This window comes from Pseudomonas sp. BN102, from assembly GCF_029871245.1.
Lineage (GTDB): Bacteria > Pseudomonadota > Gammaproteobacteria > Pseudomonadales > Pseudomonadaceae > Metapseudomonas.
Genome location: NZ_SSON01000017.1, coordinates 114,601 through 172,271, shown reverse-complemented (window position 1 = coordinate 172,271; position 57,671 = coordinate 114,601). Strand labels below are relative to the sequence as shown.

Below are 57,671 nucleotides of genomic sequence, written 5' to 3'. Positions count from 1 at the left end.
ACCAATGGCGTGAATCGTGCCGGCCTGCTGGAAGACATCAAGGCCCTGCCCGCTCGCTCCATCGTGGTCCTGCACGCCTGCTGCCACAACCCCACAGGCGTCGACCTGACCCTGGAAGACTGGAAAGCCGTCCTGGAAGTCCTGCGCGAGCGTGAGCACGTCCCCTTCCTCGACATCGCCTACCAGGGCTTTGGCGCAGGCATCGACCAGGATGCGGAAGCCGTGCGCCTGTTCGCCCAGTCCGGCCTGCCCTTCTTCGTGTCCAGCTCCTTCTCCAAGTCCTTCTCCCTCTACGGCGAGCGCGTTGGCGCCCTGTCCGTAGTGACCAGCTCGAAGGAAGAAGCCGGCCGCGTACTGTCCCAGGTCAAGCGCGTGATCCGCACCAACTACTCCAACCCGCCGACCCACGGCGCTACCGTAGTCGCTTCGGTGCTGAATAGCCCCGAGCTGCGTGCCCTGTGGGAAGAAGAACTCGGTGAAATGCGCACTCGCATCCACAGCATGCGTCTGGCCATGGTCGAGCAACTGGCGAGCCTCGGCGCCAAGCGTGACTTCAGCTTCGTAGCGCGCCAGCGCGGCATGTTCTCCTACTCCGGCCTCACCGCCGAGCAGGTCGAACGACTGAAGAACGAGTACGGCATCTACGCCGTCAGCACCGGCCGCATCTGCGTTGCCGCGCTGAACAACAGCAACCTGGAAAGCATCACCCGCGCCATCACCCAGGTGCTCTGAGGCCGATAAGGAGAAGCTCAAGCGAGATGCTTGACTTCTCCTTTCTAATCAGTAAGATACGCGCATCCGATCCGCGATAGCTCAGTCGGTAGAGCAAATGACTGTTAATCATTGGGTCCCTGGTTCGAGTCCAGGTCGCGGAGCCAAACAAAAGCCCCCAGCAGATGCTGGGGGCTTTTTCTTTATGCGCTGGACTCTCACCAGGGACTTAGCCCCAGGTAATTCAGACCTAGCGGCCCCTTCCCGCAGGGGCCGCACCGAAGGGAAAAGGTTGCCCGAGCGGAGTTCCTGCACGGCATCCAGATCACCAACGATACAACGGGCAACAAAAAGCCGGCCCTAGCTGGCCGGCTTTCTGACTCCCCGAAATATCACTCCACGCTCAATTTCTCTCGGTTCTTCTCAAGCGTCTTGGCGCCAATTCCCTTGACCTCCAGAAGATCATCCACCGAGGAGAAAGGTCCATTCTCTTCGCGATACTGCATTATCGCCTTGGCTTTCGTCTCACCGATACCGACGAGCTCACTCTGGAACGCTGCCGCATCGGCCGAGTTGATATTGAGCTTTCCCGTCTGCCGCGCCGCACTTGTGGCAGCGGCAGCAGCCTCCGTTTTGGCGGCAACTGCAGTCTGTGTGAAACCGAAGAAAAGCGAACAGAGCACCAGAAACAGCGAGGCGATTCGAATACGCAACATCGCGAAGACTCCTTGTCATCAGTAAGGGGAAGGGCGGTACATCCAAATCCGCCCTGCACAAACTAGTGCCTGGAGTTGGAAGGCTCAATTCGCCGTTGCTGATGGATCCAGTCAACAATTTCTTCTTCCGGGGTGTAACCGTTGACGGTTTCACGTAGGAGTTGACGCACGCGGACGTAGTCGTCTTTCTCGACTGCGGAAAAGAGCTCAGAAAGTACGCGCTTGAAGACGTCCCAGGGCAAATGCTCTTCGTTGGCCCGCATGATCATCGGATGCTCGGTCGGGCTGACATTGTCGCCAATGAGCAGCTCTTCATAGAGCTTCTCACCCGGCCGCAGTCCAGAGAATTCGATAGCGATATCACCATTGGGGTTCTTCTCCGACCGAACAGTCAGACCGGACAGATGGACCATCTTCTCGGCGAGCTCCGCGATCCGGACCGGCTGCCCCATGTCCAGCACGAATACATCCCCACCCTGCCCCATTGATCCGGCCTGGATCACCAACTGGGCTGCCTCGGGAATGGTCATGAAATAGCGCGTGATATTCGGATGGGTGACCGTCACCGGACCGCCACGTTTGATCTGCTCGCGGAACAACGGGATCACCGAGCCGGAGGACCCCAGGACATTGCCGAAGCGGACCATGGTGAAACGGGTCTTGTTGACCCGGTGAACGGAAGCGTCTTCCCCAACCAGGACGGGTGCCGACTCCCGGCTCAGAGCCTGCAGGACCATTTCCGAGAGGCGTTTGGTTCCTCCCATTACATTGGTCGGTCGAACGGCCTTGTCCGTCGAGATCAGCACGAAATTATCGACACCCGCCTTGATCGCCGCCTGTGCGGTGTAGAGCGTCCCCATCACATTGTTGAGAACGCCTTCGGCAATATTGTGCTCGACGATAGGAACGTGCTTGTACGCTGCCGCGTGATAAACGGTGTCCACGCACCAGGTCCGCATCACGTCGTGCAGACGCGTCAGATTGCGCACCGACCCGAGAATGGGAACGAGGTGGATGTTATGCGACTCTCGAGAGATCCGACGCTCGAGCTCAATCTGTATGTTGTACAGGTTGAACTCGCTGTGCTCGAAGAGGATCAGGGTCCGCGGACCGCAAATCAGGATCTGGCGACACAGCTCCGAACCGATGGATCCACCGGCGCCGGTCACCATGACCACCTGATCACGGATGCAGCGCTCGAAAAGTTCCTTGCGGGGAGGCACCGCGTCACGACCCAGCAGGTCGGCGATATCGACCTCCTGGATGTCATCCACCTTCACCCTGCCGCTGGCCAGGTCCATGAAACCGGGGATGCTGCGAACATGCAGCGGATAACGCTCAAGGTTCGCCAGTATGCTGCGCCGGCGCTCACGGGAGGCTGACGGTATCGCCAGGAGGACTTCCTGAGCGCCAGTCTGCTCGATCATCTGCTGGATATGCTTCGGCTTGAACACCTCTAGGCCCGCGATGGTCCGGGTCGCGATGCTGCTGTCGTCGTCGATGAACGCCACCGGACGCATGACTCGCCCCATCCGCAGTGCCGCAACCAGTTGGTTACCCGCAGCGCCCGCGCCATAGACGGCAACACGGGGCAGTCCGTCCTGGACGTTGACGAACGGCATCTGCCGCGCGGCGGAAAACCAGTCACCCAGGAAGTACTGGCGCATGACCAGGCGGAGCCCACCCACCATGACCAGGCTCAGCCACCAGTAGTTGAAGACCAGCGAACGCGGAATCACCTCGGGCGCGCCACGGTACCAGTAGATCGCCAGCGCCAGAAGTAATGCCGAGAGCGTCACAGCCTTGGCGATGGTGATCAGAGCGTCGTTGCCGAAGTAGCGCATTACCGCCCTGTACATGCCGAAGCGGATGAACAGAGGAATCGAAACCACCGGGGCGAGGGCGAACAACCACGCGTGCCCACCCAGCGGATGCACGAGTTCATCGGTGCCCAGACGCACGACAAAAGCGAACCACAGTGCCCCCCAGACGAGCAGCACATCTACCGTAACCTGCAACAGGCGCTTGTATCGACGAGGAAGCCGCAACAGCCATTCGCGCAACATAATTGAGGGTTCCTTTTCCCGTCTTGACCCAATCAGGCCGCAAATTCAATCAGAATCGGCACTCGATCCGTTTCAATCCTAGCAAGCAATCCACCAGTAAGAAGCGTCCGCGGGCATCGGAACTGCCCTGGCGGACGCTGCTCACCAGGCTTACGCCTTGGTCTCTTGCTTGCCGGCGTTAAAGTGGATCGCCAGCCCGACAAGTGGCAAGTACGAAACGGCAAGCGCCAGAGCGCCGTCGATCGTTCCCATCGCCACGCCACAGGCCCAGGGTAGCAACCAGAACAGATTGATCGCACCTACGACCAAGGTCACCGGCAAATGCCGCCCGCAGGACCTGGAAGCATACTGGTAGGCGTGGCTGCGGTGCGCCTCGTAGACCTTGTCCCCACGGAGCAGGCGGCGCATCAGGGTCCAGGTGGCATCGACGATAAAGACCCCCAGCAGGATCAACCAGGCCCAGAGCAGTTTCGGGTCGAACCAGGCGGCCTGCAGCGACAGCGCGCCCAGGGTGATGCCGAGGAAACCGCTGCCGGCATCGCCCATGAAGATCCGGGCAGGCGGGAAGTTCCAGAACAGGAAGCCGCAGACGGCGGCCGCCAGGAACAGCGGAACGACCATGGCATGCGGCTGGCCAAGCAGGTAGTAGAGCAAGGCACCGCCCAGGCAGACGCAGATCGCCTCGACGCTGGCGATCCCATCGATCCCGTCCATGAAGTTGTAGAGATTCAGCAGCCAGACCAGGTAGAGGCCGCCCAGCACGTAGCCGAGCACGCCAAGGTCCAGGCTGAGTCCGAACACGCTGAGCACGGGTAGGCCATCGACCAGCCAGAGCACCCATCCTGCGCCGATGAAATGGGCGAGCAGCCGCCAACGTGCCGCGATATGCCCATGGTCATCGAGGAATCCGACCAGGGCGACCCAGGCACCGGCGCCGAACAACGCCAAGGCTGCCGCCGAGTCCAAGACCCCGGCAAGGCATAGCGTCGGCACCGCGATGAGGAAACTGAGCACTATCGCCACGCCCCCGCCCCTGGGGGTGGGCACCGAATGGGAACTGCGCGCGTTCGGGATGTCCATCAATTGCCTGGCCAGTGCGTAGCGGCGCAATCCGCCAGTAAGAACAAGAGAGCCGAGAACCAGAGCCGGCAGAAACCACCAGATAATCATTTCGATTCGATATCCATGAAATGCTTGGCGACCTTTCGCAGCGCCTCATCAACGCCAACGGGTGGGGTCCACCCCAGCAGCGAGCGGGTCTTGCCGATATCCACCTGCAGGGATCCGCACAACCTGTTGGAGAAGGCCCGCTTACCGAGCAGTGCCGCCGCAGACTCCAGCAGCCACATCGGCACCGGCAGCAGTCGCGCCGGCTTACCCAGGGCCCGGGCCATGCGCCGCAGTAGTTCGCTGGTCGACAGGTCCTCGCCATCACTTACGAGAAACGTCTGGTTGGCCGCTGCGGGATGAGCGACACAGGTCTCGATGAGGTCGACCAGATTGTCCAGTGCCACCAGGCTGCGCCGGTTGTCGATCGAACCGAGCGGCAGCGGGACGCCTTTGTTCAGCCAACGCATCATGTTCAGGAAGTTGGCCTTGACCCCCGGACCATATACCAGCGGTGGCCGAATGATGACCACCTCCATGCCCGTCTCGACCGCCAGTGCCTTAAGCTGCTGCTCGGCCTCCTGCTTCGAGATGCCATAGGGATCGGCCGGAGCGGGCTCATCGTCCGCCTGGTAGGGCCTGCCGGGAGCCGTGCCCTCGCCATTCACCTTGATCGAGCTGACAAAGACGAAACGCCGGGCTCCTGCCCGCGCGGCTTCACGCGCCAGTTGAAGCGTACCCTCGACGTTGACTTTGCGAAACTCGCTCAACGGGTCCGCGGCGGCTTCGTTCATCACATGGACACGCGCCGCCGAATGGATCACGACATCGACTCCCTCGACGGCCTCACGCCAGTCGGTGCTGCCGTCGATGCCAGCTATCCGCACCGTCGAGACCGCAGCCGCCGACGAGATCGGACGACGGGCGGCCACGACCACCTGGCGCCCAGCCTGGGCAACCAGCTTCTCCAATACCGCCCGACCGACGAAGCCCGTCGCTCCAGTCAACAAAACTCGCATCACCATCCCTCTACTGCGGAGCCTTTGACCAGACTGTGCGGTTGATGTAGTCGGTGTAGCTCAAGACGACCCTCACGACCTGCTTGGACACCGGGCCCGCCTGGTAGTCCCTGACCACCGGAATGACCCGGGCATTGCGGTCATGTTGGCTCGTCACCACTCGCACGGCATCCAGGACCCGCCCGGACTTGAGGCCACTCATGATCAGGGTGCCTTCATCCATGCCTTCCGGGCGCTCATGGGCATTGCGGATGGTGATGGCCGGCAGATTCAGCAGCGACGCTTCCTCGGTGATGGTGCCGCTGTCGGAGAGCACGCAGAACGCCGACATCTGCAGCTTGATGTAGTCCAGCAGGCCGAACGGCTTCACGAATCGAATGAGCGGATGGTCGAGCGATTCGCCAAGGGCCTCCAGGCGCTTGCGGGTACGCGGGTGCGTGGACACGATGATCGGGTACTGGTAGGTGTCGGCCAGTTCCCGCAGGGTCTCGAGCAGGTCACGCAGGTTTTCCGGCGTGTCGACGTTCTCTTCGCGGTGGGTGCTGACAATGAAGAACCGGCCTTCCTCGAGCCCCTCTCTCGACAACACGTCCGACGCCTGGATGCGGGGCAGGTAGTAGTCGAGCACTTCCTCCATGTGCGAGCCGGTCTTGATGATCGTCTCGGGGCGGATCCCCTCGGCGATCAGGTAGCGCCGGGCATGCTCGGTCAGGACCATGTTGATATCGCTCAGGTGGTCGAGGACCTTGCGGTTGAGCTCCTCGGGCACCCGCTGGTCGAAACAGCGGTTACCCGCCTCCATATGGAATACCGGGATCTTGCGGCGCTTGGCGGCGATGACCGCCAGGCAGGTGTTGGTATCGCCGTAGAGCAACAGCGCATCGGGTTTTTCCAGGTCCAGGACTTCGTCGGCCTTGGAGATCACCTCGGCGATCGTCTTCGCCGCGGTTTCGCCCGCCGCCCCGAGGAAGTGGTCCGGCTTGCGGATCTCCAGGTCATCGAAGAAGACCTGGTTGAGCTCGTAGTCGTAGTTCTGGCCGGAATGCACCAGGACATGCTGCACCTGCTTGTCCAATTCCGCGATCACACGGCTCATCTTGATCAGTTCGGGCCGGGTACCGACCAGGGTCATCACCTTAAGCATCGAGTTCCTCCTGGATGTAGTCCAGCTTCAGCAGCACCTCCTTGATACCGGGCACATCGAGGCGCTCGGTGTTGTGCGAGGTGTAGTCATCCAGTTCGGATATATGGGTTTCCCCCTCGACGAAGTACTTCTTGTAGTTGAGGTCGCGGTTGTCGGCCGGAATCCGGTAGTAACGCCCCATGTCCTCGGCCTTTGCCATCTCCTCACGGGAAATGAGCGATTCGTAAAGCTTCTCGCCATGCCGGGTGCCGATCACCTTCACCGGGTTTTCGCGGGCAAAAAGCTCCTTGAGGGCCTGGGCCAGGTCGGCCACGGTCGAGGCGGGCGCCTTCTGCACGAAGATATCGCCCTGCAGGGCATGCTCGAAAGCGTGCAGCACCAGGTCCACCGAATCTTCCAGTGACATCAGGAAACGTGTCATGTTCGGATCGGTCACGGTGAGGGGCTCACCCGACTTAAGCTGGTCGATGAACAGAGGGATTACCGAGCCGCGCGACGCCATTACGTTGCCATAGCGCGTGGCGCAGATGACCGGGCCACTCTCGGGAATGATCCGCGATTTGGCGACCATCAGCTTCTCCGCCATCGCCTTGGAGATGCCCATGGCATTGATCGGGTAGACCGCCTTGTCGGTGCTGAGGACCACGACGCGCTTCACGCCATTGGCGACTGCCGCGTTCAGCACGTTTTCGGTGCCGATCACGTTGGTCTTGACCGCCTCCATCGGATAGAACTCGCAAGAGGGAACCTGCTTCAGGGCCGCGGCGTGGAAAATGTAATCCACACCGACCATCGCATTCGCCAGGCTATCGTAGTCGCGAACATCACCGATGAAGAACTTGACCTTGTCGTTCGCCAGGGCGATGCGCATGTCTTCCTGTTTCTTCTCGTCACGGCTGAACACCCGGATTTCCTTCACGTTGGTATCCAGGAAACGCTTCAACACTGTATTGCCGAAAGAACCGGTACCACCGGTAATCATCAGGATCTTGTCGTCAAACATAATCAACCACCAGAATTCAATATGAAATGATTCAACGCTGATCGCGCATCAGCTTGATAAGTTCGGGCCAGGCCTGCGGCGTATAGCCCGTGTCCCTGCGGAATCGCGAAGAATCCAGAGAGCGATCGATCTCCACCTGATCGTCACCCACTATTTCGATCTCCTTGCCATACACTTGGGCAACCAGGTTGAGCAGGGTGTACTTGTCGATCGGATCCACCGACACGTGGTAGAGCCCGCTCAATTGCGGTGCGGGAATCACATGGTCACGAATCACCTGCGCCAGCTCTACCGTGGGCAGTCCCGAGAAGATGGCCTTGCGATAACCCTTGACCCGCCCTTCCTGGGACAGGAACCAGTCGACCAGGGCGAAATTGCTTCCCAGTTCATGGCCGATGATCGAAGTCCGCAGGGTGATGGCGTGCGGCAGGTCATGCAATTCGCCAATGTACTTCGACTTGCCGTAGAGGTCCTCGGCATCGGACAGGTCGGACTCGACATACATGCCCTTGCGGCCGGAGAACACACAATCGGTGCTCACGTGGATCAGGCGGGCCCCAAGCAGTTGGCAGAGCTTGGCCAGCCGGTGCGGCAGCATGGCGTTGATCGGCAACGCCGACAGCGGGTCTTTGGCATCGGCCAGTTGCTTGATCAGGCCGACGCAGTTGACCACCACGTCGGGCTGCACGCGCGCCAGCGCATTGACCAGCCCGTCCTGATCGAGGACGTCCACCCCGGTCAGCAGTCGCTGCCGCTGGTCATCGGTGAAATGGCGCAGCGCGCCGGCGCTGCGCAAGGTCCCCCAGACCTCAAGCCCTTGAGCCTCGCGCAGCACCTTGAATACGTCATGCCCAAGCATGCCGGTGACACCCAAAACCAGCACTTTCATCTCTCAAACGCCCCTTGCTTCGGTTGCTCGCGACCCGAGGATCTCCACCAGTCGCTTCACCTGCCGATCCATGTCGAAATGTTCATTGAAGTAAGCCCGCCCTGACCGGCCTGCAGCCTCTCGCTCCGCCGGCGTCATCGCCTTGAGCGCCAGGATGCTGTCCGCCAGGGCCCGCGCATTTTCCGGCTCGCATATCCTGCCCGCACCAGCCTCTTCGACCACACGGGCGCCCTCGCCGCGCAACGAGGCGATCACCGGCCGACCGGCGGCGAGATAGGCCTGCACCTTGCTCGGAATGGTATACGCGAAAATCTCTTCGTCCCTGAGCGAAACCAGGAGCGCTGAGGCCCGCTCGAATATATGCGGCATCGTCGACATAGGGAAACGCCCGGCCAGCGTCAGGTTGTCCAGCTTGAGCGCTTGCTTCCGCTCGCGGACCCAGTCCAGCTTGCTGCCACTCCCGACCAGAACCAGCCTGAGCCCCTCCTCGGCCCTAAGCAGCTCGGCCGCGCCGACCAGAGTTTCGATGGCCTGGGCCGTTCCGATGTTGCCGGCGAAGACTACGCTGAAGCTCTGCTCCAACTCCCGGCAAAGCTCGTCCGGCACCGTCTCGGCAGTATCCACCGCAGGCTCTGCGGCAATGGAATTGGGGTAGTACACGAGCTTTTCGCGACGGGCATATCGAGCAACCGGGTCCGCGAAAGCACGCGACTGGATCAGCAGGGTGTCGCAGCATGCGTAAATGCCGCGCACCATCCAGCCGACCGCCTTGAGCACCTTGGGATTGCGCACGAAACCCGTGGCGGCGAGGCTTTCCGGCCAGAGGTCCTGGACCCAGACAGCCAGGTGCGCACGCTTGAGCCACTTCAGCAGAATCGCAGGTATGACCTGGGTAATCGGCGAGGGGGCAAAGACCAGGATCGCGTCGAACTTCCGCCCACGCAGCAGCCACGGCAAGCAAAGCAGGCCGGTCGCGACGAAGGACAGGTAGTTCAGGGCCAGATTCAAGGCACCGCCCTGCCCCCTGGGCCAGAGCGGAACACGCAGCAGTTCGACCGATTCTGCAAATCGCTCTCGTTGAATCCCCTTGGCCGTGTAGCCGGGGAAGACATCCCCATTGGGATAGTTGGGTTTTCCGGTAGCGACTACCACTTCATGGCCTTGTTCCACCAACTTGCGGACAAGGTCATTGATGATGAAGCTTTCCGGCCAGAAATACTGGGATACGAGCAGGAATTTCACGTCGGCCGGTTACATTATGTTGTTGACTTCGCTGATCAGGCTTTCGGCCTGAACGCTACGCCGGAACTGGTTGAGATAATCCATGTTCGGCTCGACCTTGCGCACGCCGGAGGCCAGCGCGTCGAGTACCCGCTTCTTGAGTTTGGCGACGTCGAAACCGTAGTGGTCACCGACCGCAGACTTGTCCAGCATTTCCGCCACCAGCATGTCGTCCGTGACACCGATAGCCATCACTTCAGTGCCGGAAATCAGATATTCGAATATCTTGCCGCTGACGACCCCGGTGGTAGAACCCACGTTACTGACAACCGGCTTCGAACCGAGGAAGAGCAGAAAGTCCGCATTCTTCTGCACACGCAGGATTTCCTGGCGGGGTACCTTTCCACAGAGATCGATGTAGTCCTGGACGACGGGATCGAAGGCCAACGGGAAGTTCTCGAGCGCCGAATAATCGCCGTAGAACTTCACGGACACGTCGCCGGAGCTGATCTTGCCCTCCTGGGCGAGTTCCTTGAGTGCCTGGAACAGCGGTGTGGGATCCTGCAGGCCTGGGAGAATGCTGCCGGCATAGACGATGTTGACCTCGCCCGCATTGCCCTCGACTTCGATGCTGCGAAAGACTTCGACTTCCCGGTCATCGAAGCCATTGGGGACCACCAAGTACTTCCTGTTGCCGTGCAGTTCCTTCAATTCTGAGATCAATGGCTCATTGATCGAAACGATCAGGTCCGCATTGCTCAGCACCAGCCTCTCGTGCCAGCGCTCGAAGACGCGGACCGGCGCGCAACCCGGAAAGATCGGATTTCCCGACCACAGGTCCCGGTAGTCCGCTACCCAGGGGATATCGCGATTGAAGAACTTGATCGCAGCCGCAGCGGAGTGGGCCGTATAGGAAGGCACAGTGGAAATCATGAAATCGAACTTGTTTTCCCTGGCCAGGGTCTTGCAGACGAACTGGGAGACCCTGGGCCACCACAACAGGCGCGGATCGAGGTAGTTGGACAGGAACTTCCTTTTCAGCCAGTACTGGAAATTGATCAGCTTCCTGACACGTCCCTTGGCGCCTTTGGAATATCCCTGTACGCCTCCGGACTGCCGCCCTCCGATGAAGAAAGGTGCCACCTGATGCACAGTCACATTGGCGTTGTCCTTCAGGTCTTTCGGCAACTCGCCCGAGTAGGGCATGGTCACCACATGGACCTTGTGGCCACGCTGCGACCAGTACTTGACGAAGGCATTGATCCTGAGCACTCCGACCGAGGTTTCCGGCCCGAAGTAACTGGATATCACAAGAATATTCATCAGAAGCTATGTTCCAGTCGAAATCAGATCAGCGAAAGGCATTGACGATAGCATCGATCACCAGGTCGGCGGCCTGGCCATTCCCGTACGGCGAGGCGCCCGGAACCCCCGGCGCGGGCAACACGCTGACCTTGTCCAGGAAGTCCGCAGCTTCGGGAGACAGCAAGGTATTCCACCCCAGCTCGACGAGTTCGACCCATTCGGTTTCATCACGCAGGGTCAGGCAGGGCACGCCATGGAAATAGGCTTCCTTCTGCACGCCGCCGGAGTCGGTGGCGACCAGGGACGCATGCTTCTCGAGCATCACCATGTCGATGTAGCCGAGGGGCTCCACGATCCAGACATTGCCAGGGACCTGCAAGCCGAAAGAAGCGATTCGCTGCTTGGTCCGCGGGTGCAGGGGCAGTACCACAGGGCGCGCCATTCTGGCGAACCCATCCAGGATCGAGCCCAACCGTTTGGCGTCGTCGGTGTTTTCCTGACGGTGCACGGTCGCCAGGACGAAGCTCTTTGAGGCCAGGTCGAGCCGCTCGAGAATCCTGCTCGTGCGCTCTGCCTTCTCGCCAAAGAACAGTGCCGCGTCGTACATGACGTCACCCACGTTCCGCACCCGGGGACCCGTAATCCCTTCCTTGGCGAGGTTCTCCACCGCGACATTGTTGGGCGTCAGCAGCAGCGAACTGATGTGATCGGTGAGTTGCCGATTGATTTCTTCGGGCATCCGCTTGTTGAAGGACCTCAGCCCCGCCTCCACGTGCACCACCGGAACATGAATCTTGGCCGCCGCCAGGGCCCCTGCCAGGGTGGAGTCAGTGTCGCCGTAGACCAAGGTGACATCAGGGCGCTCCTTGAGCATCACGGTCTCGATGGCTTCAAGCATCCGTCCAGTGTTCTGGCCGTGGGTGCCGCCACCTACGCCGAGGTTGTAGGCCGGCTCAGGGATATCCAGCTCCTGGAAGAACACATCGGACATGTTCGCGTCGAAGTGCTGGCCGGTATGCACCATGACTTCCGAGCAGGTCGCGGACTTGCGGATTACCCGGCTGACCGTGGCGGCCTTGATGAACTGGGGGCGGGCTCCAACAATGGTCAAGATTTTCACATACACCTCGGCAAAAACATAAAAGCGTTGACTGGAAGCACCAAGTTACAGCGGTCCCCATAAAATCGACCGCGGATAATCAGCCCCGATTCAGCACGAATTCCCCCCTCCCCGCCCCTCATCGGCTTTCTGGCAGGAGTGCCGGTGCGTGCATACCACCGGATATATCTCTTCTTCGCGTCTTGTAGTGCCTGACCTGAGCGATCGCACAGAACAGGAAAATCAGAATGAAACCGTTACTGGCCAGGTTTCCGACCAGGCCGGAAACGTAGAGACCAAAGGCAAACAGGGGCCATATGGCGTGCAGCGCCTCGTCGGTACTATTGGCGATCATCCTGAATATGACGCCGATGATCGCGGAAAACAGGACCACACCCATCATTCCGAAATTGACATAGGCATCCACGAAATAAACCGAGTTGGCCGAACCGGTACCCGTTTCCGTCTGCCCCCACTGGTATTCGAACACCAGGTGCTCGAACTCGACCCTTTCAAGCCCGAAGATTGCCGACAGCAGCGAACTGGTCGCGCCCATCAGGAGGTTGGAATGTAATCCTTCGGAGAAATAGGCCAGCGCGTCGGCGGCGGTGAATATTGGTACGGCAATAGCTCGCCAGGCAAGGTAATTCAATGTACCGACGGCTCGATACTGACCGGAGAAGAAGTCCCCGCTGCTCTCTTCGATACCGCTGCCAAAACCGGAAACGACCCCCAGGAAAATCACGATCGAAACGCACAGAGACGCGACAAAGACGAATGTTGAAAGCGAACCTGAGCGAACGCAGAAGGCGACATAAAGCAAGGGAATCATCGCCTTCAGGAAGAACACCTTCTCGATGAAGACGAGGCAGTACGCCAGAAAGGCGAAGAAGGCCAGCCAGCGCCACTTGAATTTTTCCAGGAAGAAATAGGCCAGGCAGTAGGGAATGAGGGCGCCGGTAAAAAGGCCATTGATATAGGGGAAAATCGCCTGCCAACCCTCACGGGCCTTGAGGAACTTCTCCCGCAGCACCACCAGGGTTTCCGGGTCCGCGCCGGCGAACCAGGCGAGCAGAGGAATCCCTTCGGCCGTCCCCAGCACCATCGCAGCAAAGCAGGCAAACAGGCCGAAGACGGCGAGAAATAGCAGTCCAACCCCCAGGATTATCTTGGGTCCGATGATCCGTTCGCGAATCAGCGAAACCTTTGAAAAGACGAAAACGGTGACCGAAGAAACCAGGGCCAGGAATGCGAGGTCGACAAAATAACCGTTGTCAGTACTGAAGTACGCGAACAACGCCCCGCCTCCATAACCCAATAGCAAGGCGAGCGAAAATATCGTCGCGGCGTATTGCGCCCTGAAGTACTTGAATACCTGAACCGACATATCGACCTCTATTCCACGAAGCTCAACGAGCCCACCAGCATTTCTTCAATTCACCATTTGGTACCACCTGCAATAGTTGACCCAGCGCCACACCTGCCAACTGAACGGGCGCCGCCCTGCCATGATCTCATCAAAACTCTCCAGTAGCCGGGCATGCTGCAGGAAAGGAATGTCTTCACTGCTGCGCAGCCACTCCCGGATCATCGGCGACACATTCATCAGCCACTCTTTCTCCGGCGTCGCGAAACCGATCTTGTCCTTACGATCTAGGACATGGTCGGGCACTATCCCGCGCATTGCGGCACGGAACACGCTCTTGGTCTCCCCTGCCGGCGAGATCAGGTAGTGCTCGGGGAGCCCCAGCAGGAGCTCGGCCATGGGCAGCGTCAGGAAGGGCACGCGGCTCTCGACGGAGAAGCGCATCGAGTTGCGGTCGGCATGACGCAGGAGTTCGGGCAGTCCACGGTGGCGCAGCGAGCTCAGCAAGCGCTCGATCACGCGGCGGCCACGGCCGTCCTGGCGAATGCCGTGCCGAGTCTCCCGCAGATTGACGCCGGACTCCCTGAGCATGTCGGCCTTGAGCCAGGCCGGCGAGTTGCTGTTACCCATGGTGCCTTTGGCCATGTCGTACAGACCATCAGGCATGACCAGTTGCATCAGGTGCATCCAGGCATGACGCTGACGGCGCCCCGGCCACTGGCTCCAGCGCCGCGCGAAACCCATGGCCTCGCCGAACTGGCCGCTCTCCAGCAGGCTGAGCAGACGCAGTCCAGGGTATCCCGAATAGCCGGCAAGCAGCTCGTCGGCGCCCTGGCCATCCAGGGTCACGGTGATGCCGGACTCCTTGGCTTTCTGGAACACCCGGTACTGGGCATAGATACTGGTACTCCCGAACGGCTCGCCCTGTACCCGGATCATGTCATCCAGGTCACGAACCAGCTCATCACCGGTGGCCACGAACTTGTGGGGAGTCGCCCCGACGTGCGCATTGATCTGGTCGACCCAGTGCTCTTCGGACAACGGACTCCCGTCGGCGATGAAGCTGAACGTGTGAATCGGGCTTTCCGGGTCCACATGACGCATGGCGCATACGACCGCAGAGGAGTCGATCCCGCCGGACAGCGCCGCCCCCAGGGGCACGTCGCTTCGCAGGTGGAGCCGGACATTGTCCAGAAACTGTTCGCGCACAGCCTCGGTTGCCTGGGCAAAGGTCAGCGAAGACGTCTGGACCGGGCTTGGCCGCCACCAGGGCGCCGGTTCCGCGAGCATGCCCGATTTGAGATCCAGCACCATCATGTGGGCCGGGGGAAGGTGGTAGGTACCCTCGACGAAAGTACGTGCCTGGCTGTCGTAGTCGGCATTGACCAGATAATCGTAACTGCGTTGCCAGTCGATCTTCGGCTTGTTCGGCAGCAGCGCAAGCAGCGCGGGCAGCTCGGACGCGAAGGCGAAGCGTCCCGGTGACCAGGTGTAGAAGAACGGCTTGATGCCAAATGCATCTCTCACGCAGGTAAGGGTTTCGGCATGCCGGTCATGGATCACGAAAGCGAACATGCCTTGCAGGCGAGGCAAGCAACGCTCGCCCCACGCGATCCAGGCCTGGAGCAGGACTTCCGTATCGGAGTCGGAATGGAACTGGACGCCTGTCGTGCGCAACTCCTCGCGCAATTCCCGGTAGTTGTAGATCTCCCCGTTAAACACGATTGCATAGCGGCCATCCCTGGAATACATGGGCTGATGGCCAGCAGACGACAGGTCGATGATCGAAAGCCGAGTATGACCGAGAGCCACAATGCCGTTCGACGCATTGTTCAGCTCGAAACCCTTATCATCCGGGCCACGATGATGCATGCGCCGAAGAGCGGCATCTAGCCTTCCCTCCACGCCCTGCTCTGCACCCTTCCAGTAGCCACCGACAATCCCGCACATAGTTGTTCTGTACTCAGTAGAAATCAGGACCTGGCGCTGTATTTCCTTGCATGCGCCAGAATTATCAATATCGAAGCTGCATATCCCACGACACCGACCATCGAGAAGCCGATGATGGCCGCAAGCGGGCTGCCGAGGTGGTAGCCATATAGAAGCACAGCCGTTTTTGCAAACAGCATGAAGAGATGGATAAACAGATTGATCTTTTGCCCATTGGTGGCCATGAGCACCATGGAGATGGGCGAATACAGGAACTGCACCGACAGCCCGAGCATCATCCAACTGGCATAGACACCCGACTCTTGCCAGGCTTCGCCGAATATCCAGGCGAACAGATCCCCGGCCCAGAAAAAGACGACGATCACCGGGACCAAGATGATCGCAGACAGGCCGGACACGATCTTCAGCGCCAGCCTGTCCAGCGTGCCATTCTTGAGTGCCTCGCGACTGCTGCCGAACAGGACCTGCCCCACCGCCTGGCCGAGCAACCCCATCGGCATCGACAGCACGCGCTCGGCCAGCATGTACAGACCTGCAATGAAAGGGCTGAACAGTGCCGCGAGGAGCACGTTCGGCAATTGCACGCTCAAGGCGTCTACGGTCGCAGCCGGCGCATCGTATTTCGGGAAGTGCCGATGCTCACGCAGGAGCGCTCGCGCCCGTGCCCCGCTTAACGACGCCAGGGAAAACCCTTCGCGCAGGCCCGAGCCCTTTGCCAAACGCGCGGCACCAGCCGTCTGCCCTATCACCTGACCGAGGATCAGGCCCAGGGCCCCGAGGCCAATTAGGCCAGTCACGACCTGAGTCGCCACGTTGGCAATGCTCTGCACGATCTTCGTACGCGCGATCACCGGATAGTCGCTGTTGCGCACCGCCCAGTAGCTCAGGGCCTTGTACGAGCCGGCGAAGACAATGGCGACCGGCAACAGCCAAAGGTAATCGGCCAGGCCCGGGTTCTTGGTCAGGCGAGCGATATCCTCCCGGAACACGGCGACCACGACGAGGGACACGGCAGCCATGACCAGGTTGATCGCCAGCGACAGATGCAACAGCAGCCGCGCATTCCAGGCGTGCCTGGGCAATGGAATGGCGATCTCGTACCTCAGGCTGGAAACCACCAGGACGACCGACATCACGGCGATGAACACCGCCAGCAGGCCAAACTGCTCCGGCGTGTAGAGGCGCGTGAGCAACGGGGTGGCCAGAACGAGAATGATCTGGCCTGCCGCCGTCGCTGACGCTAGCGTGAGTACCCCAGTCAGGAAGCGGTTGTTGAGCAGCCGGTCTTTCCAGCCCAGAACCTTTACTCCTTCCAACCGGAAAGCCCGCCCGCGACGATCTTCTGATCTTCCTCGCTGATGTAGGGGTGCATCGGCAGGCTGATGACCTGCTCGGCCACCGCATCACCCACCGGCAGCTTCACCTGGGCATCGGCCACGGCAGGCTGCTTGTTCAACGGGATGGGGTAATGCACCGCGGTCGGTACGCCGAGCCCTTTGAGGTGCTCCTGCACGGCCGCACGATTCGCCACCCGCACGGTGTACTGCGCATAGACGCTGAGGTTGTGCGCCTCGACGTACGGCGTGCTGGTTACCCCCGCCGCCGCCAGCAGCTCGTCGTAGTGGCGGGCCGCGACCTGGCGCAGGGTGATCTCCTCCTCGAAGATCGCCAGCTTGGGCAGCAGGATCGCCGCCTGCAGGGTATCCAGCCGACTGTTGACCCCGACGCGGATGTGGTGATAGCGGCGATCCTGGCCATGCCGTGCGATCTGCCGCAGCACCAGGGCGAGTTCGTCGTCGTTGGTGAAGATCGCCCCGCCGTCGCCATAGCAGCCCAGCGGCTTGCTCGGGAAGAAACTGGTGCAGGCGATGGTGCTGAGCCCGCAGGAACGCCGCCCCTTGTAGGAGGCGCCGAAGCTCTGCGCCGCATCCTCGATCACCGGGATGCCGTGCCGGGCCGCGATGGCATTGATCGCATCGAAATCGGCGCACTGGCCGTAGAGCGAGACCGGAATGATCGCCTTGGTACGCGGCGTGATGGCCGCTTCGAGCTGGGCCGGGTCGAGGTTGTAGGTCCGCGGGTCGACATCCACGTAGACCGGCTTGGCACCCAGCAGCGCGACCGTCTCGGCGGTCGCGATGTAGGTGAACCCCGGGGTGATGACTTCATCCCCCGGACCGATACCCAGGGCCATCTGGGCGATCTGCAGGGCATCGGTGCCATTGGCGCAGGAGATGCAGTGCTTGACGCCGACAAAGGCCGCCAACTTTTCTTCCAGCTCCGTCACTTCCGGGCCGAGGATGAACTGGCCATGGGCCATGACCCGCTGCACACCGGCATCGATCTGCTCCTTGATGCGGGCCTGCTGCGCTTTGAGATCAATGAATTCGATCATGAATTAAGCATCCAACTTGCTGATTTGCTTGCCATTGAGCCGGTAGCGGACGCCGCTGTGCAGGCAGCGGGCCTCGCCCTCCCCCTCCAGCGGCAGGTCCAGTTGCTCGCCGAATTCGCTCATCCAGCCGATCTGGCGCGCCGGCACCCCGACCATCAGGGCGTAGCCCGGGACATCCTTGTTGACCACCGCGCCGGCACCGACGAAGGCGAATTCGCCAATGGTGACGCCGCAGACGATGGTGCAGTTGGCGCCGAGCGTCGCGCCGCGCTTGACCAGGGTGTTGCGATACTCGCTCTTGCGCTCGATCAGCGAGCGCGGATTGTAGACGTTGGTGAAGACCATGCTCGGCCCACAGAACACGCCATCCTCGAGGGTGACGTTGTCGTAGACCGACACGTTGTTCTGGATCTTGACCTGGTCGCCGATCACGACCTGATTGCCGACGAAGACGTTCTGACCGAGCGAGCAGCCGCGCCCGATCCGCGCCCCGGCGCAGACGTGCGCGAAGTGCCAGACCCGCGAGCCCTCGCCGATCACCGCGCCATCGTCGACGATGGCGCTGGGATGTACCTGATAGCTCATGGCCGGCCTCAGAGGGTGAGGGTCTTGAGGAACGGATGCCCCTCGTCGTTCTGCGGCGTGCTCCGGGCGGCGGAACGGATGGTGTTCACCGTCTCGACGCAATGGCGCGCGTCCTCGATGCCGAAGCCGCGCCCGGCGAGGATTTCCTGGTAGCTGACCGTGTGCAGGTCGGTGAAGCCTTCGGAGAATTCCATCTCCTCGCCGTCCACCGTGATCGAACGGTAGGTAGGTTTCTTGCCCCTGACCGCCTCAGGCAGGTCCTGGGCGTCGATGGAAAGGAACCAGCGCACCCGCGCGCGCTCGTATTCCAGGTAACCGGCCGCCTTCTGCTCGTCGGCGAAGTGGACGACATTGCGCTGCAGCTTGCCGAAGATGAAGTGCAGCATGTCGTAGAAGTGCACACCGATGTTGGTGGCCACGCCGAAGGACTTGCGCGGGTCGCCCTTCCAGCTCTCCATGTACCAGCGGCCGCGGGAGGTGATGTAGGTCAGCTCGACGTCGTACTTGTGGGTATTCGCCGCGCTGCCCACCTTGTCCTTCAGCGCGAGGATGGCCTGGTGATGGCGAAGCTGCAGGATGTTGTAGACCCGCTGCCCGGTCTCACGCTCGACCAGGGCCAGTTCGTCGAGGACGTCCGGCGTCGGCACCAGCGGCTTTTCGCAGATGACATCGCAGCCCAGGCGCAGCCCGGCGGCGATGTGCGGGTGGTGCAGGTAGTTGGGCGAGCAGACGGCCACATACTGCAGCGCGGTCTGCGGATGGCGCTTCAGCTGCCAGGCATGTTCGTAGAAGCGCTCGAACTCGGTGAAGAATTCGCTCTGCGGGGAAATGCTGTCGATGATCCCGACCGAATCATTGATGTCGTAGGCAGACACCAGCTGGTTGCCGGTGTCCTTGATGGCACGCATATGGCGCGGGGCAATGTAGCCGGCCGCGCCGATCAGGGCAAAACGTTTCAAGGCGGAATACTCCACAGAAGAATCAGGCTTTGACGATGTGCGCCTGCGGGGCACGGTACTTCCCGCGGCTATCGACCAGGAGCCGGGCATGCTGGCGGATCAGTTCATAGTCAAAGCGGTCATGGTCGGTGGCCAGGACCACCGCATCGAAACTGGCGAGATTCTCCGCGGTCAGGGGTTCGCTGGACAGCTCGAAATGATGCTCGCGCATCTTCGGGAACACCGGCACATGCGGGTCGCTGTAGGCCACGACGCCGCCCTTGGCCTCGATCAGCTCCATGATCTCGACCGACGGCGATTCGCGCATGTCGTCGACGTTCTTCTTGTAGGCGATGCCGAGCACCAGCACACGGCTGCCCTTCAGCGCCCGGCCGCGGTCGTTCAGGCCGTCCATCAGCTTGCCGACGACATATTCCGGCATCGCCTGGTTGACCTCGCCGGACAGCTCGATGAAGCGGGTATGCAGGCCGTACTCGCGCGCCTTCCAGGTCAGGTAGAAGGGGTCGATCGGAATGCAGTGCCCGCCCAGTCCGGGGCCGGGGTAGTAGGGGGTGAAGCCGAACGGCTTGGTGGCGGCGGCATCCACCACCTCGAAGATGTCGATGCCCATCCGGTCGGCGACGATCTTCATCTCGTTGACCAGGCCGATGTTGACCGCGCGGTGGATGTTCTCCAGCAGCTTGGTCATTTCGGCGGCCTTGGTGGAGCTCACCGACACGACCCGGTCGATCGCCTGCTCGTACAGCGCCACGCCCACCGCCAGACAGGCTGGAGTGTGGCCGCCAATCACTTTCGGAATGGTGCGGGTTTCGAAATTCGGGTTGCCCGGGTCTTCACGCTCCGGCGAGTAGACCAGGAAGAGGTCCTCGCCCACGCGCAGGCCACCTTCCTGAACGCGCGGCAGCAGTTCTTCTTCGGTGGTGCCGGGATAGGTGGTGCTCTCCAGGGACACGACCTGGCCTTTGCGCAGGTACGGCTTGATGGCGTCCGTCGTATTGATGACGAAGCTCATGTCCGGCTCACGGTACTTGTTCAGCGGCGTCGGCACACAGAGGATCAGGGCATCACATTCGGCTGCCCGGGCAAAGTCGGCAGTCGCCTCGAAGCCGGTTTGCCGGGCCTGCGCAATCTTCTCTGCAGGAATATGCTCGATATAGCTTTGGCCCGCATTCAATTTGACGACTTTGCTTTCGTCGATATCGATGCCAAGCACGCGGAAACCGATGGCGTTATAACGCAGCATCAGCGGAAGACCCACATAGCCAAGACCAACAATGCCTACAAGTGCTTCCTTATTTTTAAATCTAGCGACACTTTCCTGCTTGATGCCCGACATCAGATAAAACTCCAGAAAATTCGAATTCAAGACCAAAGCAGAAGTAGCCGACCGAAACTGGCATAGGCGTCAACACCTACGGCACCGCCCCAATCCAGGCCCCTGCAAACCAACATGAATAGCCACCTGGCCGAAGCAGCCGCCTCCGCGCCGGGCTTCGGGGCATACGTCAGACAAAAGAAGCGCGCCGCCTCAACACGACCCGAGCCACAGCGAATATTCCACCCAGCATGCCGCCCAGGACCACCCCAAGGGCAATGATCAGGGTCTTCTTGGGCTTTATCGGCTCATCTGGCACCACAACGTCGCCGTCTTGGCGGAACACCCTGACCTTCGGGGACACAGCCGCGATGCTGGCATACAGCTCGTACTTCTCTTCAAGGCCACGAAGCGGGGAAATGAAAGGATCGTCAGACACCCTGGACTGCAGAGCGTTCAATTCTGCGCGCAACGCTTTCGAACCACGCATGTAGGTCAGGCTGCCGTCCATGATGGCGTTCAGTTGGTCGCTCGTCTGACCACTGAGCACCGGCGGCTTTACCAGCCCGACCGCCTCGGCCACCTTGAGCGATTCCTTCAATTGGATGATGCGGTCGTCACGACGGGCCTTGGCGGTCGCCCGCAGCGTTGCGATCTGCTGCTGCAGATTACTGGCGGCCACATCGACTTCACGTCGAGCGTCCTGGATCGCCTGCTCGAGCGACTCACCCGCCACCTGGTTGACGTAGGTGGTTATCCAGCCGCTGATCTGCTCCGGGTCCTCGCCCTGGACCACCAGGGAATAACGATCAGGGCGAAGCCTATCGGGCGCCACCACATTGAATTCCTTGAGAAAACGACTGTAGAGCTTTCCCCTTGAAACGCCATCTCGATCCTGCTCACGCAGGGAGGGCAGATAGACCGACTTGAAGAATCGACGAAGCGAATCATCGGACTCAAGATTGCGCGTAAAAACCGAATAAACATCACCAACCAAAAATGGAGCAAGACCGATCTGGCTTCGCCCAGAACTAAGGGGAGCGATATCACTCAGTGAGGGCGGCAAAAAAGATATTCTCGCCTCATAAACAGGCGAACTTAAATATGCATAGCCCGCAGCAATAAAACCACCAACGAATGCTGCCACCGAAATAAAGATTTTATATTTCCAGACAGATCGAACAAGTTCAATGAGATCAATTTCATTATATTGCTGATCACGGGCGGGATTAACGCTATCGTTCACTGCAGATCCATCTCTGTTCCGAATTGTTTATTTAGATAGCCTCCCCGCAACACGGGCTGCGTGCATGAAGCCAGAACGCGAAAACCAGACCATTCTGCCAAAGGATCAGGAGATTACAAGCATAACCCGCCGAGACCCCGGACCGACATGTTGATGTGGCACAACAGATCACCACAAAACACCACCTCGCACGATGAGCCAGCCCATGTGCGATGCCGCCAGCCGCGCATACCCCTCGGTACGTTATTCGTTGACGCGATCCCTGAGCTCCTTCCCCGGCTTGAAGTGAGGCACGTACTTGCCATCCAGGCGCACAGATTCGCCCGTCTTCGGGTTTCTGCCGACGCGCGGAGCCCGAAAATGGAGGGAGAAACTGCCGAAACCACGAATCTCGATACGATCCCCCGTCGCCAGCGCCTGCGACATTTGCTCAAGCATGGTCTTGATGGCGAGCTCTACATCCTTGGACGACAGCTGGCCCTGATGGGTAACAATTCGTTCGATCAACTCCGACTTGGTCATGGTTTTCCCTTCTAATTCAAGCGGCTAGATCAGCTCTATGAGTTTTTAGCACGCCAGGGAGGCTTTGAACAGCACAAATCCCTGAAGGGAAATCGCAGCCAACAAAAAGGGCGGCCTAGGCCGCCCTTCTTGCTGATGGAGCAGGGTGATTAGCCCTGGTTCTCCATCTGAGCACGGATCAGGTCACCAATGGTGGTCGGGCCGGTGGACTCGACTTCCTGCTTGCGCAGTTCCTTCATGGCGTCCTTCTCGTCATCAACGTCCTTGGACTTGATGGAGAGGCTGATTACGCGGCTCTTGCGATCGATGCTGATGATCTTGGCTTCGACTTCTTCGCCTTCCTTCAGCACGTTGCGCGCGTCTTCAACGCGGTCACGGCTGATTTCGGAAGCCTTCAGAACGCCTTCGATCTCGCCACCGAGGCTGATTACAGCGCCTTTGGCGTCAACTTCTTTAACGGTGCCGCGAACGATGCTGCCTTTCTCGTGCAGGGAGGCGTAGCTGGAGAACGGATCGTCTTCCAGTTGCTTGATACCCAGGGAGATGCGCTCACGCTCCGGATCAACGGAGAGGATGACAGTTTCCAGCTCGTCGCCCTTCTTGAAGCGGCGTACGGCTTCTTCGCCCACTTCGTTCCAGGAGATGTCGGACAGGTGAACCAGACCGTCGATGCCGCCTTCCAGGCCGATGAAGATACCGAAATCGGTGATCGACTTGATGGTGCCGGAGATCTTGTCGCCCTTGTTGAAGCGGCTGGAGAAGTCTTCCCACGGGTTGGACTTGCACTGCTTGATGCCCAGGGAGATACGACGACGCTCTTCGTCGATGTCCAGAACCTGAACTTCCACTTCGTCGCCAACCTGAACGACTTTCGACGGGTGGATGTTCTTGTTGGTCCAGTCCATTTCGGAAACGTGCACCAAGCCTTCCACGCCCTCTTCCAGCTCGGCGAAGCAGCCGTAGTCGGTGAGGTTGGTAACGCGGGCAGTAACGCGGGTGCCTTCCGGGTAGCGCGCCTTGATGGCGACCCACGGATCTTCGCCCAGTTGCTTCAGACCCAGGGATACGCGGTTGCGCTCGCGGTCGAACTTCAGGACCTTGACGTCGATCTCGTCGCCAACATTGACGATCTCGGACGGATGCTTGATGCGCTTCCAGGCCATGTCGGTAATGTGCAGCAGGCCGTCTACGCCGCCCAGGTCAACGAACGCACCGTAGTCGGTGAGGTTCTTGACGATACCTTTGACTTGCTGGCCTTCCTGCAGGGATTCCAGCAGAGCTTCGCGCTCGGCGCTGTTCTCGGCTTCCAGGACACTGCGACGGGAAACGACAACGTTGTTGCGCTTCTGGTCCAGCTTGATGACCTTGAACTCGAGTTCCTTGCCTTCCAGGTGGGTGGTGTCGCGCACAGGGCGCACGTCCACCAGGGAGCCCGGCAGGAACGCGCGGATGCCGCTGACGTCGACGGTGAAACCGCCCTTGACCTTGCCATTGATAACGCCTTTGACCACTTCTTCGGCGTTGAAGGCGGCTTCCAGAACCAGCCAGGACTCGGCGCGCTTGGCTTTTTCGCGGGACAGCTTGGTTTCACCGAAGCCATCTTCCACCGCGTCAAGCGCAACGTGGACCTCGTCACCCACCTTGATGGTCAGCTCGCCCTGTTCGTTGTAGAACTGCTCGACCGGGATGACGCCCTCGGATTTCAGGCCAGCATGGACGGTGACCCAGTCACCATCGATGTCGACCACGATGCCGGTGATGATCGCACCCGGCTGCATGTCGAGGGATTTCAGGCTTTCTTCAAAAAGTTCTGCAAAGCTTTCGCTCATGTTCATACCTGTAGTCAAAGGCCAGGAAAGGCCCTATTCCGCACTCCAGCCAATGCGGTCAAGTCATCAATAGAAGCGACGAGGATCGAAGCTGGTATCCTGCGTCGCCCCAGTGGCGCCACTCCCAGCCAAGGCCGACAGTGACGCAAATCTCAGGGTTGACACCGACTTTTTCAGCCTCCGGACGGAGGAATCGAGCCGATATAAGGACGGGAATGTTAGCAACGGGGCTGACGCCCGTCAATTCCGCGCCCCAAGCATTTCTTGAGGGTGCGGTACTCTACAGCAGACTGGCTCCGCTCTGGAGATGAAGCGCCAGGCGGCGCAGCATGGCGTCGCAGCCGGCGAGCTGCTCGAGGCTGATGAATTCGTCCGGCTTGTGCCCCTGATCCATGCTGCCCGGGCCACAGACCACGGTAGGAATACCCGCCTGGTCGAACAACCCGCCTTCGGTGCCGAAGGCCACGGTACCGAACTCCGTCGAACCACTGAGCAACGCCAGTAACTGCGCCGCCTCGCTATCCGCTGAAGTAGCCAGCCCAGGATAGGCGCTCAAAGGTTGCAGGCGAATGCCGGTGCCAGCCTGTACAGCGCGCATTTGCGGCAACAGCTCGGTTTCGGCGAACGACTGCAGTTCGTCGGCCACTTGTCGGGCGTCGAAGTCTGGCAGTGCCCGCACCTCGAAATCGAACTCGCATTCCGCGGGAACTATGTTCAGCGCCCGCCCACCTTTGATGGTGCCGGTCTGCACCGTGGAGAAAGGCGGATCGAAGCGCTCGTCGTGGCGCTCCGGCATTGCCAGTTCAGCCCCTATCTCCCCCAGCTTGCCGATCAGCCGCGCCGCGTATTCGATGGCGTTGACGCCGTAGGGTGCATAAGCCGAATGACAGGCGGCTCCTTGCACCTGGCAACGCATGGCCAGTTTTCCCTTGTGCCCGAGCACCGGTTTCAGCTCGGTGGGCTCGCCGATCAGACACAGCCGCGGCCTGTGCCGTCTTTTTTCCAGCTCGGCCAGCATGGGGCGTACGCCCAGGCACCCCACCTCCTCGTCATAGGAGAAAGCCAGATGCACCGGTATCGTCAGCGGCCGTTCGAGGAACGTGGGTACAGCGGCCAACACGGAAGCGATGAAGCCCTTCATATCGGCCGTACCGCGTCCGTACAGGCGCCCTTCCCTCTCCGTCAGGCGGAATGGCTCGATCGACCAGGCCTGGCCTTCCACCGGCACCACGTCCGTATGCCCGGAAAGCACGATGCCACCCCGGTCGCGAGGACCGATGGTGGCGAACAGGTTGGCCTTTGTGCGTTCCTGGTTGTAGAAAAGCTCGCTCTCCACCCCCCGCTCCGCCAAGTAGTCCCTGATGAAAGCGATGAGCTCGAGGTTGGAATCCCGACTGACGGTCGCGAATCCGATCAGCTGTTCCAACAGGAGGCGACTGGTCGACTCACTCATCGCCCGGCACCCCGTAGCTGGGCGCAGCGGTGGGGTCCAGCGCCCGGGTCAGGTAATCCTGCATCTGCGGCCGATAGGCCTGCCAGAGGCCGTCCAGTTGCCCGATGGGGTCCTCGTCCGCCCAGTCCACCCGCAGATCGACGATCGGCCAGGTGAGATCACCCACCACCTTCAGCGCCGCCGAATGCACCGGTCCGGCTTCGCCCCCGGCCGCCATGGCGGAGTGCATAGCCGCCAGCAGGCGGTCGGCGAGCAGCCCCGTCGCAGTCTCGAAGGCCTGCACCATGGCCTCTATTACCTGGGTCCCAGCCAGCAGGTTGCCGGCTGCGGCGCATTGCTCGCCGGCCACCGCATTGTGTACACCCAGTGCCTCGCTACCACTGAACAAAGCGACCCGGCCCTGGCTGTCGATCACCGTCACTTGCCGGTACTGGCTCCAGCCATTGCTGCTCAATGCCCGGTCCAGGGCTGCTGCAGGCTCCAGCTGTTGACCGTCGAGCAGGTCAAGGATCTGCGGCCCCAGGGCCGGCAGAGTGACGTTCTGGGTCGCCACGGCTCCGACCCCGGCCCGCACCCAAGGGCAACGGGCGCCGACGGCGATGCTGGACGAGCTGATGGCAATACCGAGCTGCCCGGTTTCAGGGCAACGACCGATGATGGAGAACGTCATAGCCTTGCTCCTTATGCCTGCGCCGGCTGCCAGTCGTCCGGGATCACCGCGATCACATCGATCTCCATCAACCACTGGGGCTGGCCCAGGGCCGAGACCACCAGACCAGTCGAAATGGGGAATACGCCCTTCAGCCACTTGCCCACTTCCTGGTAGACCGGCTCGCGATAGCGCGGGTCGATCAGATAGGTGGTGGTCTTGACGATGTGAGACAGGTCGCTGCCCGCCTCTTCCAGCAGTTGCTTGACGTTCCTCATCGCTTGCTCGGTCTGGGCACGCGGGTCTCCCAGCCCCACGAGGCGGCCTTCGAAATCGGTCCCCACCTGGCCACGCACATAGACGGTGTTGCCGGCGCGCACGGCCTGGCAGAGGTCGTTATCCAGCGTCTGGTTCGGATACGTATCTTTGGTATTGAACATGCGGATACGGGTATGAGTAGGCATCAACTTACTTCCATTATTCTGACTTGATGAATGTGCGAATCGGGGCATGTGCCTTCTGGACTGTTCTTTCGATCAGTCTTCTGCCTGGCGCTGCGAGGCATCGCGATAGGCGAGGTACTTGCGCTGCGTGGCGATATGGTCGGCAATGTGCTTGGCGTCGTGCCAAACGCCCCAGATGAACGTGGAACCACGACGCGACAGCCACGGCAGGCCCAGGAAATAGACGCCAGGCTCGGTCGAAACGCCGCGCTGATGCTGCGGTTTGCCCTTTGCGTCGAAGGCGTTGACATTCAGCCAGCTGTAATCGACCGCGTAGCCGGTCGCCCAGATGATCGCGGTAACGCCGGCCGCCACCAGGTCGAGCTCCAGAACGGGATTGGTCACGCAATCCGGATCCTGGTAGGTGGCACGGGCTTCAGGTTCCTCGGGAAGGTCGAGGCCATTGCGGGCAATATAGGCGTCAGCGGCGTCCAGCAGCGACAGGTAGTTCTCATCGCCCCGAGCGATGTTCTCGGCAAGATCCGATTGGAAGGCCACCACGCCATCATTGAACGACTTCGTCAGGCCGACGAGCGTTACTCCCTGGTGGGCAAGGCCCCGGAAGTCGACGGTATGGCCGCCACGGGCCCCGCTTACGGCGATGGTGACGTGTTCCTTGCCCGGCTGGGCGGCTTCCGCATCCCACAGGCCGAGCACACCCAGCCACCAGCAGAAGTCGCGGTTGCGATAGGCGCGTGGCGGGCGATCATGCGGTCCGACCGAGAGATAGACCTGCTTGCCGGCACGCTGCAGCTCGTCCGCGATCTGCACCCCGGACGAACCCGCTCCCACCACCAGCACCCCGCCTTCGGGCAATTGCTGCGGATTGCGATATTGCGCTGAGTGGATCTGGGTAAGGCGTTCGTCCTTGGGTGCGATCGGCGGAACGACAGGACGCTGGAAAGGTCCGGTTGCAGCCACCACGTGGCGGGCCCGGATCACGCCTTCGGAGGTTTCGATGGTGAACCCCGGCCGGTCGACGTTGCGGATCACCGACTTCACCTCCACACCGGTACGGATCGGGGCGTCGAACTTCTTGGCATAGGCTTCGAAGTAGGCCGCGACCTGATCCTTCGAGGCGAAGGCGTCGGGGGCCAGGCCGTCGAACTCCAGCCCCGGGAAGCGATCGTGCCAGGCCGGGCCATTGGCAACCAGCGAGTCCCAGCGCCCGGTGCGCCAGGCTTCAGCGATCCGATTGCGCTCCAGGACCAGATGAGGCACCCCGAGCTTGCTCAGGTGTTCACTCATGGCCACACCGGCCTGGCCGGCGCCGACCACAAGCGTATCTATTTCCGTCACGTCACCTGCCCTGCCTGTGCAGTTCTGAAAGGCGGGTTGATTCAGGTCGGTCATGGCTTGCCTCCTCTGATCCTGATCATTGTTGTTTTGCTGTTGCGGCTATCGTGGGTGTTGGCCGCATTCTGTTCAGAGGCAGGGATTCGCGAAATTATGATTTTTGTAGTCGCTGGCTAGGAAAAAGCTGCCCGCACGGAAAGCACGGGGCCCGCGTGGCAGAAGGCTTTGGATATAGGTTTTTTAGCTTCAGGCACGACAAATTAAATGGTTTCGCGAACCCCGCGGCGCTCGCAAAATCGGCCTCGCCAGTAACAGTAGTCGTGGCCTGGAGCCACGCCCATCCCGCTAGGTACCCGAGCGCTCCAGCATGGACCCGGCCGGACCGGGCGCCTCGACAACACTGAAGGCCTGCAGCACCACCACCCCGGCCACCAGCAGCAGGGCTCCCAGCGCCTTGCCCATATTCAGCGGCCGCTCCGGCAGCCCCATCAGGCCGAAGTGATCGAGGGCCAGCGACGCCAGCATCTGCCCCGCCACCGCCGCGGCGACGAAGCCGCTCACGCCCAGACGCGGCGCCAGGATCAGCGCCAGGGAAATGAAGCAGACGCCGTAGATTCCACCCGTCCACACCCAGGCCGGCGCCTTGGCGGCGAAGCCGAATGCCGGCATCGGTATCCGCAGCGCCAACAACAGCGGCAGCAATACGGCAATACTCACCAGCAGGGATACCAGGGTTGCCCAGAGCGGATGCCCCAGACCTCTGCCGAGCAGCGCATTGGCACCGGCCTGCAGGGGCACCACGGCGCCCGCAACGACTGCCAGCACCAGATAAAGAATGGATTGCATCGATGACATGACGGGTCCTCCGGAAACTTTTCCCTGGACTCTATGTAATAGATGGAACAAATTTAAATTCTTATTTCGTCTTGTGATCATGCAGAAAATGAATGATTTGCGCCGCATCGACCTCAATCTGCTGGTCGTGCTCGACGCCCTGCTGGCCGAGCAACACGTGACCCGTGCGGCGGAGCGGCTGCACCTGAGCCAGCCGGCGGTCAGCCACGCCCTGGGCCGTCTGCGCGACCTGCTGGGCGACCCGCTGCTGGTGCGCAGCGGCGGCGGCCTGGTACCGACTCCGCGCGCCCTGGAGCTGCAACGTCCATTGATTGAAACCCTGGCGCGGGTGCAGGCGCTGCTGGCTCCCAGCGGCTTCGACCCTGCTGCCTCCCGGCGCAAATTCCGCCTGGCCATGTCCGACTATGGCGCTGCCTGCCTGCTGCCGGCACTGTCCCGCGCCTTGCGGCGCGAGGCTCTAGGAATCGACCTGGAGATCAGCCAGGGCAGCCGCGAAGCCATGCTGGAACAATTGCAGAACGGCGAAATCGACCTGGCCGCCGGCGTATTCCCGGAACTGCCGGCCCCCCTGCGCAGCACCAGTCTCTTCGAGGAAGACTTCGCGTGCCTGCTGGAGCGCGCCAGTCTGCCCGCAGACGGCAGCCTCGACCTCGCCACCTACCTGGCCCGCCCCCATGTGCTGGTGGAGATGAGCGGCGGCGGTGCCGCCGAGATCGAGCGCGCCCTGACCCGGATCCGCGAGCGCCGCCGTATCGCCGTTCGCCTGCCCCACTGGAACGTGGCGCCGGAGCTGATCGCCGGCACCGACCTTATCCTCACCGTCGCCACTCGCGGCCTGCGCAAAGTAGAGGACCGCAGCCTGGTGATAGTGCCGCCTCCCTTCGTGCTGCCAGGCTTCGCCTTCGATCTGGCCTGGCACCAGCGCGGCACGGGCGACCCAGGGCTGGACTGGCTGCGCAGCCAGGTGCAGGCTGCGGCCACCTGAATCCCACTGATCGAAATCCATTTGCCGCGTACCGGTCGGGCCTGATATCTGTATAAATCCACAGTAATAGCCCGGCCGTCCTTATCCTCGCCATGCCCGCCGCCCTCGAAGATCCCTTCTACTACCTGCACAACTTCCATACCCTGCTCGACTGGATCGGCGAGCGTTACAGCGATCTGCTGACCGCCGAGGAGCAAGCCTTCATCGAAGGCTTCCGCGCCCTGCCCCGCGCCTCCCAGGCGTTGCTGGTGCGTATGGTGATGCGCAAGGGCACGCTGTTTCGCGCCAGCAAGCTGAACTACGCCGAGATCGGCGATACCGTCGACGCGGCAGCGCCACTGGTGGCCGTGGGCTGGGTCGATGCGGCGCCCGAGTTGGACGTGGTGCAGCTCTTCGGCCTGCTCACCCTGGGCGAAGTCGATGCCTGCTTCGGCAAGTCGCCGCGACGCAAGTCCGAACGCCTGGAGGCCCTGCTCGCCGAGCATGTCGAGCCACGCCCCTTCGCCGCCTGGTACCCGGCCAGCCGGGACTGCGTCTACGCCCTCGGCCTGATGGACATCTGCGACCGGCTGCGGCTGATGTTCTTCGGCAACCTCTATCAGGACTGGTCCGAGTTCGTCCTCGCCGACCTCGGGATCTATCAGTACGAGAAGGTGGAGATCGACGCCTCGGCGCGTGGCTTCCGCGAGCGCACCGACCTGGACTACTACCTGCGCCTGCACCACTGGCGCGAACGCTTCGACGCCGGCGAAGCGTTGGACGAACTGCTGCCGGCACTGCCCCTGGAGCCCCATCCCAACCCCTGGCTGGACGCACGGCGACGCAAGCTGCTGTTCCAGGTCGGCCAGCACTGTGAACGTGGCGATCTGCTGGAGGCGGCGCTTGGCTTGTACGGCCTCTGCGAGTACCCCGGTGCCCGGGTACGGCGCATCCGTGTGCTGGAGCGGCTGGGCGCCTGCGACGACGCCTTCGGCCTGGCGCAGCAAGCCTGCGCGGCTCCCGAGAGCGAAGAGGAGGAGCAGCACCTGGCGCGCATCCTGCCGCGCCTGCGGCGCAAGCTGGGCCTGCCCAAGGAGTCGCCGGCCGGCAGCGCGCCGGTACGGCGCATCGACCTGGTCCTGCCGCAACCGCAAGAGCCGCTGTCGGTGGAGCACGCCGTGCTGCTGCATTTCCATGAAGCAGGTGCGCCGGTGCACTACGTGGAGAACACCCTGCTCAACTCGCTGTTCGGCCTGCTCTGCTGGGACGCCATCTTCGCCGCCCTGCCCGGCGCCTTCTTCCACCCCTTCCACAACGGCCCGGCGGACCTGCTCAGCCCGGACTTCCATGCGCGCCGCGCGACCCTGTTCGACGCCTGCCTGGCGCAACTGGACAGCGGCGATTACCAGGTCAGCATCCGCCGCACCTACGCCGCCAAGCACGGCCTGCTGTCGCCCTTCGTCTACTGGGGCAACCTGGACGAGGAGCTGCTGGAGCAGGCCCTCGCCTGCCTGCCGGCCGCCCAGCTCAAGGCATGCTTCCAGCGCATCCTGGCCGATATCAAGGCCAATCGCGCCGGGTTGCCCGACCTGATCCAGTTCTGGCCAGAAGAACGCCGCTACCGCCTGATCGAAGTGAAGGGCCCCGGCGACCGCCTGCAGGACAACCAGTTGCGCTGGCTGGAATTCTGCGCCCGCCACGAGATCCCCGTGGACGTCTGCTACGTGCAGTGGGCACAGCCCTGACCATGGCCTACAGCGTGGCCGTGCGTGCGCTCTGCGAATTCACTGCAAAATGCGGCGACCTCGACCTGCGCTTCACGCCCGCCCCCACCGCCCAGGAAGGCATGGCCGGTCATGCCCTGGTGGCCAGCCGCCGAGGCGAGGGCTACCAGACCGAACTGGCCCTCAGCGGCGAGTTCGGTCCGTTGCGGGTACGCGGTCGCGCCGATGGCTACGACCCGGCGCAAGGCCGCCTGGAGGAAGTGAAGACCTATCGAGGTGACCTTCAGCGCATGCCGGCCAACCATCGGCATTTGCACTGGGCACAGCTCAAGGTGTACGGCTGGCTGCTCTGCCAGCAGCAATCACTGCCGGAGATCGAACTGGCGCTGGTCTATTTCGATATCGGCAGCCAGAAGGAAACCCTTTTCACCGAGCGCCACAGGGCCTGCGACCTGCGTGCCTTCTTCGAGGAACAGTGCCAGCGCTTCATCGCCTGGGCCGAGCAGGAGCTGGCCCATGCCGGCGCACGCAATGCCGCGCTGGAAACCCTGGCATTTCCCCACGCCGGGTTCCGCCACGGCCAGCGCCAGCTCGCCGAAGCCGTGTACAAGGCCGTAAGCACCGGATGCTGCCTGATGGCCCAGGCGCCCACCGGCATCGGCAAGACCCTCGGCACCCTCTTCCCGCTGCTCAAGGCCTTCCAGCGCCAGTCCCTGGACAAGGTGTTCTTCCTCGCCGCCAAGACGCCTGGCCGCCAGCTGGCTCTCGACGCTCTGCACCAGATCCGCGCAGAACCCCTGCGCGTACTGGAGCTGGTGGCCCGCGACAAGGCCTGCGAATACCCGGAAAGCGCCTGCCATGGCGAATCCTGCCCCCTGGCCCAGGGCTTCTACGACCGTCTACCAGCGGCGCGAGAGGCGGCTGCGCAGCGGCGCTGGCTGGATCGCGAGGCCCTGCGCGAGGTCGCCCTCGCCCATCAGGTCTGCCCCTATTACCTGGCCCAGGAAATGGCGCGCTGGAGCGACCTGGTAGTGGGTGACTACAACTACTACTTCGACACAAGCGCCCTGCTCTTTGGCCTGGCCAGCGCCAACCAGTGGCGCGTGTCGGTGCTGGTGGACGAAGCGCACAACCTGGTGGACCGGGCGCGCAAGATGTATTCGGCCGAGCTCGACCAACTGAGCCTCAAGACCCTGCGCAAGACGGCGCCGGCCGTACTGAAAAAGCCCCTGGAGCGGGTCGGCCGCAGCTGGAGCGAACTGAACAAGGAGCAGGCGGAGGACTACTGCGCCTACGCCGAACCACCGCAGAAACTGCTGAATGCCCTGCAAGGCGCGGTCAACGCTGTCACTGACTACCTCACCGACAACCCCACGGCGCGGGACAACGCCCTGCAGGACTTCTATTTCGAAGCCATGCAATTTGGCCGCATGGCCGAGCAGTTCGACAGCCATTCACTGTTCGACCTCAGCAAACGCCCAGGCCGGGGCGGCAGTAGCCTGTCGCGCCTGTGTCTGCGCAACCTGGTGCCGGCGCCCTTCCTCGAGCCGCGCTTCGCCGCCAGCCGCTCCACCGTGCTCTTCTCCGCCACCCTCAACCCACGCCACTACTACAGCGACCTGCTGGGGCTGGCGCGCAATACGCCCTGGCTGGAAGTGGACTCACCCTTCAATGCAGGGCAACTGCAGGTGCGCGTTGCCGCCGAGGTCTCCACCCGCTACCAGCACCGCGCCAGCTCCCTCGCGCCCATAGCCGAGTTGATGGCCCGGCAGTTCAGCGAGCGCCCCGGCAACTACCTGGCCTTCTTCGGCAGCTACGACTACCTGCAGCAGGTCGCCGGTCTGTTCGCCGGCGAGCAGCCGCAAGTGCCCATCTGGCTGCAGGCGCGACAAATGAACGAAGCCGAGCGCCAGGCCTTCATCCAGCGCTTCGAGGCCGGCGGCCAGGGCATAGGCTTCGCCGTGCTTGGCGGGGCCTTCGGCGAGGGCATCGACCTGCCGGGCGAACGCCTGATCGGCGCCTTCATCGCCACCCTCGGCCTACCGCAACTGAACCCGGTGAACGAACAGCTCAGGCAGCGCATGGCCAGCCTGTTCGGCGCCGGGTACGACTACGCCTACCTCTACCCGGGCCTGCAGAAGGTGGTACAGGCCGCCGGGCGGGTGATCCGCACAACTGAAGACCGGGGCGTGGTGTACTTGATCGACGACCGCTTCGCCCGGCCGGAAGTGCAGCGGTTATTGCCCGCCTGGTGGTCCATGGAGAAACCACGAGCCTCTCCGTAGGATGCGCTGCGCGCACCAGGATCCCCGGACCGGCTCAGCGGTGCGCACGACGCCCCCTACCTTCGGCGCAGCGCTCGTTGGGCGATCTTCTCTAGCGCCGGCAGGCGCTCATATCCACGTTGCCCACGAAGGGATTGCCATAGCCCATCACGCAAGCCACGCGCTGGTTGCGGTTGCGCTCCCAGGCCTCCACCGGGTACTGGCGGTTCCAGGCGTTGTAGAGCTTGCGGTCTTGACTGGAGATGCGCAGGTCGTAGCGGTCGCTCATGTAGAAATAGGTGCGCGCGATCATCCCGCGGATCTGCTGGCGCGGCATGGCCTTGCGCGCCTTGAAATCCACCACCATCGGGCAGGCGCCATATTGGCTGGGTTTCTGCGGCAGCCAGGCGAAGCTGTAGTTGCTGCGGTCGCCGTTCACCTCGCCGATGCTGGGCACCAGGTTGTGCAGGTCGGCCTCGGCCCGCTGGTAGGTGGGGTCGTTCTCGGTGCAGTTCTTGCGCCCGCCCTTCTGCCAGCACTGGCGCTGGTGGCCGATCACCCAGGCCGGGACGATGTGCTCCCACTCGATGCGTTTGGCCCGCTGCGGCGCTTTGCGCGGCACGTAGCCGCAACTCTTCAGGTCCACCCGATTGCCCTCGTAGCGGCAACCGCAATAGAACTCCACCGGGTGGGTGGCATAGAGCTTCCAGGCAACCTTCTTGGCTTCGTTGAAGGTTCGGGGGGCGGCGGCTTCGGTGGCGGCGGAGAACAACAGACAAAACAGCAAGATAGAGCGGATCATCAGGCTTCTTATTCCCGGTACTGCGTCAGGGGAAATGACTGACAACAGATTTCTCCTTTGGTTTGGTTGCCATCGGACCACGGCAACTGATATCTGTATAAATATACAGTAATCCAGGAAAAGTCCTATGCCTGTATCAGCCCCGATCCGCTTGCAGATGCCTGAGCAACCTGTTCCATCGACAATCCCCGTGCCCTACCAACTGCCCTTGCCCTTTCCGCCCCGTGGCCAGGTACAGCCCCTGTTCGCCAGCCGGCGGCTGCACTGAGCCGCCTGAGGACACCCAAGATGCTGGATGTACGCCAGTTGAAATACACCGTGAGCCGGATGGCCCCGGAAGAGATCCGCGATGCGGTGGAAGAGTTGCACCTGGAAGGCCTGGTGACCGATGGCAAGACGCCCTTTGGGCGCCTGCATTTCAACACCTGCCTGGCAGAAATAGAGGCGCTGTTCCAGCGCGCCGGCTATCACCGGCAGCTCGATGTGGTGGGCTACCAGGGCCAGGCCTATGCCCTGTTCGACCCAGCCCGCTGGGAGCCGGTACAGGTACTCAGGTGGCTGAAGGACTACGTAGATTCGCGAGAGGCCGAAAGCGCTTGAGTCTGGATGCCTGAATGACTGAATGGCTGAATGGCTGAATGGCTGAATGGCTGAATGGCTGCCTGCAGGGTGCGCCATGCGCACCGCTTCCTGTGCTCGGGTCGGCCATCATCCCGGCTGAACACAAGGCGCACCCTACTTCTGTGCAGCGCTAGCGTTTTTGCGCGTAGGCCATGAACAGCCCGCTGCCGACGATGATAGCGATGCCCAACAGGCCCACCTGGTCCGGCGCATGTTCGAACAGCAGCAGCCCCAGCAGGCCGGCGAAGACGATCTGCCCATAGCCGAAAGGCGCCAGCAACGGCGGCGAGGCATGGCGGAAAGCCTGGGTCAGCAGCATATGCCCGCCCATGCCGCAGGTACCCAGGGCCAGCATCAGCAGGCTGTGGCCGAGACTGTCCGGCAGGTGCCAGAAGAAGGGCACGAGGGCACTCATGACCAGGGTGTTGGTCAGGCCGGTGATGAAGTTGCTGGTGGCCGAGCTGTCGGTTCGGGAAACGATGCGCGTCAGCAACTGGTAGAAGGCGAAACACACGGCGGCCGCGAGGGGGAAGAGGATCGCCGGGGTGAACAGTGCGCTGCCCGGCCGCACGATCAATAACACCCCGCCGAAGCCCACCAGTACCGCCACCCACTGGATGCGGGACACCCGTTCGCGAAGCAGCGGCACCGAGAGCGCGGTGACCAGCAGCGGCGCCAGGAAGATCACCGAAGTCGCCTCGGCCAGCGGGATATGCCGCAGGCCGGTGGTGAACAGCAGACTCACCCCCACCAGGCACAGCGCCCGCGCTACCTGCAGCAGGGGGCGCTTGGTGCGCAGCACGCGCATGCCCTCCCGCGGCAGCAGGAATCCCGCCATCAGCAGGGTGTGTACCAGGTAGCGAACCCAGACCACCATGACGATGGGATAGAAGGCCGACAGGTATTTGGAAATCGCGTCGTGGCTGGAAAACAGGAAGGTAGCCAGGCAGACCAGGACAATGCCTTTCAGCGGCTGGTCGATGCGTTGCGACAGGGGGCTTTGCGCGCTCATCAAAGGTCCGGGGCGTCTGCGGCGAGGGACTTGGTAGCAGACTAACGATTAGGTGCCTCAAGATATCGGCTAAGACTGGGCGACTCAAGGGCCGGACGGCGGAGCGAATTTCTGTGTGCGAATTCATTCGCGATCGGGGCCGCCGGTCCGACCCGGCAACACAAGGGGGGGCAGTTGTGCTGCCCTTCGCGAATAAATTCGCTCCTACAAACCCACCTTCCTCCAGAGGAGTGAGCGATGCCCATTCTGGTCGGCCCAGGCCAGCCTTCGGCCCGACACCGGGAAAAAAGCCCCGGTAGTTGCCGGGGCGAACCCGCCCTTCCCCGGCGCCGCAGCCGATGATCCGGCTCGCGCTTTGGGGGATGTGGAATTACAATCGCCATATCAATCTTCCGAACGAGGCGACCGCCATGCGCTATCCCGAAGACCACAAAGCCGAAACCCATAAGCGCATCGTCGCCGAGGCGTCCCGCCGGTTCCGCGGCGAGGGCATAGACGCCACGGGCCTGCAGCCCCTGATGAAGGCCCTGGGCCTGACCCACGGCGGCTTCTACGCGCACTTCAAATCCAAGGACGCCCTGGTGGAGGAAGCCCTGCAGGCAGCGGCCAACGATGCCAATGTCCAGTGGGCCAAGGCCTTTTCCAAGGAGCAACCGCTGAAGAGCTTCTTCGAGCGCTACCTCTCGCCCCAGCACCGCGCCCACCCCGAGCAGGGTTGCCCGCTGCCCACCATGTCCGCCGAACTGGGCCAGCGCGGCAATGCCAGCCCCATCACCGACGGCGTACTGACCGGTCTGTTGGAACTGCTGGAAAAGGAAACCGGCAGCGCCGAGCAGAGCCTGGCCATGCTCTCCACCCTGGTGGGCGCCCTGACCCTTTCCCGCAGCGTCGCCAGCGAAGAGCTGTCCGACCGCATCCTCGACAGCGCCCGCCAGACCCTGCTCGCCCAGGTCGAAGCCGCGCAAGCCACCAGGGCCTGAGCCCACCAGGCACCTTCCGTCGCCTGCCCTCGTCCGCCCTCGGCATCCGCCGGGGGCCGCCTATGCTTTCCAGGTAGGGCCGAAGCCGGCTGCACCTGGGTTGCACCCCTCCTTGCCGAGCCGGCAACTCATTGCGAATCCCTCGGAACCCGGGGAGTCCGCACCAGCAAGGTGCAACCCTTTAGGGTCCTTGCATCTACCTTTCATCCGGACAACGCCTGCAGATGTACAACCTTTGGTTGCACTCGGTTGCACCCCTTGTAGGACATCGCTACTCTTTGCGCCGCTAACGCCGTCAACCACGGCTGAAAAGAGGACAAGAAATGGCTACGAGCACCACCCTTGGCGTGAAACTGGACGAGGCAACCCGCGATCGTCTCAAGGAAGCTGCACGCAAGATCGAGCGCACCCCGCACTGGCTGATCAAGCAAGCGATCTTCAGCTACCTCGAGGGCCTGGAAAGCGGCATGACCCTGCCGGAACTCCAGGGCATCGCCCACCGCCTGGCCGAGGGTGACCACGACGCGCTCGAAGCCCTGCCCGAGCCCGCCCACCAGCCGTTCCTCGATTTCGCCGAAAGCATCCTGCCGCAGTCCGTGCTGCGTGCCGCCATCACCGCCGCCTACCGCCGCCCCGAGCAGGAAGCCGTACCCATGCTGCTGGAGCAGGCGCGCCTGCCCGCCGAGATGGCCGAGGCCAGCTACAAGCTCGCCTACGGCATCGCCGAGAAGCTGCGCAACCAGAAGAGCGCCAGTGGCCGCGCCGGCATCGTCCAGGGCTTGCTGCAGGAGTTTTCCCTGTCCTCCCAGGAAGGCGTGGCCCTGATGTGCCTGGCCGAAGCCCTGCTGCGCATCCCGGACAAAGGCACCCGCGACGCCCTGATCCGCGACAAGATCAGCACCGGCAACTGGCAGCAGCACCTCGGCCAGAGCCCCTCGATGTTCGTCAACGCTGCCTCCTGGGGCCTGCTGATCACCGGCAAGCTGGTGTCCACCCATAACGAGGCCGGCCTCTCCAGCTCGCTCAACCGCATCATCGGCAAGAGCGGCGAACCGGTGATCCGCAAGGGCGTGGACATGGCCATGCGCCTGATGGGCGAGCAGTTCGTCACCGGCGAGACCATCGCCGAAGCCCTGGCCAACGCCACCAGCTTCGAAGCCAAGGGCTTCCGCTACTCCTACGACATGCTCGGCGAAGCCGCACTGACCGAGGAAGACGCCCAGCGCTACTACGCCTCCTATGAGCAGGCCATCCACTCCATCGGCAAGGCCTCCCACGGCCGCGGCATCTATGAAGGCCCCGGCATCTCCATCAAGCTCTCCGCCCTGCATCCGCGCTACAGCCGCGCCCAGTACGAGCGCATGATGGGCGAGCTGTACCCGCGCCTGCTGTCCCTGACCCTGCTGGCCAAGCAGTACGACATCGGCCTGAACATCGATGCCGAAGAAGCGGACCGCCTGGAAATCTCCCTCGACATGCTCGAGCGCCTCTGCTTCGAACCCAGCCTGAAGGGCTGGAACGGCGTCGGCTTCGTCATCCAGGCGTACCAGAAGCGCTGCCCGTACGTGATCGACTACGTCATCGACCTCGCCCGCCGCAGCCAGCACCGCCTGATGATCCGCCTGGTGAAGGGCGCCTACTGGGACAGCGAGATCAAGCGCGCCCAGGTCGACGGCCTGGAAGGCTTCCCAGTCTACAGCCGCAAGGTCTACACCGACATTTCCTACATCGCCTGCGCGCGCAAGCTGCTGGGCGTGCCGGACGCCATCTACCCGCAGTTCGCCACCCACAACGCCCACACCCTGTCGGCCATCTACCAGATCGCCGGGCAGAACTACTACCCGGGCCAGTACGAGTTCCAGTGCCTGCACGGCATGGGCGAGCCCCTGTACGAGCAAGTGGTGGGCAAAGTGGCCGACGGCAAGCTGAACCGCCCGTGCCGTATCTACGCACCGGTCGGCACCCATGAAACCCTGCTGGCCTACCTGGTCCGCCGCCTGCTGGAAAACGGCGCCAACACCTCCTTCGTCAACCGCATCGCCGACCACAGCATCTCCATCAAGGAACTGGTGGAAGACCCGGTCGCCAGCGCCGAAGCCATGGCCACGGTCGAAGGCGCCCTGGGCCTGCCGCACCCGCGCATCCCGCAGCCCAAGGCCCTGTACGGCGACGCCCGGATCAACTCCAGCGGCATCGACATGGCCAACGAACACCGCCTGGCGTCCCTCTCCAGCGCCCTGCTGGGCAGCGGCCATGCCAACTGGCGCGCCCAACCCATGCTCGGCTGCCCGACCAGCGAAGGCCCGGCCGAGCCGGTGCTGAACCCGGCGGATCACCGCGATGTGGTCGGCCATGTGCAGAACGCCACCACCGCCGACGTCGGCAATGCCGTGCTGGCCTCCATCACCGCCGCACCGATCTGGCAATCCACCCCGCCGGTGGAGCGCGCCGCCGCCCTGGACCGCGCCGCCGACCTGATGGAAAACGAGATCCAGCCGCTGATGGGCGTCCTCGTCCGCGAGGCCGGCAAGACCTTCGCCAACGCCATCGCCGAAGTGCGCGAGGCCGTGGACTTCCTGCGCTACTACGCTGCCCAGGCCCGCCATGACTTCGCCAACGACAGCCACCGCCCGCTGGGCCCGGTGGTCTGCATCAGCCCCTGGAACTTCCCCCTGGCAATCTTCACCGGCCAGGTAGCCGCGGCCCTCGCCGCCGGCAATACCGTGCTGGCCAAGCCTGCCGAGCAGACCCCGCTGATCGCCGCCCAGGCCGTGCGCATCCTACTCCAGGCCGGCGTACCGGAAGGTGTCGTGCAGCTGCTGCCGGGTCTCGGCCACACCGTGGGCGCCGCCCTGGTGGGTGATGAGCGCGTCAAGGGCGTCATGTTCACCGGCTCCACCGAAGTCGCCGGCATCCTCGCCCGCAACGTCGCCGGCCGCCTGGACGCCCAGGGTCGCCCGATCCCGCTGATCGCCGAAACCGGTGGCCAGAACGCCATGATCGTCGACTCCTCTGCCCTCGCCGAACAGGTGGTGACCGATGTGATCGCCTCCGCCTTCGACAGCGCCGGCCAGCGCTGCTCCGCCCTGCGCGTGCTCTGCGTGCAGGAAGACGTGGCCGACCGCGTGGTGGAAATGCTCAAGGGCGCCATGGGCGAGTGCCGCATCGGCAACCCCGAGCAACTGAACGTGGACATCGGCCCGGTGATCGACGCCGAAGCCAAGACCAATATCGACAAGCACATCCAGGCCATGCGCAGCAAAGGCCGCAGCGTGTTCCAGATCGCCCGCACCGAGGGTGACGTGATGCAGCGCGGCACCTTCGTGATGCCGACCCTGATCGAACTGGAAAACCTCGACGACCTCGAGCGCGAGATCTTCGGCCCGGTGCTGCACTTGCTGCGCTACAAGCGCGAGGACATGGACGCCCTGCTCGACCAGATCAACGGCACCGGCTACGGCCTGACCCTGGGCGTGCACACCCGCATCGACGAGACCATCGCCAAGGTGGTGGACAAGGCCCATGCCGGCAACCTCTACGTCAACCGCAACATGGTCGGCGCCGTGGTCGGCGTGCAGCCCTTCGGTGGCGAAGGCCTGTCCGGCACCGGTCCGAAGGCCGGCGGCCCGCTCTACATGTACCGCTTGCTGGCCACCCGCCCGGCCGACGGCGTGAGCCGCACCTTCCAGCGCCTGGACGGCCAGAACGTCGCCGATGCGCAGCAGCGCGACGCGCTGCATGACCGCCTGGGCAAACCGCTGGAAGCGCTGAAAGCCTGGGCCGCGAAGAACGGCAAGGAAAACCTGGCCAGCCTCTGCGACAGCTTCGCCGGGCAGTCCCAGAGTGGCCTCAGTCGCGTCCTCCCCGGCCCGACCGGCGAGCGCAACACCTATGTGCTGCTGCCCCGCGACACCGTGTTGTGCCTGGCCGACGACGAGGCCGACCTGCTTGCCCAGCTGGCTGCCGCACTGGCCGTTGGCAGCAACGCGCTCTGGGCCACCAACGAGCTGACCGGCAAGCTGCGCGGCAGCCTGCCGAAGGTCGTGCAGGCGCGCATCCAGTTGGTCGCCGATTGGAGCCAGTCCGAAGTCGACTTCGACGCCGTCCTGCACCACGGCGACTCCGACCAGCTGCGCTCGGTCTGCCAGCAGGTCGCGAGCCGCAAGGGTCCGATCATCGGCGTCCAGGGCCTGTCCCAGGGCGAGACCGCGATCCCGCTGGAGCGCCTGCTGATCGAGCGCGCCATCAGCGTGAACACCGCCGCCGCCGGCGGCAACGCCAGCCTGATGACCATCGGCTGACCGACCGCCGCGCTTGCGGGCGCGGCACCGCTGCAAACCGGCGCCCGGTCCACAAGGCCGAGCGTCGGATAGCGTCACCCGGAAGCCACGGCTTCCAATCGGGCCTCCCTATCCGGGAGCACCCGTTTCCCTCTGGACGGCTCGACCGTCACCCCGCCGAACGGCAAAGGGGGCACGCCACAAGCGTGCCCCCTTCTTTTTGAGTGCGACTGCAGGCCGGCGACCAGCCCAGCCAGCTCAGGGCTGTGCGCCGGCCTCGGCGTGCTGCACACCGGCGCGCTTGAGCAGTTGCCGGCAGCGCTCGGACAGGTGCATCACGCGCAGCTGCTTGCCGGCCTTGAGGTAGCGCTCGCGCAGAGTCATCAGCACAGCGATGGCCGAGTAGTCGACGAAGATCAGATGACGGCAGTCGAGCGTCACCCTGGGCGGATCGTTGGCCGGATCGAACTGGTTGAGGAATGGCGTGGTGGAGGCGAAGAACAGCGTGCCATGCAGGACGTAGAGCTTGCTGCCATCAGCTTCCAGGTGGGTGTCGGCGTAAAGCTCGCGGGCCTGGTTCCAGGCAAAATTGAGCGCGGCGATGACGATCCCGCACAACACGGCGGTGGCCAGATCGGTGAACACCGTGATGACGGTCACCGCAAGGATCACCAGTACGTCGTTCAACGGCACCTTGTTGAGCACCCGCAGCGACGCCCAGGCGAAGGTCTGCTGCGCCACCACGAACATCACCCCGACCAGCGCCGCGAGGGGGATGCGCTCGATCAGGGGGGAAAGGAACAGCACGAACAGCAGGATCATCACCCCGGCGACCACGCCGGAGAGGCGGCCGCGACCACCGGAACCGAGGTTGATCATGGTCTGCCCGATCATCGCGCAGCCGCCCATGCCGCCGAACAGGCCGGAAACCATGTTGGCCGCGCCCAGGGTGACGCACTCGCGGTCCGGGAATCCGCGACTTTCGGTGATCTCATCGGTGAGGTTCAGCGTCAGTAGGGTTTCCAGTAGGCCGACCAGGGCCATCAGCACGGCGTAAGGCGCGATGATGCGCAGGGTCTCCAGGTTCCAGGGCACCTCCGGCAGTGCCAAGCCGGGCAGGCCACCGGCGATATGCGCCATGTCGCCCAGGGTGCGGGTCGGAACGCCGAGCAGGTAGACCAGCACGCCGACGCCCAGTATCGCCACCAGCGCCGGCGGCACGGCACGGGTCAGGCGTGGCATCAGGTAGACGATGCCCATGGTCAGCGCCACCAGGCCCAGCATCAGGTAAAGCGACGTGCCGCTCAGCCAGGTCTCGCCGGCCTTGAAGTGCTCCAGCTGGGCCAGGGCGATGACGATGGCCAGGCCGTTGACGAAGCCGAGCATCACCGGGTACGGCACCATGCGCACCAGCTTGCCCAGGCGCAACAGGCCGAACGCGAGCATGATCCCCCCGCCCAGCAGCACGGTGGCGAGCAGGTACTGCACACCCTGCTGCACCACCAAGGCGACTATCACCACGGCCATCGATCCTGCGGCGCCCGATACCATACCGGGCCGGCCGCCGAACAGCGCCGTCAGGGTGCAGATGATGAAGGCGCCATACAGCCCCATCAGCGGGTTGAGGTGGGCGACCAGGGCGAAGGCGATGCACTCTGGTGCCAGGGCGAACGAGGTGGTGAGTCCGGCCAGGACATCGGCACGCAGACGGGCTGGTTTCATGGTTTACCTGATACGCGGGGCAGAGGGGATAACCGGCGGGGGGGCGAATGTTACGGAATCGGCAGCGGCCAGGCCAGCCACCGCCAGTGCCTACACCCCATCGTTCTCCAGTGCACAGGGAGGCCTGGGGTCGCTTCCCCCTCGAGCGAATTTGGTTCTGTCCGGGCCGGCATTCGTGTAGGAGCCAGCTTGCTGGCGAAAGGGCTCATTTCGCGAGCAAGCTCGCTCCTACAGGGCTCCATCGTCGATTAGAGCCAATCCATTCGCGCGAGGCTTACCTGCCCCCCAGGATCAGGCAGGTGGTGGACCCAGTCGCATAGAGCTTGCCGTCCACATCGTAGATGCGCCCTTCGGCCAGGGCGGTGGAGCGGCCGACGTGGATGATTCGCCCTTCGGCGCGCACCGGGCCGGTGCTGGTGGTCAGGGCGCGGATATAGCTGATGCGCAGGTCGGTGGTGGTGTAGCCCTGTCCCTGCTGCAAGTGGGTATGGACGGCGCAACCCATGGCCGAGTCCAGCAGGGTCGCGGCATAGCCGCCATGCACCGAGCCGATCGGGTTGTAGTGCTGCATCTGCGGCACGCCCTGGAAGATAAAGCGCTCCTTCGACCATTCGATGGGCACGAAGCCCATCAGCTCCCCGATGGGCGGCGCGGGCACCTCGCCACGGCCGATGCCGTCGAAGAATTCCATGGGGCTGAGCGTCGCCACCTCCGCGATGCTCATGGTGCCGGGTTTCAGGCGGGCGCGGATCTCGGCCTCGGCCGCCAGCCAGACTTGAAGCTTTTCTTCGCGGGACAGATCGCTCATCGGGGTTTCTCCAGGATTACTCGGTCGATTTGAATGTCGACCATAATATATATGCATCAAACAAAACCGGAACTCCCTTTCGGGAGCCCCGGCCCTGCTCAGAGATCCATCTGCTTGGCGATGATCTCGTTCATGATTTCCCGCGTGCCGCCGCCAATGGAAAGGATGCGGTTATCGCGATAGAGGCGTTCTACCAGGCTCTCGCGCATGTAGCCCATGCCGCCGAGGATCTGCACCGCGTCGTAGGTCAGGCGGTCGGCGATATCGGTGGCGAAATTCTTCGCCATGGAGATTTCCTTGATCACGCTCTTGCCTGCCGCCATCTTCGCCGCCTGACGGTAGGTGAACTCGCGGGACACCTCCAACTGGGTGGCCATTTCCGCCAGCCGGTGCCTGAGCACCTGGAAGCGGCCGATGGGCTTGCCGAAAGCCTCGCGCTCACGGGCCCACTTGAGCGATTCCTCCAGCGCAAGCTGGGCGGTCATGTTGGCCATGATGGCCAGGGCCAGGCGCTCGCTCTGGAAGTTGGCCATGATGCAGGCGAACCCCATGTTCTCCATGCCGATCAGGTTCTCCGCCGGCACCTTGCAGTCGTCGAAGAACAGTTCGGCGGTGTCCGAGGCCCACCAGCCCATCTTCTTCAGCTTGCGGCCGACGGTGAAACCCGGGGTACCCTTCTCCACCAGCAGCAGGCTGACGCCGCCGAAGCCCTCGCCGCCGGTGCGCACCGCCACGCTGTAGTAGTCGGCGCGCACACCACTGGTGATGAAGGTCTTGCTGCCGGTGACGCGGTAGAAGTCGCCCTCGCGCACAGCGCGGGTCTTGAGGCTGGCCACGTCAGAGCCGCCAGAAGGCTCGGTGACCGCCAGCGCCATGATCTTCTCGCCCGCCAGCACCTGGGGCACGATGCGCTCGCGCAATGCCGGGCGCGCCCACTTGATCACCGGCGGCAAGCCGATATCCAGTGAGCCGAGCCCGGCCACCAGGCCGCCGGAACCGCTGCGCATCAGCTCTTCGCTGGCAGCGACCTTGGCGAAAAGGTCGCCTTCGTGGCTGCCGCCCAGGGCCTCCGGGTAGCCGATACCGAGGATGCCGGCAGCGCCGGCCTTGAGGTACAGCTCGCGGGGAAACTCCTCGGCCTCTTCCCATTCGGCGATATGGGGCAGGATTTCCCGCTCGACGAAGCGGCGCACCGAATCCCGGACCAGTTGGTGGGACTCGTCGAAATATTCCTGGCAGGTGGACATGGCAAGGCTCCCTGGTGAGATCGAACGAACTTACCGAGCGCTTGCTTGGTTTACAAGGCGAGAGTTACGCCATCGATCAGGACGGATCGGCCTCGAGGGTTCGCGACAGGAGCGCTGTGCGCAGCGGATTCGCCGGATACGCGAGCGGTCAGAGCCCGATTGGCCGACGGCCGGCCAGGGCATGGGCCAGGGTGCCGCCGTCGACCAGCTCGAGTTCGCCGCCGAGCGGCACGCCGTGGGCGATACGGGAGACGATGATGGCCTTGGGCGCCAGCAGCTGGGCGATGTAGTGGGCGGTGGCTTCACCTTCCACCGTGGGGTTGGTTGCCAGGATCACCTCGGCGAAGCTCCCGGCCTCGATACGCGCCATCAGCTCGGGGATGCCGATGGCCTCCGGGCCGAGACCGTCCAGCGGCGACAAGTGTCCCTTGAGTACGAAGAAGCGGCCGCGATAGCCAGTCTGCTCCACGGCGAACACGTCCAGCGGCCCTTCGACCACGCAGAGCAGCGAATCGTCGCGGCGCGGGTCAGCGCATTGCGGGCAGAGCTCTTCCTCGCTCAGGGTCCGGCAGCGCTTGCAGTGCCCTACCCCTTCCATGGCCGCGGTCAACGCCTGAGCCAGGCGCACGCCGCCGCTGCGGTCACGCTCCAGCATCTGCAACGCCATGCGCTGCGCCGTCTTCTGCCCCACTCCGGGCAGGATGCGCAAGGCGTCGATCAGTTGGCGGATCAGCGGGCTGAAGCTCATGGAAATCTCGCAATGAAAAAAGCGGCCAATGGCCGCGATCTTCCCTCGCCCATCAAAGGGTGAGGGGCCAGGGAAAAGGGCAGAATGCGCCCTCTCCCCACCCCTCTCCCGCAAGCGGGAGAGGGGGCTGGATCAGAAGGGCATCTTGAAGCCAGGAGGCAGCTGCATGCCAGCGGTCATGCCGGCCATCTTCTCCTGGTTGTTCTGCTCGATCTTGCGCACGGCGTCATTCACCGCAGCGGCGATCAGGTCCTCGAGGATTTCCTTGTCTTCCTGCATCAGGCTGTCGTCCAGGGAGACGCGCTTGACGTCATGACGACCGGTCATCACCACGCTCACCAGGCCGGCGCCGGACTGGCCGGTGACTTCGGCATTGGCCAGCTCTTCCTGCATCTTCTGCATTTTTTCCTGCATCTGTTGGGCCTGTTTCATCAGGCCTGCCATGCCACCTTTCATCATGGTGATTGTCCTCAGCGGTCAAGGGGTTCAATGGAGTCGGCGCGCACCTGGGCACCGAACTGTTCGATCATTTTCAGCACCAGCGGATCGCTGGCAATGGCCTCTTCGGCCTGCCGCTGACGAGCGGCGCGCTTGCGTGCGGCGGCCTGCGCCGGGGTTTCCTGCTCGGGCCGGCGCACCTCGACTTCCAGGGTCAGGTTACGCCCATGGTACTGATTCAGTGCATCGTTCAGGCGACGCTGCTGGGTGGCATTGAACAGCGCACTCTGCGCCGGGTCCAGGTGCAGGCGCCAGACGTCGCCCTCCACCGCCACCAGGGTGCAGTTTGCGCCGATGTTGCCGGTCATGCCCGACAGCCCCAGACGGGGGAAGAGGTCCAGCCACTCGGCGGCCAGGCCGGTAGCCGGCTGCGCAGCGGGCAGGACTTCAGGCTCGGCGGTTTTCTCCTCCGCCGGCCCCAGGTCGTCCAGGTAGGCGATGCTGCCGGCATCAGCCTCGAAATAGTCGTCATAGTCGCCGGGCGGCGGCTCGTCGTCGGCATCGTCCTGGGCCACGGCTGCAGCCGGTTGGGGCTGGGGCTCGGGCTGGGCAACGGGCGCGGGCTCGACGACCGGAACCGCCGCGGGTTCAGGCTCGGCCACCGGCGCCGCCACTACCGCAGCAGAAGGCTCTTCCCAGGGCAGGTCGATCACTTCGGCCGCTGCCGCGACCACGGAGGCGGCCTGCTCCACCACGGGTTCGGGCACAGGGTCGGCAATGGGCTCGACCGTCGGCATCGGCACCGCATCGGGCACGGGAGCCGGAGCCGGAGCCGGAGCCGGAGCCGGAGCCGGAGCCGGAGCCGCGAGAGGCTGGCTCACCACGGGGGCCGGGGCAACAGCCGGTACGGGCGCCTGTACGGGAGCGGCTGCCGGAGCGGCAACGGCAACCGGAGCCGACGAGGCGGCTCCGGCCACTGGGTTGGTCTGGGGATCAGCTGTGGCCTGGCTGATCCCCGGGTCCTTTAGCACCACCCTCGGCACGCCTTCGGCATCCGCCGGGCGGAATGCCAGCATGCGCAGCAGGACCATCTCGAAGCCACTGCGCGGGTCCGGCGCCAGGGGCAGGTCGCGGCGGCCGATCAGGCCCATCTGGTAGTAGAACTGCACGTCTTCGCCAGGCAGCGCCTGGGCCAGCGCCAGGACGCGATCACGGTCGCCCTGGCCGTTGTCGACGGCATCTGGCAGCACCTGCGCGATGGCCACGCGGTGCAGCACGTTGAGTATTTCGGACAGCACGCCATTCCAGTCCGGGCCCTGTTCGGCCAGGTGGCGCACGGCTTCCAGCAGCGCACGGGCGTCGCCCTGCAGCAGCGCATGGAGCACACCGTAGACCTGGCCATGGTCGAGGGTGCCGAGCATGGCGCGCACATCGGCGGCCAGAACCTTGCCCTCACCGAAGGCGATGGCCTGGTCGGTGAGGCTCAAGGCGTCGCGCATGGAGCCGTCGGCGGCGCGACCGAGCAGCCAGAGCGCGTCGGCTTCGAAGGGCACGTTCTCGGCGCCGAGCACATGGGTCAGGTGCTCCACCACGCGCTCCGGCGGCATGTTCTTCAGGGAGAACTGCAGGCAACGCGAGAGGATGGTGACGGGCAGTTTCTGCGGGTCGGTGGTCGCCAGCAGGAACTTGACGTGGGGCGGCGGCTCTTCGAGGGTCTTGAGCAGGGCGTTGAACGAGTGCGCGGAGAGCATGTGCACTTCGTCAATTAGGTAGACCTTGTAGCGGCCGCGGCTGGGGGCGTACTGCACGTTGTCGAGCAGCTCGCGGGTATCTTCCACCTTGGTGCGGCTGGCAGCGTCCACTTCGATCAGGTCGACGAAACGGCCTTCATCGATCTCCCGGCACACCGAGCACTGGCCGCAAGGCGTGGAGCTGATACCCATCTCGCAGTTCAGGCACTTGGCGAGGATGCGCGCGATGGTGGTCTTGCCCACGCCCCGGGTGCCGGTAAAGAGATAGGCGTGGTGCAGGCGCTGGTTGTCCAGTGCATTGATCAAGGCTTTCAGCACATGAGTCTGGCCGACCATTTCGCGGAACGAGCGCGGACGCCATTTACGTGCAAGAACCTGATAACTCATTGAAAACCATCGCGTCGGGAAAGCAGAGGGAGCTAATGCTAGCGGAGCGATGCGCAAATTGCATCCGATGCGAACTGCGCCCTGTTCAATCCGCTCAGCAACGGGCATTGTGGAGCACCGCCACCCATGACGAGGGAGCCCGATGCGCTCAGTAGTCCTCGCCCTGCTCCTCTGTTGGAGCACTGTCGGCATGGCCGCCTCCGCCACCCTGCGCTTCTCTGCGGTGGACAGCTGGGCCATGCCGCTGGCCGAATTCAAGGATAACCGCCTGGTCGGCGGCATCATCCACGACCTGATCCAGGGCCTGGCGCAACGGCTCGACATGCCGGCAGAGATCCAGGTACTGCCGCGCAACCGCGTGGAACTGGCGCTGAAGCAAGGTGAGATCGATGTGCGTTGCTATATCAGCCCGAGATGGATCGCCAACAGCGAGGAATACCTCTGGAGCGTGCCCTTCATCCACCAGCGCGACCTGATAGTGGCACGCCAGGGAAGTGAAGGGGTCTCCGGCCCGGACGCCCTCTCCGGACAGAGCATCGGCACTGTGCTGGGCTACACGTACCCGCGCCTGCAGCAACAGTTCGACCGCGGTGCCGTGCAACGGGACGACGCCCGCAACCAGGAGCTGGTGCTACAGAAGCTGCTGGCCGGACGCTACCAGTACGCACTGAGCAACGAATTGGCGCTGGCCTGGTTCAACCTCGACCTGCCCGACAGCGACCAGCTGATCGGCGTCGCCACGCTGGACGAAGAGCCCGTGAGCTGCCTGGTGCGCAATGACCCGGCACTGCCGGCACAGCGCATTCTGCAGACGCTGTTGCAGATGAAGGAATCGGGGGAGATCGACGAGATCCTGGCGCGATACCGCTGAGCATCGGACGCCGAAGGAGGAATGGACTGGAGGTTGCTCTTCGGGTCTTCAGTCCTCGCCCCATAGTGGCGGGCTCATGGTCGCGTCGTACGCAACGAACATAACGTTAAAACTTACGCTGACACGCAGGCGATCACTGGTGTTCGCGGGCACCGAATGCGGCAGCCACGCCGGGAATATGAGCAGAGTGCCGTCGCGGACCGTTAGCACGACCTGGTCGGTGTTGTAGGCCATCAAGGCGGTGACCGGCGGACGAATCACGGCTGCCTGGGGGCGCGGATCATGGAAGTTGATCCTGTCTGCCCCTTCCTGCGTTTGCACGTAATAAACGCCGCTCAGGAAATTGTTGGGATGGCTGTGCATCGGGTGCGGCGCCCCGGGTCCGAGTGCATTGGCCCAGCAGCCAGTGATGCGGAACGGCGCATCGACCACCTTGATGAACGCAAGCACTTCGCTCACAGCCACCTCGATATGGGTGACCAGCGCCGCCAATTCCGGTTTCCGATGCAACTGGTACCCGGATTGCCAAGCGACGCCCGTACAGGCTTCGCCCCCCGCCCCCATGAGCGTCTCGACATAGGCGAGCAGATCCCGATTGAGCGGTTCGTAGCAGGCAGGTTCGAACTGGCTTTGCCAGACGAAGGTCGGGAACAGGCGGACGACTTCAGCACTGGAGGGCGGCATGGCTGTTCACCGCACGGAGTAGGTCCCTACCAGTTTAGTCCGCGCACCAATGCACTCCGCCATGGCCGGACCCAGCATCGCCTGGCCGGGCTCGCCAAAGCGAGCAGCACTTTGCCGAGCACCGCGCAGGTACCCGGAAAAAGAATCGACAAGAAGGTCCATCCCAGGGAGCCTGTCGAAACCAATTACAGAGGAAGACAAGCGAAGAGTGAACGACATACCGCAAAAGTAAACGCACAGGCGACTTCGTCAGCCCCTACGGGCAGACCTGTTTATCCTGTGTAGTAGTTCTAATAATTCAAATATTCCTCAAGGGTGGCCCACCCTCTTTCACGCGCCTTGGCTATCGTCGCCGCCGCATTATCGGCCGCCTCCATCAACTGGTCCTTTGTACAAACTTCATTAATCCGTATATCGCCCTTTTCAAATTGGGTGACGAATCTTCTAGCCTCAGCAATAAGTTTTGCACACGCATCATCAGGTTTTAATTTTGGCCTCCACTCCTTCTCCAGCTCCAAGGCACACATGCTTGTTCGCAGCTTGAGATCGAATGTGTGACTGCAGTCCAAACCGTATGCCGCTGTGCTCGCTGCATAACACAAGACAGGAAGTAGAGCAGTTAATAGTCGTGATCTCGACTGCCTCATATCGACTACCCCCTCCCTGCGAGGCCATATATGAGTCTAGGTCACGAAGTGGCGTCAACCGTCATCCAGGCACCCGAATCCATTGAAAATGGCGACCTGAACCACCCCAAGGACCACCAGGACGACAACAGCAGATAACGCCCGGATATATCGCCCTCCCCTGACTCTTCCAGGTTGCTGCGCATGCAAGCAACGTGGCTTGAGGATGGTCATCGGCCAGAAAGGGGGGGAAGGAGCTGGAGTTGGGCTGAACAGCGAAGATAGTGAGCGAACAGGTACGATGCATCGCACGGAGCACCATTTCGGTGTACCTAAGCGCTATCACACTCTTCGATTTTTTGGCGGGAAAAGTCTTTTAGAATTAAAGACTTAGAAATTGGAGGTGACCCCACCAGCCACACCCCGGCACACGATTTCACCGCTGCGGCTGCTCCCTTCCAGGCCTGACCGGGTTCACGGCTGATCGTTGCGGGGGGACCGGCAGGGCCACCATCACGCAGCTCGCCAGATCGGCGAGCCGCGCCATTGTACCGGCTCCTCGCCAACTTACAACCGCTAAAACCGGTTTCCTTACAAGCACTTGCGAATCAGCCACGAAAGCGCGGTCGAGGCTGGGCGCCGCCCCGGGGGCCCGGCCCTTGACGACATACGCCGATGCGGCGGCAACCTGTCGCAGCCACCGCAATAACAGCCCGCCCGGCTTCGTAAATTCAGCGTAAAAGCTCCACCGCCCGGCCAGACGGCGCGCACTTCCGTGCTAACGTCCCTGTCGATTCGATCCCCGGTTGCAACCTCCGCCGCACTTCCAGGCCCGCCGCTTGTCTCACCAAGGGCCGGCGCGACCGGCCAGGCCAAAAGCCAGACACCCATTGAATGGAGCTACACCATGGCAATCACCAAAGACCAGCTGATCTCTGACATCGCAGAAGCCACCGACACCACCAAGGCCGCCGTGCGCGCCATGCTGGATCAACTCGGCGAGATCGTCAGCGACTCCCTGGAGAACAGTGATGAGATCACCCTGCCGGGCATCGGCAAGCTGAAGGTCGGCGAACGCCCCGCCCGCACCGGCCGCAACCCGCAGACCGGCAAGGCCATCGAGATCGCCGCGAAGAAGGTGGTCAAGTTCGTACCGGCCAAGGCCCTGACCGACGCGGTCAACAAGTAATGCAAAGGGGCAGGCCAATGGCCTGCCCCTTTTTGTCCCGCCTCAGGGCAAGGCGACCGGGTTGACCTCCACCCCCGGGATCACCGCTACCGGCTCACCCACTGTCGTTTTGCTCCCCTGTCCGCGCATTCGGCGAATCTGCTGCACCCTGTTGAGGTTGTCCCAGGCGTTGTCGTAATGCGCCGGCGACTGATCGATGGCAGTGCGGAAGAACTGCTCCGCTTCATCCAGCTTGCCTTCCACCAGGCAGATATAGCCGACATCGTTGCTTGCCTCGGCACGCTTCTCCACCTGCTCGAACGCCGAAATGGCCTCTTCGTAACGCCCCATTCGCGCCAGCAGCAGGCCGTAGTTCCTCCAGAGCGGCTTGTAGTTCGGCTCATAGCTGATGCCCTGCTTGTAGGCGCGTTCAGCCTCGGGCCAGTGCCCCGCCAGGTAGTAGGAATAGCCCAGGCTGTTCTGCACCAGCCCCGAGCGAGGCTCGATCTGCAAGGCCAGGCGGTAGTAAGTCTCGGAAACCGCGAAATTCTCCTTCAGGTCCGCCAGCACCCCCAGGCCGTTGTAGACCCGCACCGGGGACTTGCTATCCACCTTGAGCTTCGCGGCGTCGGCGAGGCTTACCGTCGGGGAGGCGCCAAGCCGGCGCTGGTCTTCTCCCACTGCCCGAAGCAGGAACTCCTCGGACTTCTGATACTCGCGGACGCCAAGCTTGAGCAGCCCCATTTCGCCCAGGGCATTCAGGTTGTTCGGGTCGCTGCCCAGAACCTCGTCGAAAGCCATTTCGGCCAACTGGCTATTACCCCGCTCACGGTGGATACGGCCCACCCAGACCAGAGCCTCATAGCGCTTCGGGTCCAACTCGATGGCGCGCAGGTACTGGAACAACGCCTGGTCCATGTCACCCGCCTGGTAGGAGCGGGTCGCCATCAGCATGGCCTGGTCGGGTGAATTGACCTCTTTCTGCACCTGGTAGAGCACGGAATTGTCGCCGCTGTACACCGAGCGGAAGCCGCTCGGCGCATCCGGCCCCATTGTCTGACATCCGGACAGCACGGCCATCATGGCCACCAGCAGACTGACTCTGTTCATGTCAAAGCTTCCCGAAGGTTTTGAGGATCCCGAGGATCACCGGTCCGATGGCCACCAGGAAGAAGCTGGGCCACAGGCAGAAGATTAGTGGGAAGACCAGCTTGGTGCCGATTTTCGCCGCCTGCTCTTCGGCGGCCTGGGTACGCCGGTCGCGAAACTCCTCGGCATAGATGCGCAAGGTGTCGGCGACGCTGGTACCGAATCGGATGCTTTGCGACAGCAGACTTACCAACCCCTGCACATCGTCCAGACCGGTGCGGTCGGCCAGGTGATTCAGGGCCTTGGTACTGGGAATGCCCGCGCGGATCTCCACGTTGACCAGGGCGAGTTCCTCGGCCAGCTCGGCCTGGCTCACGGCCATCTCGTCAGCCACCCTCTCGATGGCCTGAGGCAAGGCAAGGCCGGACTCCACGCACACTACCATCAGGTCCAGAGCGTCCGGAAACGCCGCTCGCAAGCGGTTAATCCGGGCCTCCTTGCGCTTGTCCACGAACACCGCGGGTGCCAGCCAGCCAACACCGAGGGCCCCTGCAGCGATCATCAAAACGATGGAAACAGAAAGCTTCGGCAGCAGCGGCACCAGCAACAGGGCCACACCCAGCAACAGGAACGGAAACAACAGGCGAATGGCCCAGTACATCTGTACTGCAGAGGCGGAACGGTAACCGGCATGGATCAGCAAGGTGCGGGTGGCGGAAACCTTGTTTTCGTCCCCGGACGATACTCGCTGCCCCACCCGCTCCAGCAGCAGATGCAGATTGCTCGGTGGACGCTGGCCTACGGCGAGGTCGCCATGGCCGCGCTTGATCAGGGTCAGGCGGCGCTGTACCGGGTCCTGCAGGCCAAGTACCAGAAGCCCCACCGTTACGGCGGCAAGCACCGCACTCAGGCCGATTGCGACGAGGAACAGCAGACGCGCAGCTTGCTCATTGCCCACTGCGCCGTTGATCAAGCCAAGCAGATAGTCCATGACACACCCCCACCAATCAGCTTGCGGAACTCAAACCTGGATTCGAATGATCCTGCGAATCCAGAGGATGCCCAACAACATGGCAACGAAGGCGGCCATTACCAGCTTCTGGCCAATGGGCTCTTTGATGAGCATGGGCAGGTAGGTCGGTGACGTCAGCATGATCGCCGCCGACAGCACAAAAGGAATGGCGACCAGCACCCAGGCCGACATTCGCCCCTCCGCAGAGAGGGTCTTGACCTTGCGCTGGAAACGGAAGCGGCCGCGAATCAGGCTGGCCAGGCGCTCCAGCACCTCGGTCAGGTTACCGCCGGTGTCCCGGTGGATCAGGATGGAGGTCACCAGCATCATCACGGTCATGCTCGGCATGCGTTCCAGCAGGCCCAGCATCGCGCGGCGCACGTCATTGCCATAGTTGATATCGGCGAATGTCAGGCCAAACTCGTGGGCCACGGGCCCCTTATGCTCCTCGGCCACCAGGCGCAAGGTCTCGTTGAAAGGGTGTCCGGCACGCAAGGCGCGGCACATGGCGTCCAGGGCATCCGGCAAGCCTTCCTCGAAGGCGGCAAAGCGCCTGGCCCGGTCGCTGGAAACCTTGAGGATTGGCACCCAGAACACAACCAGCGCCAGAAGCAGCGCCGCCCACCAGATTTTCAGGAGCAACCAGAGTCCCAACCCAGCCACCACCGCCAGCACCGCACCGAGCAACAGCACCCGGTAGGCCCGGTATTCATGCCCACCCTGTTCGATCACCTGCGCCAGACGTTCCATGAAGGGCAACTGTTCCAGGGCCGCCTCCAGCGGCGACAGGCGCTTCAGGTACTTCTGCCTTAGCACCGATTGCATGTTCGGCAGGTTGGAACTGTGTTCCAGTAGATCGAGACGCGCGCGGATGCGCTTGCGTACCTTGCTCGCCTCGCCGAAAACCGGAACCACCAGCCCCTGGCTGAGCAGGAATACCGCGACGAAGACCATGCCAAGGAAGGCCAGGATGAACTCGGAGGGAATCTGGCTCATGACTGCAGGTCCTCCATCCATTCCGGGCGGAACAGGTTCAGGGGCAGCTCGATGCCGCGCTTGGCCAGGACATCGCGGAAAGCCGGCACCATGCCCGTGGGGCGGAAGTCTCCAATCACCTCACCATGCTCTCCTATGCCGCGGCGATCGAAGCCGAAGATCTCGGTCATGGTGATGATTTCGCCTTCCATGCCATTGATTTCCTGCACGCTGACCAGCCGCCGCCGGCCGTCCTCCTGGCGCTCGAGCTGGATCACCACGTCAATGGCCGAAGCGATCTGCTGGCGCATGGCCTTGATCGGGAAGGTGGCGCCGGTCATGGACACCATATTCTCGATCCGCCCCAGGGCATCCCGTGGGGTATTGGCATGGATGGTGGTAATAGAGCCGTCATGCCCGGTATTCATAGCGGTCAACATGTCCAGCGCCTCAGCGCCGCGTACTTCGCCTATGACGATGCGGTCGGGGCGCATGCGCAGACTGTTGCGCACCAGCTCGCGCTGGCTCACCTCGCCGCGACCCTCGATATTCGGTGGCCGGGTTTCAAGGCGTACCACATGGGGTTGCTGCAACTGCAGCTCGGCCGAGTCTTCGATGGTGACGATGCGCTCGTTGTGCGGGATGAAGCTGGACAGCACGTTGAGCATGGTGGTCTTGCCGGTGCCGGTGCCGCCGGACACCAGTACGTTCATCCGGCCACGCACGATGGCCTTGAGCACCAGGGCGATGGCCGGGGTCAGCGTGCCCATCTGCACCAGGCTCTCGGTGTTCAGCAGGTCGACCGCGAATCGGCGGATCGACATGCTCGGCCCGTCGATGGCCAGCGGCGGAATGATCGCATTGACCCGCGAACCATCCTTCAGGCGCGCATCCACCAGTGGCGAGGATTCGTCGATGCGCCGCCCCAGGCTGGAAACGATGCGGTCGATGATGTTCAGCAGATGCTGGTCATCACGAAAGCGCACATCGGTGCGCTGCAGCTTGCCATGACGCTCGACATAGACCGAGGCGTGGCCGTTGACCAGGATGTCCGACACGCTGTGGTCGGCCAGCAGCGGCTCAAGCGGCCCCAGGCCGAGCACCTCATCGGTGATCTGCTTGATGATCAGTTGCCGGGCATTGCTGCTGACCGGCGCCGAGTGCTCGTCCAGCAGGCGCAGGCAGATCTCGCGGATCTGCCGCGCCGCCTCGGTTGGCTCGAGGGAATCCAGCAGCGACAGGTCCATGATCTTGAGCAGTTGCTGGTAGGTCTTCTCCCGCCACTCGGCCTCAACCGGGCTGAGCTGAGTCCTGGTTTCGTAGGGCGTCTCCGGCGCGCAGGTTTCCCAGGCCATGAGCGGATTGTCTTCAGCCGTGGGGCTGGCTTGCTCTTCCCCGGAGGCGGCGTTCTTGCCTGCGTGCTGGCGCAGGCGGTTGCGAAACTCGCTGAGCATGATCTACCTCCCGAACAGACGGCCGAAAGTGCGCTTGAGTAACCCCTCGCCGGCCTCTTCGGCGCCGAGCAGTTCCTGGCTCAGTTCGCGCATGGCCAGGGTCACCGGAGCCCGCGGGGCATGAAGCTCCAGCGGCACGCCTGTGTTCTGGCTTTCAGTGACCACGGAGTAATCGTTGGGCAGCTTCTGCAGGACTTCACAGCGCAGAGCTTCGGCAATGTCCTTGAGGCTCACCGGCGACGCCTTGTTGTAACGGTTGACCACCACCTGCAAGCGACTGCCCTGCACCCCCAGGTCGTCGCGCAGAATGCGCGCCAGCCGGGTCGCGTCCTTCAGGTGACTGAGGCTCTGCTGTACCACGATGTACACCCGGTCGGCCTGCTCCAGGGTGATACCGGTGAGATGGTCGATTTGCCTCGGCAGATCCACCACGACCCAGTCGTAGGTACTGCGCGCCAGACGCAGCAGCGCTTCCAGCTGCTCCAGGCGGATATCCTGGGACAGGCACAGCTCGCTGGAGCGACCGCCCAGCACATGCAGGGTGGAGCTGAAATGGCTGCAGAAACCGCGCAGAGCCACACTATCCAGTTCATCCACCTGCTGCAGGACATCCAGGTGGCTGTGGGCTGTCTGCACGTCCAGGTAGTGGGCCACGCTACCGAACTGCAGATCCAGGTCCAGCAACAGGGTGGTGCCGCCCCGTGCGCTTAGCTGCTGGGCCAGGTTGCAGGCCAGCAGGGTCGCTCCGGAACCGCCCTTGGCGTTCATTACGGCAATCAGCTTGCTGCCGCCGCCAGTGCCGCCGCGCGACTCCGTCAGCATTCGCCCGAGTGCCGCCACC

Annotated in this window: 49 protein-coding genes, 1 tRNA gene and 1 other RNA gene (2 of these 51 only partly in view); 10 read left to right on the top strand and 41 right to left on the bottom strand. The window is 62.8% G+C overall.

What is annotated here, in order from left to right; all coding sequences use genetic code 11:
- Together E8F12_RS01995 and E8F12_RS01990 are read left to right on the top strand one after the other, a co-directional pair.
- Positions 1–732: the 3' portion of an amino acid aminotransferase gene (locus tag E8F12_RS01995; RefSeq protein WP_280323615.1), read on the top strand. It extends 465 nt beyond the left edge of the window; only the last 732 of its 1,197 coding nucleotides appear in the window; its start codon lies off the left edge, out of view; the stop codon is at positions 730–732.
- 70 nt (positions 733–802) lie between these two features.
- Positions 803–878 (top strand) — tRNA-Asn (locus E8F12_RS01990).
- Positions 879–1,103: 225 nt separating this feature from the next.
- Here E8F12_RS01990 and E8F12_RS01985 read toward each other — a convergent pair.
- The 25 genes from E8F12_RS01985 to E8F12_RS01865 all read right to left on the bottom strand — a co-directional run bounded on the left by E8F12_RS01985 (position 1,104) and on the right by E8F12_RS01865 (position 29,203).
- Positions 1,104–1,427 (bottom strand): ComEA family DNA-binding protein, encoded by a 324-nt coding sequence (locus E8F12_RS01985; protein WP_280323614.1) that lies wholly within the window; start codon positions 1,425–1,427, stop codon positions 1,104–1,106.
- Positions 1,428–1,489: 62 nt separating this feature from the next.
- A complete protein-coding gene (locus tag E8F12_RS01980; RefSeq protein ID WP_280323613.1) occupies positions 1,490–3,493 on the bottom strand; it encodes a nucleoside-diphosphate sugar epimerase/dehydratase in 2,004 nt (667 codons plus the stop codon).
- A 150-nt stretch (positions 3,494–3,643) separates the two neighbouring features.
- On the bottom strand, positions 3,644–4,663 hold the full coding sequence (locus tag E8F12_RS01975) for a glycosyltransferase family 4 protein (protein WP_280323612.1): 1,020 nt from the start codon (positions 4,661–4,663) through the stop codon (positions 3,644–3,646).
- The gene (locus E8F12_RS01970) at positions 4,660–5,625 is read right to left on the bottom strand and encodes an SDR family oxidoreductase (protein ID WP_280323611.1); all 966 of its coding nucleotides are present in this window, start codon (positions 5,623–5,625) and stop codon (positions 4,660–4,662) included. The genes E8F12_RS01975 and E8F12_RS01970 overlap by 4 nt, the downstream gene beginning before the upstream one ends.
- 4 nt (positions 5,626–5,629) lie before the next feature.
- Positions 5,630–6,763, bottom strand: coding sequence for a UDP-N-acetylglucosamine 2-epimerase (non-hydrolyzing) (wecB, locus tag E8F12_RS01965; RefSeq protein ID WP_280323610.1), 1,134 nt, complete (start codon positions 6,761–6,763; stop codon positions 5,630–5,632).
- Positions 6,756–7,766: a polysaccharide biosynthesis protein gene (locus E8F12_RS01960; protein ID WP_280323609.1), complete on the bottom strand. Its 1,011-nt coding sequence runs from the start codon at positions 7,764–7,766 to the stop codon at positions 6,756–6,758. The genes wecB (E8F12_RS01965) and E8F12_RS01960 overlap by 8 nt, the downstream gene beginning before the upstream one ends.
- Positions 7,767–7,797: 31 nt before the next feature.
- A complete protein-coding gene (locus tag E8F12_RS01955) occupies positions 7,798–8,655 on the bottom strand; it encodes an SDR family oxidoreductase (protein WP_280323608.1) in 858 nt (285 codons plus the stop codon).
- A 3-nt stretch (positions 8,656–8,658) separates the two neighbouring features.
- The gene (locus E8F12_RS01950) at positions 8,659–9,897 is read right to left on the bottom strand and encodes a glycosyltransferase family 4 protein (RefSeq protein WP_280323607.1); all 1,239 of its coding nucleotides are present in this window, start codon (positions 9,895–9,897) and stop codon (positions 8,659–8,661) included.
- 9 nt (positions 9,898–9,906) lie between these two features.
- Positions 9,907–11,199 (bottom strand): glycosyltransferase, encoded by a 1,293-nt coding sequence (locus E8F12_RS01945; RefSeq protein ID WP_280323606.1) that lies wholly within the window; start codon positions 11,197–11,199, stop codon positions 9,907–9,909.
- Positions 11,200–11,227: 28 nt separating this feature from the next.
- Entirely contained in the window at positions 11,228–12,301 is a 1,074-nt protein-coding gene (wecB, locus tag E8F12_RS01940) for a UDP-N-acetylglucosamine 2-epimerase (non-hydrolyzing) (protein ID WP_280323605.1), read from the bottom strand.
- A 118-nt stretch (positions 12,302–12,419) separates the two neighbouring features.
- Positions 12,420–13,667, bottom strand: a complete 1,248-nt coding sequence (locus E8F12_RS01935; protein ID WP_280323604.1) for a hypothetical protein — start codon at positions 13,665–13,667, stop codon at positions 12,420–12,422.
- Positions 13,668–13,712: 45 nt separating this feature from the next.
- On the bottom strand, positions 13,713–15,596 hold the full coding sequence (gene asnB, locus E8F12_RS01930) for an asparagine synthase (glutamine-hydrolyzing) (RefSeq protein ID WP_280323603.1): 1,884 nt from the start codon (positions 15,594–15,596) through the stop codon (positions 13,713–13,715).
- Positions 15,597–15,619: 23 nt separating this feature from the next.
- Entirely contained in the window at positions 15,620–16,912 is a 1,293-nt protein-coding gene (locus tag E8F12_RS01925) for an oligosaccharide flippase family protein (RefSeq protein WP_280323602.1), read from the bottom strand.
- Entirely contained in the window at positions 16,900–17,991 is a 1,092-nt protein-coding gene (locus E8F12_RS01920) for a DegT/DnrJ/EryC1/StrS family aminotransferase (protein WP_280323601.1), read from the bottom strand. Before E8F12_RS01920 ends, E8F12_RS01925 begins: the two co-directional genes overlap by 13 nt.
- Positions 17,992–17,994: 3 nt before the next feature.
- Positions 17,995–18,576: a UDP-2-acetamido-3-amino-2,3-dideoxy-D-glucuronate N-acetyltransferase gene (gene wbpD, locus E8F12_RS01915; RefSeq protein WP_280323600.1), complete on the bottom strand. Its 582-nt coding sequence runs from the start codon at positions 18,574–18,576 to the stop codon at positions 17,995–17,997.
- 8 nt (positions 18,577–18,584) lie between these two features.
- Positions 18,585–19,535 (bottom strand): UDP-N-acetyl-2-amino-2-deoxy-D-glucuronate oxidase, encoded by a 951-nt coding sequence (wbpB, locus tag E8F12_RS01910; RefSeq protein ID WP_280323599.1) that lies wholly within the window; start codon positions 19,533–19,535, stop codon positions 18,585–18,587.
- Between the two features lie 22 nt (positions 19,536–19,557).
- The gene (gene wbpA / locus E8F12_RS01905) at positions 19,558–20,871 is read right to left on the bottom strand and encodes a UDP-N-acetyl-D-glucosamine 6-dehydrogenase (RefSeq protein WP_280323624.1); all 1,314 of its coding nucleotides are present in this window, start codon (positions 20,869–20,871) and stop codon (positions 19,558–19,560) included.
- A gap of 169 nt (positions 20,872–21,040) precedes the next feature.
- Positions 21,041–22,096 carry a Wzz/FepE/Etk N-terminal domain-containing protein gene (locus E8F12_RS01900; protein ID WP_280323598.1) on the bottom strand — a complete coding sequence of 352 codons (1,056 nt, stop codon included), beginning with the start codon at positions 22,094–22,096 and terminating at the stop codon, positions 21,041–21,043.
- Positions 22,097–22,339: 243 nt separating this feature from the next.
- The gene (gene ihfB, locus E8F12_RS01895; protein ID WP_226283900.1) at positions 22,340–22,618 is read right to left on the bottom strand and encodes an integration host factor subunit beta; all 279 of its coding nucleotides are present in this window, start codon (positions 22,616–22,618) and stop codon (positions 22,340–22,342) included.
- Between the two features lie 149 nt (positions 22,619–22,767).
- Positions 22,768–24,447, bottom strand: a complete 1,680-nt coding sequence (rpsA, locus tag E8F12_RS01890) for a 30S ribosomal protein S1 (RefSeq protein WP_044875460.1) — start codon at positions 24,445–24,447, stop codon at positions 22,768–22,770.
- A gap of 280 nt (positions 24,448–24,727) precedes the next feature.
- Complete coding sequence (gene argE, locus E8F12_RS01885) at positions 24,728–25,900, bottom strand: acetylornithine deacetylase (RefSeq protein ID WP_280323597.1); 1,173 nt, start codon at positions 25,898–25,900, stop codon at positions 24,728–24,730.
- The gene (locus E8F12_RS01880; protein ID WP_280323596.1) at positions 25,893–26,570 is read right to left on the bottom strand and encodes a DUF1028 domain-containing protein; all 678 of its coding nucleotides are present in this window, start codon (positions 26,568–26,570) and stop codon (positions 25,893–25,895) included. Before E8F12_RS01880 ends, argE begins: the two co-directional genes overlap by 8 nt.
- A gap of 11 nt (positions 26,571–26,581) precedes the next feature.
- A complete protein-coding gene (locus E8F12_RS01875) occupies positions 26,582–27,013 on the bottom strand; it encodes a RidA family protein (RefSeq protein ID WP_280323594.1) in 432 nt (143 codons plus the stop codon).
- Positions 27,014–27,085: 72 nt separating this feature from the next.
- Positions 27,086–28,405 carry an NAD(P)/FAD-dependent oxidoreductase gene (locus E8F12_RS01870; RefSeq protein WP_280323593.1) on the bottom strand — a complete coding sequence of 440 codons (1,320 nt, stop codon included), beginning with the start codon at positions 28,403–28,405 and terminating at the stop codon, positions 27,086–27,088.
- A gap of 288 nt (positions 28,406–28,693) precedes the next feature.
- Positions 28,694–29,203, bottom strand: coding sequence for a DMT family transporter (locus E8F12_RS01865; protein ID WP_280323592.1), 510 nt, complete (start codon positions 29,201–29,203; stop codon positions 28,694–28,696).
- Between the two features lie 79 nt (positions 29,204–29,282).
- On the opposite strand from E8F12_RS01865, the gene E8F12_RS01860 reads away from it, so the two are divergent.
- The 3 genes from E8F12_RS01860 to E8F12_RS01850 all read left to right on the top strand — a co-directional run bounded on the left by E8F12_RS01860 (position 29,283) and on the right by E8F12_RS01850 (position 34,176).
- Positions 29,283–30,188 carry a LysR family transcriptional regulator gene (locus E8F12_RS01860; RefSeq protein WP_280323591.1) on the top strand — a complete coding sequence of 302 codons (906 nt, stop codon included), beginning with the start codon at positions 29,283–29,285 and terminating at the stop codon, positions 30,186–30,188.
- Between the two features lie 92 nt (positions 30,189–30,280).
- On the top strand, positions 30,281–31,912 hold the full coding sequence (locus tag E8F12_RS01855) for a VRR-NUC domain-containing protein (RefSeq protein WP_280323589.1): 1,632 nt from the start codon (positions 30,281–30,283) through the stop codon (positions 31,910–31,912).
- Between the two features lie 2 nt (positions 31,913–31,914).
- Positions 31,915–34,176, top strand: a complete 2,262-nt coding sequence (locus E8F12_RS01850; protein ID WP_280323623.1) for an ATP-dependent DNA helicase — start codon at positions 31,915–31,917, stop codon at positions 34,174–34,176.
- A gap of 91 nt (positions 34,177–34,267) precedes the next feature.
- Here the strand turns inward: E8F12_RS01850 and E8F12_RS01845 are convergent, their stop codons facing one another.
- Positions 34,268–34,960 (bottom strand): endonuclease I family protein, encoded by a 693-nt coding sequence (locus E8F12_RS01845; RefSeq protein WP_280323622.1) that lies wholly within the window; start codon positions 34,958–34,960, stop codon positions 34,268–34,270.
- 285 nt (positions 34,961–35,245) lie between these two features.
- Between E8F12_RS01845 and E8F12_RS01840 the strand changes: the two genes are divergently transcribed.
- Positions 35,246–35,557, top strand: a complete 312-nt coding sequence (locus tag E8F12_RS01840) for a transcriptional regulator (RefSeq protein ID WP_280323588.1) — start codon at positions 35,246–35,248, stop codon at positions 35,555–35,557.
- Between the two features lie 151 nt (positions 35,558–35,708).
- Here E8F12_RS01840 and E8F12_RS01835 read toward each other — a convergent pair whose 3' ends face one another.
- Positions 35,709–36,590 carry a DMT family transporter gene (locus E8F12_RS01835; RefSeq protein WP_280323586.1) on the bottom strand — a complete coding sequence of 294 codons (882 nt, stop codon included), beginning with the start codon at positions 36,588–36,590 and terminating at the stop codon, positions 35,709–35,711.
- Positions 36,591–37,000: 410 nt separating this feature from the next.
- Here E8F12_RS01835 and E8F12_RS01830 point away from each other — a divergent pair, with 410 nt between their 5' ends.
- Together E8F12_RS01830 and putA are read left to right on the top strand one after the other, a co-directional pair.
- A complete protein-coding gene (locus E8F12_RS01830) occupies positions 37,001–37,570 on the top strand; it encodes a TetR/AcrR family transcriptional regulator (RefSeq protein WP_280323585.1) in 570 nt (189 codons plus the stop codon).
- A gap of 323 nt (positions 37,571–37,893) precedes the next feature.
- Entirely contained in the window at positions 37,894–41,871 is a 3,978-nt protein-coding gene (gene putA, locus E8F12_RS01825; protein ID WP_280323584.1) for a trifunctional transcriptional regulator/proline dehydrogenase/L-glutamate gamma-semialdehyde dehydrogenase, read from the top strand.
- Between the two features lie 237 nt (positions 41,872–42,108).
- Here the strand turns inward: putA and E8F12_RS01820 are convergent, their stop codons facing one another.
- The 6 genes from E8F12_RS01820 to dnaX all read right to left on the bottom strand — a co-directional run bounded on the left by E8F12_RS01820 (position 42,109) and on the right by dnaX (position 48,951).
- A complete protein-coding gene (locus E8F12_RS01820) occupies positions 42,109–43,572 on the bottom strand; it encodes a SulP family inorganic anion transporter (RefSeq protein ID WP_280323583.1) in 1,464 nt (487 codons plus the stop codon).
- Positions 43,573–43,846: 274 nt separating this feature from the next.
- Positions 43,847–44,380, bottom strand: coding sequence for a PaaI family thioesterase (locus tag E8F12_RS01815; RefSeq protein ID WP_280323582.1), 534 nt, complete (start codon positions 44,378–44,380; stop codon positions 43,847–43,849).
- 98 nt (positions 44,381–44,478) lie between these two features.
- Positions 44,479–45,627, bottom strand: a complete 1,149-nt coding sequence (locus E8F12_RS01810) for an acyl-CoA dehydrogenase family protein (protein ID WP_280323581.1) — start codon at positions 45,625–45,627, stop codon at positions 44,479–44,481.
- Between the two features lie 148 nt (positions 45,628–45,775).
- Entirely contained in the window at positions 45,776–46,375 is a 600-nt protein-coding gene (recR, locus tag E8F12_RS01805; RefSeq protein ID WP_280323580.1) for a recombination mediator RecR, read from the bottom strand.
- Between the two features lie 132 nt (positions 46,376–46,507).
- Positions 46,508–46,834 carry a YbaB/EbfC family nucleoid-associated protein gene (locus tag E8F12_RS01800; protein ID WP_009619439.1) on the bottom strand — a complete coding sequence of 109 codons (327 nt, stop codon included), beginning with the start codon at positions 46,832–46,834 and terminating at the stop codon, positions 46,508–46,510.
- 11 nt (positions 46,835–46,845) lie between these two features.
- Positions 46,846–48,951 (bottom strand): DNA polymerase III subunit gamma/tau, encoded by a 2,106-nt coding sequence (dnaX, locus tag E8F12_RS01795; protein ID WP_280323579.1) that lies wholly within the window; start codon positions 48,949–48,951, stop codon positions 46,846–46,848.
- 142 nt (positions 48,952–49,093) lie between these two features.
- Here dnaX and E8F12_RS01790 point away from each other — a divergent pair, with 142 nt between their 5' ends.
- On the top strand, positions 49,094–49,822 hold the full coding sequence (locus E8F12_RS01790; RefSeq protein ID WP_280323578.1) for a transporter substrate-binding domain-containing protein: 729 nt from the start codon (positions 49,094–49,096) through the stop codon (positions 49,820–49,822).
- Positions 49,823–49,870: 48 nt separating this feature from the next.
- Here E8F12_RS01790 and E8F12_RS01785 read toward each other — a convergent pair whose 3' ends face one another.
- The 3 genes from E8F12_RS01785 to ffs all read right to left on the bottom strand — a co-directional run bounded on the left by E8F12_RS01785 (position 49,871) and on the right by ffs (position 51,636).
- Positions 49,871–50,506, bottom strand: coding sequence for a 2OG-Fe(II) oxygenase family protein (locus E8F12_RS01785; RefSeq protein ID WP_280323577.1), 636 nt, complete (start codon positions 50,504–50,506; stop codon positions 49,871–49,873).
- A gap of 290 nt (positions 50,507–50,796) precedes the next feature.
- The gene (locus tag E8F12_RS01780; RefSeq protein ID WP_280323576.1) at positions 50,797–51,024 is read right to left on the bottom strand and encodes a hypothetical protein; all 228 of its coding nucleotides are present in this window, start codon (positions 51,022–51,024) and stop codon (positions 50,797–50,799) included.
- 515 nt (positions 51,025–51,539) lie between these two features.
- An RNA gene (ffs, locus tag E8F12_RS01775) (signal recognition particle sRNA small type) lies at positions 51,540–51,636 on the bottom strand.
- A gap of 385 nt (positions 51,637–52,021) precedes the next feature.
- Between ffs and E8F12_RS01770 the strand changes: the two genes are divergently transcribed.
- Positions 52,022–52,321, top strand: coding sequence for an HU family DNA-binding protein (locus E8F12_RS01770; RefSeq protein ID WP_280323621.1), 300 nt, complete (start codon positions 52,022–52,024; stop codon positions 52,319–52,321).
- A 42-nt stretch (positions 52,322–52,363) separates the two neighbouring features.
- Here the strand turns inward: E8F12_RS01770 and E8F12_RS01765 are convergent, their stop codons facing one another.
- The 5 genes in view from E8F12_RS01765 to E8F12_RS01745 are tightly spaced (at most 30 nt apart) and all read right to left on the bottom strand, a layout consistent with a single transcriptional unit that may run on beyond the window.
- Complete coding sequence (locus tag E8F12_RS01765; protein ID WP_280323575.1) at positions 52,364–53,410, bottom strand: tetratricopeptide repeat protein; 1,047 nt, start codon at positions 53,408–53,410, stop codon at positions 52,364–52,366.
- Between the two features lies 1 nt (position 53,411).
- Complete coding sequence (locus E8F12_RS01760; protein ID WP_280323574.1) at positions 53,412–54,380, bottom strand: type II secretion system F family protein; 969 nt, start codon at positions 54,378–54,380, stop codon at positions 53,412–53,414.
- A gap of 30 nt (positions 54,381–54,410) precedes the next feature.
- Complete coding sequence (locus E8F12_RS01755) at positions 54,411–55,397, bottom strand: type II secretion system F family protein (RefSeq protein WP_280323573.1); 987 nt, start codon at positions 55,395–55,397, stop codon at positions 54,411–54,413.
- A complete protein-coding gene (locus tag E8F12_RS01750) occupies positions 55,394–56,830 on the bottom strand; it encodes a CpaF family protein (RefSeq protein WP_280323572.1) in 1,437 nt (478 codons plus the stop codon). Before E8F12_RS01750 ends, E8F12_RS01755 begins: the two co-directional genes overlap by 4 nt.
- Positions 56,831–56,833: 3 nt before the next feature.
- A protein-coding gene (locus E8F12_RS01745) for an AAA family ATPase (protein ID WP_280323571.1) crosses the window boundary here: on the bottom strand, positions 56,834–57,671 show its 3' portion. Its footprint extends 380 nt past the window's final position; 838 of the gene's 1,218 nt are visible here — the last part of the coding sequence; its start codon lies beyond the right edge, outside the window; its stop codon occupies positions 56,834–56,836.

Coding starts and splice junctions, on each gene's coding strand:
- E8F12_RS01820 (WP_280323583.1), bottom strand. CDS start 43,572: ATGAAACCAGCCCGTCTGCGTGCCGATGTCCTGGCCGGACTCACCACC.
- rpsA (WP_044875460.1), bottom strand. CDS start 24,447: ATGAGCGAAAGCTTTGCAGAACTTTTTGAAGAAAGCCTGAAATCCCTC.
- ihfB (WP_226283900.1), bottom strand. CDS start 22,618: ATGACCAAGTCGGAGTTGATCGAACGAATTGTTACCCATCAGGGCCAG.
- wbpA (WP_280323624.1), bottom strand. CDS start 20,871: ATGTCGGGCATCAAGCAGGAAAGTGTCGCTAGATTTAAAAATAAGGAA.
- E8F12_RS01875 (WP_280323594.1), bottom strand. CDS start 27,013: ATGCCTACTCATACCCGTATCCGCATGTTCAATACCAAAGATACGTAT.
- wecB (WP_280323610.1), bottom strand. CDS start 6,763: ATGCTTAAGGTGATGACCCTGGTCGGTACCCGGCCCGAACTGATCAAG.
- wbpD (WP_280323600.1), bottom strand. CDS start 18,576: ATGAGCTATCAGGTACATCCCAGCGCCATCGTCGACGATGGCGCGGTG.
- E8F12_RS01850 (WP_280323623.1), top strand. CDS start 31,915: ATGGCCTACAGCGTGGCCGTGCGTGCGCTCTGCGAATTCACTGCAAAA.
- E8F12_RS01750 (WP_280323572.1), bottom strand. CDS start 56,830: ATGCTCAGCGAGTTTCGCAACCGCCTGCGCCAGCACGCAGGCAAGAAC.
- E8F12_RS01815 (WP_280323582.1), bottom strand. CDS start 44,380: ATGAGCGATCTGTCCCGCGAAGAAAAGCTTCAAGTCTGGCTGGCGGCC.
- E8F12_RS01855 (WP_280323589.1), top strand. CDS start 30,281: ATGCCCGCCGCCCTCGAAGATCCCTTCTACTACCTGCACAACTTCCAT.
- E8F12_RS01840 (WP_280323588.1), top strand. CDS start 35,246: ATGCTGGATGTACGCCAGTTGAAATACACCGTGAGCCGGATGGCCCCG.
- argE (WP_280323597.1), bottom strand. CDS start 25,900: ATGAGTGAGTCGACCAGTCGCCTCCTGTTGGAACAGCTGATCGGATTC.
- E8F12_RS01920 (WP_280323601.1), bottom strand. CDS start 17,991: ATGATCGAATTCATTGATCTCAAAGCGCAGCAGGCCCGCATCAAGGAG.
- E8F12_RS01960 (WP_280323609.1), bottom strand. CDS start 7,766: ATGTTTGACGACAAGATCCTGATGATTACCGGTGGTACCGGTTCTTTC.
- E8F12_RS01800 (WP_009619439.1), bottom strand. CDS start 46,834: ATGATGAAAGGTGGCATGGCAGGCCTGATGAAACAGGCCCAACAGATG.
- E8F12_RS01935 (WP_280323604.1), bottom strand. CDS start 13,667: ATGTCGGTTCAGGTATTCAAGTACTTCAGGGCGCAATACGCCGCGACG.
- E8F12_RS01865 (WP_280323592.1), bottom strand. CDS start 29,203: ATGTCATCGATGCAATCCATTCTTTATCTGGTGCTGGCAGTCGTTGCG.
- E8F12_RS01755 (WP_280323573.1), bottom strand. CDS start 55,397: ATGAGCCAGATTCCCTCCGAGTTCATCCTGGCCTTCCTTGGCATGGTC.
- E8F12_RS01765 (WP_280323575.1), bottom strand. CDS start 53,410: ATGAACAGAGTCAGTCTGCTGGTGGCCATGATGGCCGTGCTGTCCGGA.
- E8F12_RS01980 (WP_280323613.1), bottom strand. CDS start 3,493: ATGTTGCGCGAATGGCTGTTGCGGCTTCCTCGTCGATACAAGCGCCTG.
- E8F12_RS01870 (WP_280323593.1), bottom strand. CDS start 28,405: ATGACCGACCTGAATCAACCCGCCTTTCAGAACTGCACAGGCAGGGCA.
- E8F12_RS01955 (WP_280323608.1), bottom strand. CDS start 8,655: ATGAAAGTGCTGGTTTTGGGTGTCACCGGCATGCTTGGGCATGACGTA.
- E8F12_RS01835 (WP_280323586.1), bottom strand. CDS start 36,590: ATGAGCGCGCAAAGCCCCCTGTCGCAACGCATCGACCAGCCGCTGAAA.
- asnB (WP_280323603.1), bottom strand. CDS start 15,596: ATGTGCGGGATTGTCGGTGGCTACTGGAAGGGTGCAGAGCAGGGCGTG.
- E8F12_RS01785 (WP_280323577.1), bottom strand. CDS start 50,506: ATGCCGCCCTCCAGTGCTGAAGTCGTCCGCCTGTTCCCGACCTTCGTC.
- E8F12_RS01985 (WP_280323614.1), bottom strand. CDS start 1,427: ATGTTGCGTATTCGAATCGCCTCGCTGTTTCTGGTGCTCTGTTCGCTT.
- E8F12_RS01880 (WP_280323596.1), bottom strand. CDS start 26,570: ATGACGTTCTCCATCATCGGTCGTTGCCCTGAAACCGGGCAGCTCGGT.
- E8F12_RS01975 (WP_280323612.1), bottom strand. CDS start 4,663: ATGATTATCTGGTGGTTTCTGCCGGCTCTGGTTCTCGGCTCTCTTGTT.
- E8F12_RS01945 (WP_280323606.1), bottom strand. CDS start 11,199: ATGAATATTCTTGTGATATCCAGTTACTTCGGGCCGGAAACCTCGGTC.
- E8F12_RS01760 (WP_280323574.1), bottom strand. CDS start 54,380: ATGGACTATCTGCTTGGCTTGATCAACGGCGCAGTGGGCAATGAGCAA.
- E8F12_RS01830 (WP_280323585.1), top strand. CDS start 37,001: ATGCGCTATCCCGAAGACCACAAAGCCGAAACCCATAAGCGCATCGTC.
- dnaX (WP_280323579.1), bottom strand. CDS start 48,951: ATGAGTTATCAGGTTCTTGCACGTAAATGGCGTCCGCGCTCGTTCCGC.
- putA (WP_280323584.1), top strand. CDS start 37,894: ATGGCTACGAGCACCACCCTTGGCGTGAAACTGGACGAGGCAACCCGC.
- E8F12_RS01860 (WP_280323591.1), top strand. CDS start 29,283: ATGCAGAAAATGAATGATTTGCGCCGCATCGACCTCAATCTGCTGGTC.
- recR (WP_280323580.1), bottom strand. CDS start 46,375: ATGAGCTTCAGCCCGCTGATCCGCCAACTGATCGACGCCTTGCGCATC.
- E8F12_RS01970 (WP_280323611.1), bottom strand. CDS start 5,625: ATGGTGATGCGAGTTTTGTTGACTGGAGCGACGGGCTTCGTCGGTCGG.
- E8F12_RS01810 (WP_280323581.1), bottom strand. CDS start 45,627: ATGTCCACCTGCCAGGAATATTTCGACGAGTCCCACCAACTGGTCCGG.
- E8F12_RS01790 (WP_280323578.1), top strand. CDS start 49,094: ATGCGCTCAGTAGTCCTCGCCCTGCTCCTCTGTTGGAGCACTGTCGGC.